The organism is Rhodovulum imhoffii, from assembly GCF_003046545.1.
Classification (GTDB): Bacteria; Pseudomonadota; Alphaproteobacteria; order Rhodobacterales; family Rhodobacteraceae; genus Rhodovulum; species Rhodovulum imhoffii.
In genome coordinates, this window is sequence record NZ_QAAA01000001.1 from 166138 (window position 1) to 221231 (window position 55094).

Sequence of the window (55094 nt, forward strand, 5' to 3'; positions counted from 1 at the left end):
CGCCCGGCGGGTTCGAACCGGCCTTCAAATTGCCAGGGGCGGGGCAATGAGCGCGCGAACGCATGACCCGGTGGGCCGGGAGGCCATCGAGGTCAAGGGATGGTTTGGTGCGCATCGTTACCTGCTGCTGCGGCGCTTCAGCCAGGTGTTTTTCCTGGTGCTGTTCCTGCTTGGCCCATGGTTGGGGCTCTGGATCGTGCAAGGAACGCTGGCGGCATCGCTGACACTGGGCATACTGCCGCTGACCGATCCGTTCATCCTGTTGCAGGGCGTTGTCGGCGGACATCGGGCTGAGTTGTCGGCCCTGATCGGCGGTCTGATCGTGTTGGTGAGCTACTCGCTGATCGGCGGTCGCGTTTATTGCGCCTGGGTCTGTCCGATCAACCCGGTGACGGATGCGGCGAACTGGCTGCACCGGCGGCTGGACCTGCCCAAGGGGTGGCAGCCCATGCGCAGCACGCGGCTATGGGTTCTGGCCACGGTTCTGATCGTCTCCGCCCTCACCGGGACCATCGCATGGGAGGTGATCAATCCGATCACCATGCTCCATCGCGGGTTGGTTTTTGGCATGGGCTTCGTCTGGATGATGGTGGCGGCGATTTTTCTCTTCGACCTCATTGTCTCGCGCCACGGCTGGTGCGGCCATGTCTGCCCGGTGGGCGCGTTTTACGGCCTCGTCGGCCATAAAAGCCTGTTGCGCGTTAGTGCCGCCAACCGCGCCGCCTGCAACAACTGCATGGATTGCTACGCGGTTTGCCCCGAAAACCAGGTCATCTCACCTGCGCTGACAGGCAAACCGGGTTCCACGCCCCTGATCCTGTCGCCGGACTGCACGAATTGTGGACGCTGCATCGATGTCTGCGCGGTCGATGTTTTCGCCTTCACCCATCGGTTCAACGACCACATCAACGAACCCGCCGACCCCATCCCGGCGCAAAACCCGCAAGCCACCTGACGAAACCGAGAGGAAGAAACGACATGAAAAGAAACGTCATATGGGGTGTATCGGCGCTGATCCCCGCACTCATGCTATGTGGTGTCGTCCTTGCCCAGTCTGCTCAGGTCGCGACCCTGCGCGGCGCCGAAGTCGATGAGCCCGTGGCGATCGACCAGATCCACCGCAATATCGAGGGCCGGATGCAGCGCAACTACCGCCAGCAACCGCCCCTGATCCCGCATACGGTCGATCAGTACCAGATCGACACGCGCACCAATCAATGCCTGTCCTGTCATGACTGGACCAAGGCGGGGGAACGCAACGCACCGACCCTGTCGATGACCCATTACCTGGATCGCGAAGGCAACGAGCTCGATCACATCGCGGGCACAAGATATTTCTGCAACCAGTGCCACGTGCCACAGGCCGATGCGCCGGCGCTGGTCGAGAATGACTTCGAGCCCTCATCCGGGCGCTGATCCGGTATTTATCGAAAGGAGCATCCGATATGGCAGACAGGCCTGATAATCGCGGCATGATCCGTCGGTTTTGGGATTGGTTCTGGGGGCCGACGGCTGTCCTCAGCGTCGGTTTCACCCTGATCGCCGGGTTCCTGGCAGGCATCTTCTTCTGGGGCGGGTTCCATTGGTCGGTGGAACTGACCAATACCGAGGAATTTTGCGTTTCCTGCCACACAATGGAAACCAATCTGGGGGAGTATCGCGAAACCATCCACTATAACAACCACTCCGGTGTCCGTGCCATTTGTTCGGATTGCCACGTGCCGCACGAGTGGAGCCACAAGATCAAAGCCAAGATCATGGCCGTGAAGGATGTCTATCACGAGATGGTGGGAACCATAAACACGCCCGAGAAATACGAGGAACACCGCCTGCAGATGGCCTCGGCCGTGTGGAGGAAGATGAAGGCCTCCGACAGCCGGGAATGCCGGAACTGTCATAATTTCGACTACATGGATTTCACCCTGCAAGAGGTGCGCGCCGCGTCCGAACACCAGCGCGCGATCGACAGCGACATGACCTGTATCGACTGCCATCAGGGCATCGCCCACCGCCTTCCGCCGAGCTACCTGGAGGAATACGAAAAGGTTCTGGAAGCCCTGAGCATGACACCCTCGTCCCGTCGGTTGGCTGCGGCCGATCATGAGGCCACTCAATTCTACCTGCGCAGCCGGTCGGAATAGGGAGGAGAAGAGAAGATGCTGGAAATTTTCGGAACAATCGGGGGCAACGCACTGGGCCTTCCCGGTCTTTTGGGGGTGGCCCTGGGCATGATGACCCGCCACATCTGGCTGGCCGCGCTGATGGGCGGCCTGGTTGGAATCGTGGAGACGTTCCTCTTCGCGGGCTGGCAATTCGCGAATCTGGAGATGCTGGAACTGGTCGTCGCGATTGTCGTCGGCGTGCTTGCGGGATGCGTTGGGTGCGTGATCCGCCTGAAAGGTGCGTCGGTTTGATGGGCGGGGCATGACATATCTCCGCGTTGGTCGCCGATGAGTCTCCGCGTTGGTCGCCGATGAGCGGGTCGGTGAAGGACAGCCTGGAAGGACCCGCGTCTCATTGATGGCAGCAGGCGGTGAAGCCGTGGCTTTGGACACCGAAGCGGTGATCCATGCCGTTACGGGGTTTTCCGGCTCTGCCCTGTCGGCGCCTGGGTGAGGCGATGATCGCGGTGGGCGTCGAACAAGGCGCATCCCGAAATGGTCGAGTTGCTGGCCATGGAGCCGGCGGCGGATACAGGCCGCTGATGGTCGATGCCGACGTGCGCCCGAAGAATTGCGCGCAGGTGACCTCGCCCGCGGGGATTACGGTGGCTGGCTGGACCTGTCCCGGAATTGTTCCGCTCGTTTGACTTGGTATTGTGCATCGGGAAGGTGTTTCCTGTCTGATCCGGGTCAGGCCGCAGTGAACGCGCGCACGAAATCGCTGACAGGTCTGGCACGGATATCGGCGGGTTTGCCGATCTGCTCGATACGTCCCATCGACATGATGACGACAAGATCGGCCAGTTCCATCGCCTCCTCCTGGTCGTGGGTCACGAAGACGGTGGTCAGGCCGGTGCGGTCATGGATATCGCGCAGGCTCTGACGCAGGTCCTTGCGAACTCTCGCATCGAGCGCGCCGAAGGGTTCATCGAGGAGCAGCATACGCGGTTCGATGGCCAGTGCCCGTGCCAGTGCTACGCGCTGCCTCTGACCTCCGGAAAGCTGGTTGGGGTAGCGGCTGCCGATTTCGGGAAGCTGGATCATCTCGAGAAGCCGGGTCACACGGCGGTCGATCTCTGCTCTGGTGGGGCGCTCCCGGCGGGGCTTTGCCCGCAGGCCGTAGGCCACGTTCTCGAATACCGTCATGTGGCGGAAAAGAGCATAGTTTTGAAACACGAAGCCCGCGCGGCGTGCCTGAATGCTGAGCCCGGTCGCGTCCGCTCCATCGAAGCGCACGCACCCCGAGGTGGGAAATTCGAGCCCTGCAAGGATGCGCAGGAGTGTCGTCTTGCCGGACCCGGACGGTCCGAGCAGAGCGATGAGTGCGCCTGAAGGGATTGAGAGCGATACCGGGTGCAGGGCCCGTTCGGGTCCGAATTCCTTGGCCAGGTCTTCAATGTCGATGTTCATCGCCAACTTTCTCAATGAAGCCGCGTGGCTGCCAGCAGATCCGCGTGGCGCCATTCGAGCAGGGTTTTCAGCAGCAGGGTCAGAAGGGCCAGCATGGCCAGCACCGCAGCGAGCGAAAAGGCCGCGACCGAGAGGTATTCATTATAGAACATCTCGACCATTGTCGGCATCGTTGCCGTTTTGCCCCGGATTTTACCCGAGACGATGGCCACGGCGCCGAATTCGCCCATGGCCCGCGCGTTGCACAACAGGACACCATAAAGCAGTGCCCAGCGGATGTTGGGCAGGGTCACCGTAAGGAAGGTACGCCACCCGGAGGCGCCAAGTGTCAGCGCCGCCTCTTCTTCGGTACGGCCTTGCTCGATCATCACCGGGATCAGTTCCCGTGCGACGAAGGGGAAGGTCACGAAAAGCGTGGCAAGCAGAATGCCCGGAAAGGCGAAGACGACACGCATGTCGTTGGCCATCAGCCAGACCCCGAGCGAGGAGTTCGCGCCAAACAGGAGCACCAGCATCAGCCCCGCGACGACCGGCGACACCGAGAACGGCAGGTCGATCAGGGTAATCAGGAACGCCTTGCCGCTGAAATCGAATTTGGCAATGGCCCAAGCCGCGGCAAGGCCGAAAATCGCGTTGAGCGGCACGGCAATCGCGGCGATTGACAGCGTCATGCGGGCTGCGGCCCGCGCATCGGGAAGCGACAGCGCCGCCAGGGCGCTGCGCCAGCCATCGGCCAGTGCCTCGGTAAAGACGGTCAGCAGTGGCGCGAAGAGAAACAACGCGACAAAGACGGTCGTGCCGCCGATCAGCAAATAGCGGACGGGGCGCGGTTCGGCGGTGGCGCGGCCTGTTTGCGCGGGGGTGAAATCAGACAAGGCCGATTCTCCGTCTGCTCCAGATCTGGATGGCATTGATGCCCAACAGCATTGCGAAAGAGAGGATCAGCATTGCGATCCCGATCGCGGCCGCGGCGTCGTAGTTGTATTCTTCGAGCCGGATCACGATCAGGAGCGGTGCGATCTCGGTCACGTTCGGGATATTGCCCGCGATGAAGATCACCGAGCCATATTCCCCGACCGATCGCGCCAGCGCGAGGGCAAAGCCGGAGAACAGCGCAGGTGTGAGCGCAGGCAGAACGACCCGGCGCAGCGTATAGGCGCGGCGGGCGCCGAGTGTGGCGCTGACCTCTTCGAGGTCCGGTTCCAGTTCCCCGATCACCGGCTGGACGGTGCGGACCACGAAGGGCAATCCGATGAAGATCAGGGCTACCCAGATGCCGACCTCGGTATAAGCGACCTGAAGGCCGAGCGGGGCCAGCGCCTGCCCGAATATGCCGTTCGGCGCATAGAGTGCGCTGAGCGCGATACCCGCGACCGCTGTCGGCAGGGCGAAGGGCAGATCCACCGCCGCGTCGATGACGCGTCTCCCCCAGAAGCGGTAGCGCACCAGAACCCAGGCAAGCATCAGTCCGAAGAAGAGGTTGATGAGCGACGCGATCAGCGCCGCGCGGAAGGACAGCATCAGTGCCGCCCAGATCCGGCGTGAGTTCACCATATCCCACAATTCCGCCGGGCCTGTCATGAAGCCGCGCCCCAGCAGCGCACCGATGGGAAGCAGAACCACGAACGACAGCGCCGTCATCATGATCGCGAAGCTCACCCCAAATCCCGGCAGCGGAGAGGGAGAGCGGAGAATCTTCGCCCTCATCTCCTATTCCTCGTAGATCTGGTCGAAGATGCCGTTTTCACCGAAATATTCGGGCTGCACGACCGGCCAGCCACCGAAGTCCGAGATGGTGACCAGATCCAGTTTCGGAAAGCGCGCGATATCTTCGGGCGCTGCCAGAGACGTGTCCCAGGCGCGGTAACGGTGACGTAGGGCCAGCGCCTGTGCTTCGGGACTGTAGAGATATTCCAGATAGGCCTTGGCTGCCTTGCGCTGTGCATCGGACGCGATGTTGCCGTCGACCAGAGTCACCGGCGGCTCGGCCAGAATCGAGACCGAGGGCACGACGATGTCAAAGGCGGTTTCGCCAAGTTCGTCTAGCACGAGGAACGCCTCGTTTTCCCAGGCCAGAAGAACATCGCCAATACCGCGTTGGGTAAAGGTCGTGGTCGATCCCCGTGCCCCGGTGTCAAGCACCGGCACATTGCGGTAGAGCGCGCCGACGAATTCAGCCGGGTCAAGCCCGTTGCGTGCGGCATAGGCCCACGCGGCAAGGAAATTCCAGCGGGCGCCTCCGCTTGTCTTGGGGTTCGGCGTGATGACGGACACGTCTGCGCGGATCAGATCGTTCCAGTCCTTGATTGCGCGCGGATTTCCCTCAGACACAAGGAACACGATGGTCGATGTGTAGGGCGAGGAGTTGTGCGGAAGTCGCGACTGCCAGTCTTCGGGAATTCGTCCGGTGCGTTCGGCGATCGTGTCGATGTCGGCCGACAGGGCCAGCGTTACCACACTTGCCTCCAGGCCGTCGATAACCGCCCGCGCCTGCGCGCCCGCGCCGCCATGGGATTGCTGGATGGTGACCGGGGCATTGCCCTGCGCGGTCCACCAGTCGTTGAAGAGTTCATTGTATTCCCGGTAGAATTCGCGCGTGGGATCGTAGGAGACATTAAGGATTTCCACGCTGTCCTGCGCACTTGCCGGCATCGCCCCGGCGAAGGCGATGCCGATCGCGGCAGCCGCTGCAATCACCCCCCTGCGGGGCGTGGCGCCCAGTGTCTTTTGCCATGGCGAAGCGATGGGTTTATCAATTTGGGCTGGCGTGACCGGCCGTCCGGTCTGACGGGTGGCATGCCCGGTTTCGATCTCGATCCGCCCGTCGCCGAGATTTCGGACGAACGTTCCTTGTGCCAGCGCGTGGGCGCCGATTTGGATAGTACGAAACATGACCTGTCCTATGCTGATCGTGTCAACTCCGGTGTCAGCCGTCGGCGCGGGGGGGCGCAAGCCTGCCTGACACCAAAATTACGACAGACTTGATCGTGATTTTCAAAGGAAGAAATACACTCTTTTTAGGCGATATGGGGGGAGATCATTCCCCGGCGTGCGGCTCCGGGAGGGCAAATCTTTCAATCGGCTGGGCATCCTCCTGCAGGTCGGCGAGTGTCAGCGATTCGATCATGAGACTGTAGGCGGCGTAAAACCCCCCGAAAACGGCACGTACGCGGCAGGCTTCCTCATCCGTGCAATCCTCGCAGCGTTGGTAGGCACGGCGGGACAGGCAGGGCAGGGGCGCAAGCGGTCCGTCAATCAGCCGCAACACCTCCGCAAGCGATACACGCTTTGGCTCCTTGATCAGTTCGTAGCCTCCTTTGCGACCGCGGCGGCTGCCGATCAGCCCGGCGCGCTTGAGGTCCAGAAGGATGTGCTCCAGGAACCGCTTTGGTGCGCCTGACCGCTCCGCGATTTCCTCGATACGCAGGGCCCCGCCCTTGCCCGACGTTTCGTCGGCGAGAACCATCAGCGCCTTGAGCGCATACTTGGTCTTGTAGGTGATCATTCGCCGAAACTGCCCCGGAAAGTGCGACTAGCAAGGTCGACATTACCAAGATCGGCGCCAAAAGCGAGTCTCACAAAAAGACGATTTATATTATCGACATTATAGTGAATTATGACATGCTTGCATCGACTCGTCTGGAGTGGCCATTCAGGCCAAAAGGAGGTGCGATGACGTTCGACCGGATCGATCTGAAAATCCTCGATATTCTGCAGCACGATGCGACCGTTCCCGTTGCACGTATCGCCGACCAGGTCGGGCTGTCGCAAACCCCTTGCTGGAAGCGCATCCAGAAACACGAAGAAACCGGGGTGATCCGCGCCCGCGTGGCGTTGCTTGATCCGCAGGCCATCGGTCTGTCGCTGACCGTCTTCGTGATGGTGGAAGCTGTTGCGCACACGACGCAATGGCGGGCGGAGTTTCTCTGTGTCGTCGACACGCTCGGACCCGTCCGCGATGTCTACCGTCTTGCCGGGGGCCATGACTTTATGCTGCGCGTGGTGGTGCCGGACATGGCGGCTTTTGACAGGTTCTACAAGGATCTGACAGCAAGGATCAGACTTCGCAGCATGAACTCGGTCTTTGCGCTGGAAACGATGCGCACCACCACAGCCCTGCCGCTGGGCGATCTCATGGCCGGGTGAAGTTTCGGATGGCGACGGCCGGGCCCCGGCGGATTTCACCGGGAGCGGATTCGTGCCTGCCAGCCGTTCGTCACAGGTTTGAGTATCGGCGAGGCCGGGCTGGTTTCGCCTTCTTCGCGATAACGATGCCACCTCACGGGGCATTCGCTCTTTCGGGCCTCGTTGACGGGATGGCGTGGTTTCGTCCGCAGGCACGCGCGGACAGAAAACCCCGCCGTGCGGCGCGGCGGCTGGTGTGAAGCAAAAGACCGCCTCCGCCTTTTAGGCGGGGCCCACGAAAGCATATGCGGTTTTGCCTGATCCGCATCTGATCGTCCCAAGGTCTGAAGGATGCTCCAGTCCCGTTCCGTGCCTGTCCGGTGCGCTTTTCCTGACGGTAAGCTGAAGAAAAAACCGCTCCGTCGTCAGGAAGATCTCAGGTTCGGTCCCCAGATTGTGCCCCACAAACGAAGGAGACCGCCATGAGAAAAACCCTGATGCTTCTATCTGCTTCGACATTTTTGACGGCCACTGGTGGCCCCCCTGCCCAGAGCGCGATTCCGGCATCTGTCGAGGGGGGCGGCGGGTCCGTTGTCGCGCTCTTCGAGGGGCGCGCGCCACACCTCCTGATTCTTGCCAGTGACGACGACGATGACCCCCGCTGGCGCAAGGGGTCGCGGCGGGGTCATGACGATGATGACGACGACGACGATGACGACGACGACTGCGATGATGATGACGATGATGACGACGATGATTGCCGGGACGATACCCGCGATTTTGCGCCTGCCGGAACCGTTGTCCCCCCCCGGAACGGGCTGTTCGGCTCCGGCGCGCTTCCGAAGGTTCAGGTGAACTGAGCCTTCCCCCAATTCTTCGAAAAGGACAGACCCGATGAAATCGCTTCTTGCAACACTTGCGCTCACCACGGCGCTGACGCTTCCCGGTATCGGTATGGCACGGCCGGTAACGCTGACCACGACCCTGAACGCCTATGGTGGCGACGGCGCCTATCTTGCACTCTATGTAACAGATGCCTCCGGCACCTATGTCGGCAGCCTTTGGATGGCTGGCGGCAAGTCCAAATATTATGAACATCTGAACGACTGGTACCGCGCCACGGGTGGCGACACCTCACACATCAACGGCATTACCGGCGCCAGCGTCGGCGCGGGCCGCACGCTGGAGATCACGCTCGACCTTGCCGATGCGCTTTTCGATGCGGGCTATACGCTCCACATCGATGCGGCTGTCGAGGACATGCGCGACAGTCCCAACGAGGTGGCCGTGCCCCTGACGTCCGAGGGCGCGGGCCAGCCCGTGAAGGGGCGCCGCTACGTCGCCAGCTTCACCTACGACATGTAAGGAGGCAAGGTCATGATCCGTGCACTCCATCGCTGGCCGGGTCTTCTGGCCTTTGCACTCGTGACGGTCCTCGCCTTGAGCGGTGCGGCGCTCTCGATCTTTCCCGCGATCGAGCGTGTGGCCGCGCCGCGGGCGGAAGCGGGGCTGACGGTTGCAACCCTTGCGGGGCGTGTCCATGCGGCCTACCCCGGTGTTGAGCAGATCCGCCGCTCGCCGTCGGGCCGGACCACCGCCTACTGGTTCGATCAGGGCATGCCCGGCGCTGCCGCGATCGACCCGGCGACCGGCAAGGGCGTGACCTCGGCCGACCCCAACAAGGTCGAACGCTGGCTGACGAACCTGCATCGTTCCTTGTTTCTTGGCGACGGTGGGCGCATCGTCATGGCCGCCGGGGCGGCGGCCATGCTTGTTTTGTCTGTTTCCGGCGCGGCGCTGATCGCGCGGCGGGCCGGGGGCTGGCAACGCTGGTTTTCGCCGCTGCGCGGCCCGCTTGCCGGGCGGCTGCATGCGGAGATCGCCAGGGTCGCCGTGATCGGACTTGTCTTGTCCTCTACGACGGCCTTGTGGTTGGCGGCCTCCACATTCGACCTGCTCCCCGATGGCGAGGCCAAACCCGCCTTTCCGGCCCAGGTGAGCGGTGCGACCGAAATCGCACCCGACAAGATAGCCGCCCTCAGGCACCTCCCCGTCGCAGAACTGCGCGCGCTGAGCTTTCCCAATCCCGGTGACGTTTCCGATGTTTTCACACTGAAAACGGATCGTGGAACGGGGTATCTGGACCAGGGCACCGGGGATCTCCTGGTCTGGGCCGATCCGACCGGATGGCAGCGCGCTTCGGAAACCGTTTACATGCTGCACACCGGACAGGGCGCTGCGGTGCTCGGCCTTGTGCTGGGGGTCATGGCGCTCGCCGTTCCGGCGATGGGGGGGACAGGTTTCGTCGTCTGGCATGCAGGGCGGCGCGGGCGGCCACGTCTTCGGGGCAATCAGCCGATGGCGCGGGCCGAAACGATCCTGCTTGTCGGAAGCGAGGGGGGCAGCACCTGGGGTTTTGCCGCGACGCTTCACGCCGCGCTGAGCGGGGCCGGACAGCGTGTGCACACGGCCCCGATGACGGCTTTCGCACCGGGACGTTATGAGTGTGCCAAGCGGATCATCGTGCTGGCCGCGACCTATGGTGACGGCGCAGCGCCTGCTTCGGCCAAGGGGTTTCTTGACCGGCTGAATACCGCTGAGAACGCGCCCGATGCCGCCATGGCGGTGCTGGGCTTCGGGGATCGCGGCTTTCCTGCCTACTGCGCCTTTGCCAAAGCTGTCGCCGCAGCCGCAGAGGAAAAGGGCTGGTCCGAACTCATGCCGCTGGGTACGGTCAACCGCCAGTCCCCGCAAGATTTCGCGCGCTGGGGCCGTGCGCTTGGCCAGGCGCTGGGGATTGACCTTGAACTTGCACACCAGCCGGTTCTGCCGGTGGCCGAAACGCTGACTCTCGTCTCCCGTCGGGATTATGGCGCCGAGGTGCAGGCGCCGACCGCGATCCTGCGCTTTGCCCTGCCGCGCCCCACATTCGGGCAGTGGCTGACCGGCGCCGGGTTCACCCGGTTCGGTGCGGGCGATCTGCTTGGCATTCTGCCCGAGGGCAGTCCGGTTCCCCGGTTCTATTCCCTCGCCTCTGCGCATCGCGACGGCTTTATCGAAATCGTGGTCAAAAAGCATCCCGGCGGGCTCTGCTCGGGGCAACTGACCGCGCTGGAACCCGGACAGACCGTGAGCGCCTTTCCCCGCCGCAATCCCGGCTTTCGACCGGGGCGCGGCCACGCCCCGCTGATCCTGATTGGCGCCGGAACCGGCATCGGGCCGCTTGCGGGGTTCGTGCGCGGGAACGCGCGGCGGCGACCTGTCCACCTTTTCTTCGGAATGCGTCACCCCGACAGCGATTTTCTTTATGGCGAAGAGATGTCCACCTGGCAGGAAGAAGGCCGGCTTGCCCGGCTGGTGACGGCTGTCTCGCGCGGGGTACGGCCCAACTACGTGCAGGACGCCCTGCGCAGCGAGAGAGAGGAAATCGTGCGGCTCGTTCGCGCCGGAGCCCGCGTGATGGTTTGCGGCGGGCGCGGTATGGCGGCGGGCGTGTCCGATGCACTGGCCGAGATCCTCGCGCCGGCCGGGCTTGACCCTGCGGCGCTGAAGGCGGAGGGGCGGTATGTCGAAGATGTCTTCTGATCTTGTGCGTGTCGCCCTGAACGGCCCGACGATGGGCACGCGCTGGTCGGCGCTGTTCTTTGCGGCGGCCGGTTACGATCCTGCCCCGCTCCGAATGGCGCTTCAGGCGGCGGTGGATGAGGTGGACGCGCAGATGTCAACCTGGAAGTCCGACAGCGCCCTGATGCGTATCAACGCGGCACCGACGGGTGAATGGATGGCGGTCCCCGATCGTCTGATCGACGTCCTGCGCCTTGGTGTGGATATCGGGCGTGCCTCGGGTGGGGCTTTCGATATCGGGATGGGCGATGCGGTGACGGCCTGGGGTTTTGGCCCGGAGGCTGCGGCCGGGGATCTTATCCGGGCCGCGCGGGAAAGGGCCCGCGTGCCTGCGCATGGGGCGCTGGAGATCGGGGCGCGCCATGTCCGGAAGATCGCCCCCATCGTACTGGACCTGAACGGAATCGCGAAGGGGTACGGGGTGGACCGGCTGGCCGAAACCTTGCGGGAACATGGGGTTGCCGCGGGGCTTGTCGGTGTCGACGGCGAGATGCGCGCGCTTGGTTTGCGGCCCGACGGGCAGGCCTGGACGATCGCGGTCGAGGCGCCCGACGCCGGGCGGCGCAGGCTGCATTCCGTCCTCGCGCTGGAGGAGGCCGCCGTGGCGACTTCGGGCGACTACCGCCATTGGATCGAGGTGCAGGGGCGGCGTCTGTCGCACACGATGGACCCGACCCGTGGCACGCCGCTGATTGCGTCTCCCGCTTCTGTCACCGTGGTGGCACGCACCTGTGCCGAGGCCGACGCCTGGGCGACCGCGCTCATGGTGCTTGGACCTGAGAGGGGCGCGGATCTCGCAAGAGCGCGCGGGCTGGACGCCTTGTTTCTCCTGCACAATGAGGGGGCATCCCCCCTGCGCGTGGCCGTCGGGCGGCTTTTCCCAAGGCCCGCAAGCGATGATGGCTACCGGAAAGACATGACCCGGTGAAACCGGACAGGCATGCCGGTATCGGTGGGGCTCCGGGGGACGGAGCCGGAATTTGACGCTCTTGCATTTTCCCGGGGTTCCGGATGCGACCCGCATGGCACTGTGTGCCAATCGTCAGGGCATTTCCCCATTTGTGCCCCGAAATGCCCTTCGGGTGCCGCTGCGCCCTGGCGCGGTTTGCCCGCAGCCAGAAGGCAAAAACCTTACCTGCGCCCGCTACGTGGGTGTGCTGCCTGATGAAATTCTGACAGCCGCCACTGGACTTCCGGGATCGAGAGGCTATGGCTGGTGGACAGCAGAATAGGTGCAGATGGCCTGACGGAAAGCAGATACGGGATCGAGACGGACATGAAGCAGGGACTTTCGGAACTTGGGGTGCTTTTTATCGCTGGCTTTGGTCCAATAACCAGAGATGCGGAGAGCAGTCGGGCGCTTTATGCAGAGACACTTGGCCTGCCGCTCAAACCATACGGCGATAACAAAGACTATCTTTCGACCGAGGACGGCGAATTGGAGGGGTGCAGGCATTTTGCGCTTTGGCCGCTCACGCAAGCTGCGCAATCCTGTTTCGGGCGGGATGATTGGCCCGCCGATCTTCCAACACCACAGGCATGGCTGGAGTTCGATGTGGAGAATATTGCCATCGCCACCGAAGGACTGTTGGCCCGGGGCTATCATCTGCTGATTTCCAACAGGCAAGAACCCTGGGGGCAGAAAGTGACGCGCTTTCTTGGGCCAGAGGGCTTGTTGCTGGCCGTCAGCGAAACGCCGTGGCTGCGTAACCCATGAAGTCCGCGACAGGCTGTCGATCGCCGGAAGATCAAGGCTTTTCGTGCCCCAAGTTTTTGCCGCGGGTGTCACGCCGTTTGCTGCACGATCTGTCACAGGCCTTGGGGCGGCCGACCGCGCAGCTTCCTGTGCGCACCCTGCATTGTGGCGCCCCGGACAAAACGCGTGATAAAACGGGGCCTCTCCGTTGCCGGCCCGGAATCGGCTCCTGTGTTGTAGGGGGTGGGCGGAGGCAAAAGGACAAATCCGGCGGCCCTTGGCAGCGCGCTTCGGACAACACCGCAAGTCGGCTTGCCCGGGGTGCCGGGCCCGGACCCGCCCTGTCAGGCGGGTTTCACTCCACGGTTACGGATTTTGCAAGGTTTCTGGGCTGGTCGACATCGGTGCCTTTCGCCACCGCAGTATGATAGGCCAGAAGCTGGGCAGGCAGGGCGTAAAGGATTGGTGCGAAAAGGTCCGCTGCGCCGGGGAGTACCATCGTGTGCCACATCCCGTCGCCGGCGGCTTTCGCCCCGGCCGTGTCGGTGATCAAGACCACCTTTCCGCCGCGGGCCATCACCTCCTGCATGTTGGATATGGTCTTGTCGAACAGCCGGTCATGGGGCGCCATCACGATCACGGGCACATGACTGTCCACCAGCGCGATGGGACCGTGCTTGAGTTCCCCCGAAGCGTAGCCCTCCGCATGGATATAGCTGATTTCCTTGAGTTTGAGCGCGCCTTCCAGCGCCAGAGGGTACAGCGCCCCGCGACCGAGGAAGAGGATATCGCTTGCTTCGGACAATTCCTGAGAGATTGCGCGCGCGTCCTCCTGCAACGACAGCGCCATGTTGATCAGGCCCGGCATCGCGCGAAGGCCGGAAAGGTGGGTCTCCATCTGTTCGGGGCTCAGCCGCCCTTTCTGACGTGCGGCATCCAGAACCAGAAGCCCCAGAACCGTCAGCTGACAGGTGAACGCTTTGGTCGAGGCGACACCGATTTCCGGCCCCGCGAGGATTGGCAACGCCAGGTCGCTCTCCCGTGCGATGGAGCTTTCCTCGACATTCACGAGCGATACGGTCTGCGCGGCCTTGCCGGTGCAATAACGCAGCGCGGCGAGCGTGTCGGCCGTTTCGCCCGACTGGCTGACGAAAAGCGCCAGCGTGCGCGGGGGAACCGGCGGTTCGCGATACCGGAACTCCGAGGCGACATCGACCTCGACAGGCAGGCGGGCGACCTGTTCGAACCAGTATTTTGCAGTCAGGCAGGCGAGGTAGGCCGTACCGCAGGCGACCATCACGATACGGTCGAAGGCGGTGAAGTCCAGATCCCCGGGCAGGACGATCCCGTCCCCTTCGGCCGGCAGGTAATGGCCCAGCGTATCCGCCAAAACCACGGGCTGTTCCGCGATTTCCTTGGCCATGAAGTGTTTGTAGCCGGCCTTTTCGACCCGCGTCGTGTCGATGTCGATGGTCTTGACGGTGCGCTCTGCCGGTGTGCCGTGGGCATCGAAAATCCGCGCGCCGGCGCGGGTCACGATGGCGCGGTCCCCTTCTTCCAGGTAGGTGATGTGGTTGGTCATTGGTGCCAGCGCGATGGCATCCGATCCCACAAACATCTCTCCCGCGCCATGGCCGATGGCCAGCGGACTGCCTTTGCGTGCGATGACCATCAGGTCATCTTCGCCCTCGAAAAGAAAGCACAGTGCGAAGGCTCCTTCCAGCCGGGACAGGGCCTTGAAGGCGGCCTCTGCGGCCGGGAGACCTTCCCCAAGGTATTTCTGGGTCAACAGCGCGACGGTCTCGGTGTCGGTCTCCGATTCGAAGCCCGCGCCGCCGATGGAAAGTTCCTCCCGCAGGGCGCGGTAGTTTTCGATGATTCCATTGTGCACGACGGCCACGCGCCCGGCCCGGTGCGGGTGGGCGTTGGTAACCGTCGGCGCGCCATGGGTGGCCCAGCGGGTGTGGCCGATACCGGATCTGCCCGGCAGGGGATCATGTACCAGGAGATCCGACAGGTTCACGAGCTTGCCGACCGCGCGGCGGCGGTCCAGCCGTCCAGCATTGACCGTTGCGATGCCCGCACTGTCGTAGCCGCGATACTCCAGGCGTCCCAGCGCCTGTACCAGCAGGGGGGCCGCTTCGTGATCTCCGAGAACGCCAACAATTCCACACATGGATCAATCTCTTTTTGGGGCCGCTTTCCGGGCTTTCAATCGGTCGAAGAGTTTCCGGGCAAGGCCCGGCTTGTTGTCCTGGCGGGCGCGTCCGATAGCCAGCGCCTCGTCCGGCACGTTCGACGTGATGACCGAGCCGGAGCCCGTCATCGCCCCTTTGCCGACGGTAACCGGCGCAACAAGCATGGTGCCCGAACCGATAAACGCACCTGCGCCGATTTCCGTGTGATGCTTGAACACACCGTCGTAATTGCAGGTCACGGTTCCCGCGCCCACATTGGCATCCGCGCCGATTGTCGCGTCGCCGATATAGGTCAGGTGGTTGACCTTCGCGTTCTCGTCGATACGGGCGTTCTTTACCTCGACAAAATTGCCGATGCGCACATCTTCGGCCAGTTCCGTGCCGGGGCGCAGCCGTGCGTAAGGGCCGACCACCCCCCCCCGGCTGACATGGCAACCTTCAAGGTGGGAAAAGGCCCGGATCCGGGCCCCGGTTTCCACGCTCACGCCGGGGCCGAAGACGACATGGGGCTCAATGATCGTATCGCGCCCGATAATGGTGTCATGGGCGAAGAAGACGGTATCCGGGGCATTCAGCGTTACGCCGTTTTCAAGTGCTTCGTTCCGGGCACGGGTTTGGAAAGCCGCTTCGGCCCGGGCGAGATCCGCGCGCGAGTTCACGCCGAGGGTCTCGGCCTCGGGGCAGGTGACGGCGGTGGCCGACAGCCCGCGTGCCCGCGCCAGACCGACGATGTCGGTCAGGTAGTATTCCCCGGCGGCGTTATCGTTGCCGACCTCGCCGATCAGGGCGAACAACGTTTGCGCGCTGGCCGCAATGACGCCCGAGTTGCACAGCCTTATTGCGCGCTCCTGCTGGGTCGCGTCCTTGTATTCCACGATTCTTTCGAGATTGCCGCCAGACATGACCAGCCTGCCATAGCGGTCAGGGGATTCGGGTTCGAACCCCAGCACCACAATCTCATGCTGGCGGCGTGTGGCGCGCATCTTTTCAAGGGTCGCGAGGCTGATGAAAGGCGTGTCGCCGTAAAGGACGAAGGCATCGCCGCCGAACCCCTCAAGCGCCGCGCGGGCCTGCGCCACGGCATGGGCGGTTCCCTTGCGCTCCGTCTGCACAACGACTTGCGCATCCGGGTCGATATCCGCGACGGCGCCCTGTACCAGGTCCGATCTGTATCCGGCCACGACAACCGTACGCTCCGGCATGAGCCCCGCGCCGGCGGCCATCGCATGGGCCAGAAGCGGCGCGCCGGCAATCGTGTGCAGAACCTTCGGCAAGTCCGAGTTCATGCGTGTTCCCTGACCGGCGGCCAGGATGATCAACGCCGTTGGCATGGTGGTCTGCTCTTTCCTTTTTGTCGCCCCCCTTTTATCGCAGGGAAAAGACTTAGCAACCAGCGGATCGTAAATTGCGATTGCAGAACGTTACAACAGCGGTGGAAAACTGCGCGGAGGGGCCATGCCAACGGTGATATTCGACCTCGATGGAACTCTGGCCGATACCAGCGGCGACCTGATCGCGGCGGCCAATGCGTGTTTCGGGGCGCTCGGCTTTGGGGCGCCGCTGAAGCCGAAGGCCGATGCGGCGACTGCGTTCCAGGGCGGGCGGGCGATGTTGCGCAAGGGGTTTGAGCGGGTCAACGGCCGTGCGGACGAGGCGCTGATCGAGGCACAGTTCCCTCTGTTCCTTCGTCAGTATGAAGCTGCGATCGATGTTCACACGCAGCTGTACCCAGGGGTGCGCGAGGCCATGGATCGTTTGCGCAGTGCAGGGGTCCGGCTGGGCGTCTGCACCAACAAGCCCGAGCGGCTGGCCGAGATATTGCTGACCCGGCTTGGGGTGCGCGGCCTTTTCGGAGCCTTGGTCGGTGCCGATACGCTGCCGGTTCGAAAACCCGACCCGGCCCCTTACCGTGCGGCCGTGAACGGAGCCGGCGGGCAGATGGGGCGCTCGGTCCTTGTTGGGGATACGGTGACCGATCGTGAAACCGCCCGCGCCGCCGGGGTGCCCTGTGTACTGGTCACGTTCGGGCCGGCGGGGCAGGGGGTGGCCGATCTGAAGCCCGAGGGGTTGCTCGATCATTATGACGACCTGGAGGCGGTTCTCGCGCCCCTCCTTGGTTAGTTGACCGGTTGGTAAAGCGGAACGGTCGATATCCCCATCTTGGCCGATCCCTGTGACAATTCACGCGCATGGGCCAGGTAGATCAGCGTCTGGTTTTCCGCGTCGAAAATGCGCTTGATGCGCAAGGTTTTCAGAATGATGGAGCGGCGTTCGCGGAAAACCTCCTCCCCTTCGGGAGAGCGGTCGATCTCACCCACCGAAATCGGCCCTGTCTGTCGGCAGGCGATCGAGGCGTTGGACGGGTCTTCGAACCAGTTTCCCTGGCTGAGGCGGTCCAACATGCTGCGTTCGAAATAGGCGATATGGCAGGTCACGCCGCTGACTTTCGGGTCTTCGATGGCCTCGATGATGATGTCGTTTCCGACCCAGTCCACGCCGACGCGACCAACTTCCTGCGCCATTGCACAAAATGGAAAGGTGGCCAGGGTGCCAAGAAAGGCAAGTGATTTTAGGAGCATGTGCCCATCCTTTGCAAAGCGGGTCTCTTCCGCAAACTAAGCATTCCGCCCCGAAGATGCCAGACGATTGACGCGACTCACCGGGGCTGCTATTTATCTGAACGGTTGTTCAATAAAGCGCAGGGAGGAGGCGCCATATGTTCACCGCCACGATGGAATTCGACCTGGATGAGGAGACCGCAGCCCTGCGGGACATGGTGCACCGCTGGGCCCAGGACAGGGTGAAGCCCATCGCGGCCAGGGTGGACAGGGACAACATCTTTCCCCATGAGCTTTGGCGCGAAATGGGGGAGCTGGGTCTGTTGGGCATCACCGTGCCAGAGGAGCATGGCGGCGCGGGGATGTCCTACCTGGCCCACACGATCGCGGTGGAGGAAATCGCGCGCGCCTCGGCCAGTGTGGCTCTGTCATACGGGGCGCATTCGAACCTGTGCGTCAACCAGATCAAGCTGAACGGCACAGAAGAGCAGAAGCGCAAATACCTGCCCGATCTGGTGTCCGGCGAACATGTCGGGGCGCTGGCCATGTCCGAAGCGGGCGCGGGCAGCGATGTCGTCAGCATGAAGCTGCGGGCCGAGAAGAAGAACGGCTATTACAAGCTGAACGGCACGAAATACTGGATCACAAATGGTCCCGATGCGGAGACGCTTGTCGTCTATGCAAAGACCGATCCGGAGGCCGGGGCGAAAGGGATAACAGCCTTTATCATCGAGAAGACGATGGCCGGATTTTCCACCAGCTCTCATTTCGACAAGCTTGGCATGCGCGGCTCCAACACTGCCGAACTGATCTTCGAGGATGTCGAAGTGCCGTTCGAGAATGTCCTGGGCGAGGAAGGCAAGGGTGTGAAGGTGCTGATGTCCGGGCTGGATTATGAGCGCGTCGTGCTGGCGGGCATTGGCACTGGCATCATGGCGGCCTGTCTGGACGAGATCATGCCCTACATGCGGGATCGTCGGCAGTTTGGTCAGCCGATCGGCAATTTCCAGCTCATGCAGGGGAAGATTGCGGACATGTACACCGCAATGAACAGTGCGCGGGCCTATGTTTACGCCGTCGCACGGTCTTGTGATCGCGGCGCGGTGACGCGGCAGGACGCGGCGGCTTGCGTGCTTTATTCCTCTGAAGAAGCGATGAAACAGGCCCATCAGGCCGTTCAAGCCATGGGTGGGGCTGGATTTTTGGCCGACAGTGCCGTCAGCCGCCTTTTTCGCGATGCCAAGCTGATGGAGATCGGTGCCGGGACTTCGGAAATCCGGCGGATGCTGGTGGGGCGTGAACTTGTGAAGGCGATGGGTTAATGTTGAGTCACAGACTCAACTTAAGAGGTGCACAATGCGACTCCCCCTTATCGCCGCCCTGTCTTTTGCCATACCTGTCGGTGTGCAGGCCGGGGACATGGTCCGGTTCAGCCCGGACGCGACGCTTGAATGTATGGAGGACCTGCGCCGCGTCGGCACGGAAAAACGCCTTGCCGGGGTGGAGGCCGCCTGCGTCGGGGTCTCTGCGCGGGAGTGCTTCAGCCAGGAGGCCAACCCGGTGGCTGTCGATATTGCTGCCTGCATGAGCAAGGAATCCGAATACTGGAAATCCCGCGCAGACGCCGCCTATGAACGGATGATGGAACTGGCCGAAACGGCAGACGAAGACTTCCTGAAAACCCATCAGGCGGCCAATGTTCCGTTTCAGTTGACGACCGATCTGGAGGATATGAAGGCCAAATGGGAAGACTGGCGTGAGATTCGCTGTGCGGTTGAGGCCATGATGCGCCGCGGCAGTTCCTATACCATGACAGCGGCGGGAAGCTGCACGATGAAACGCTGGGGCGAACAGGCGTTGTTCCTCGAACAATCCGTCCGCTACCTCGAAAGCAAGTAACTTGTCCGCCGGGGCGCCTTGGGGAGAGGGCGGCCCGGTGCAACACCGGGAGGAGAAAAGGGAGTGATCCGGGAACTCGCGTCCGCCGGAAGGGACCGGTCGGGTGAGGGCGGAGCCGGTCAGGCCGGCCCTGCCCCACGTGTCTCAGAAACGGTGGATATAGCTTACACCGAAGGTAAACGGATCGATGTCGACATCACCGATCTTGTCGCCTTCCAGTTTGACGTCGCTGTTGATGTCGATCCAGCGTACGTCGGCCCGGAAGGCCCCGGTGTCGCTGACCGCGTAATCAAAGCCGGCATGCAGTGCCAGGCCCCAGGAATCGTCGATCGACAGATCGCCCAAGGGCGAGTCTTCCTCGAAGAAAGTGGTGTAGTTGATCCCCGCGCCAAGGAACGGCGTGAAGGCGGATGCGTTGGCGAAGTGGTACTGGAGCGACACCGTCGGCGGCAGGTGCTTGGTCGAAGCCGCCTCGACTCCACCCAGCTTGATGTCATGTTCGAAGGGCAGAGCCCCCAGAACTTCGATGCCGATATTCTCACGTACGAAGTATTCAAACGTGATCGAGGGGCGCACGCTGTCCTGCACGTCCGAGCGAAAACCCGCCAGATCGCCGTTGTCGGATTTCGGCATGACGCCGATCAGACCGATCCCAAGGGTGAAATCGCCTGCGGATTGTGCCTGTGCCATCGGTGCGAGGGCGAGTGCCGAAGCAAGAGCTGCAGCGGTGAGTGTGATTGTATTTGGCATGTTCCGTCCATTCCTTTGCGAACGGAGCACACAGGCGCATGCCGAGGTGTACCGCAGTATGATCTGCGTCAAGTTTGTAAAAATTCCTGTTCTAAAAATAATCGATCGTCGCAGACAGATCACAGCAGGGCTGTGACCAAGGGGGACAACCGATGAAACTGACCAGTTCCGTGCTTGCGTCGTCCGAGGCTTTCGCCGCCAACCGGCAGGCGCACCTTGCCTCGCTGGAGACGATTCGGGCGGCCGCTCAGGCTGCGGCCGCAGGCGGTGGCCCGCGTGCGCGCCAGCGTCATATCGACCGGGGCAAGATGTTGCCGCGTGACCGTATCGCCAACCTCCTGGATTCGGGGTCACCGTTTCTGGAAATCGGTACGACGGCGGCGCATGGTCTGTACGATGGGGCAGCCCCTTGCGCGGGTGTGGTCGCCGGGGTGGGGCGGGTTCATGGCCAGGAAGTGATGGTCGTGTGCAACGACGCCACGGTAAAGGGCGGGACCTACTACCCGATGACGGTGAAAAAGCATCTGCGCGCACAGGAAATCGCCGAGGAGTGTCACCTTCCCTGCATCTACCTGGTGGATTCCGGTGGCGCGAACCTGCCCAATCAAGATGAGGTTTTCCCGGATCGTGATCATTTCGGCCGCATCTTTTACAATCAGGCAAGAATGAGCGCGAAGGGCATTCCCCAGATTGCGGTTGTGATGGGGTCCTGCACGGCCGGCGGGGCTTATGTGCCTGCGATGTCCGACGTAACCATCATCGTCAAGGAGCAGGGAACAATCTTTCTTGCCGGCCCGCCGCTGGTCAAGGCCGCCACGGGTGAGGTCGTCACGGCAGAGGATCTCGGCGGCGGCGACGTTCATACGCGGCTGTCGGGTGTGGCCGATTACCTGGCTGAAGACGATGCCCACGCTCTTGCTCTGGCACGGCGGGCGGTGGCGCATTTTAACTGCACCCGCCCCGATACCGTGCGCTGGGAAAGACCGGAAGATCCGGCCTACGACCCGGAAGAAATCCTTGGTGTTGTCCCCGCCGATCTGCGGACGCCCTACGATATTCGAGAGGTTGTCGCACGCCTGGTCGATGGGTCGCGTTTCGATGAATTCAAGGCCCGCTTCGGGGAAACGCTCGTAACAGGGTTCGCACATGTCATGGGATGCCCTGTGGGGATCATCGCAAATAACGGCGTTTTGTTTTCCGAGGCGGCCCAGAAAGGTGCCCATTTCGTCGAGTTGTGCAGTCAGCGCAACATTCCCCTGGTTTTTCTGCAAAACATCACCGGATTTATGGTCGGGCGGAAATACGAAAACGAAGGCATTGCCCGCCACGGGGCCAAGATGGTGACGGCAGTGGCGACGACTTCGGTACCCAAAATCACGATGCTGGTGGGCGGATCCTTCGGGGCGGGAAACTACGGCATGGCCGGGCGTGCCTACCAGCCGCGGTTTCTGTGGAGCTGGCCCAACTCGCGGATCAGTGTGATGGGCGGGGAACAGGCGGCAGGTGTGCTGGCCACGGTCAAACGTGATGCGATCGAACGTGCGGGGGAAAGTTGGTCCGCCGAGGATGAGGCCGAATTCAAGCGCCCGACGATCGAGATGTTTGAGCGTCAGTCCCATCCGCTCTACGCTTCGGCGCGTTTGTGGGATGACGGCATCATTGACCCGCGCAAAAGCCGTGAGGTGCTGGCGCTGAGCTTGTCTGCGTCGTTGAACGCTCCGCTTGGTCCGACCCGGTTCGGCGTATTCAGAATGTAGTCAATGCGCCTTCGGCGAGGATATTTGGACCAAAGCAAAACCAATTGCTTTGGCGAAATATCCCTGGGGGTGCGGGGGCAAGCAGCCCCCGCCTTCGCCGAAAGCAAAAGCAAAGGTGGCAAGGATGTTTCGCAAGATTCTCATCGCAAACCGGGGCGAGATCGCCTGCAGGGTAATCGAGACGGCCCGGTCCATGGGGGTGGCTACGGTTGCCGTCTATTCCGAGGCGGATTCCGCGGCACGCCATGTGGCGTTGGCGGACGAAGCGGTGTTGATCGGGCCGCCACAGCCGGCCCAGAGTTATCTGCGGGGGGAGTTGATCATCGAGGCGGCTTGTGCCACCGGGGCTGAAGCGATCCACCCGGGTTATGGGTTCCTTTCGGAGAATCCCGATTTCGTCGAAGCGATCGAGGCGGCTGGTCTGACTTTCATCGGTCCTTCGGCGGCGGCAATCCGGGCGATGGGGCTGAAGGATGCAGCCAAGGCGCTGATGGAAAAAGCCGGCGTTCCCGTGGTGCCGGGCTATCATGGCGACAATCAAAAGCCGGAGCATCTTGCCTCTGCAGCGGATGCGATTGGATACCCTGTTCTCATCAAGGCCATCGCCGGCGGCGGAGGAAAGGGGATGCGCAAGGTGGACCGTCCGGAAGAGTTTGCTGCCGCCTTGCAAAGTGCCCGCGCCGAAGCTCGTACTGCCTTTGGAAATGATGCGGTTCTGATTGAAAAATATGTCGAGAAGCCTCGACATATCGAGGTGCAGGTATTTGGTGACGGTACAAATGCTGTACACTTGTATGAGCGGGATTGTTCCCTTCAGCGACGCCATCAGAAAGTGATTGAGGAAGCCCCCGCGCCGGGCATGACCCCGGAGGTTCGCATGGCAATGGGCGAGGCTGCTGTGCGGGCAGCGAAGGCCATTGGCTACAGGGGCGCGGGCACGGTGGAGTTCATCGTAGACGGGACCCATGGATTGCGCCCTGACGGATATTGGTTCATGGAGATGAACACCCGGCTCCAGGTCGAACATCCGGTGACCGAAGCTGTGACCGGGCTTGACCTTGTGGAGTGGCAGTTGCGTATCGCGGCCGGGGAGGGATTGCCCTTGCGGCAGGATCAGATTCCCTTGAACGGCCATGCCTTTGAAGCGCGTCTTTATGCCGAGGACGTCCCGGCCGGGTTCCTGCCGGCCACCGGAACGTTGGCACGTCTTTTCTTTCCTGAGGGTGTACGAGCAGATACCGGGGTGCGCTCGGGCGACACCATCACGCCGTTCTACGATCCGATGATCGCCAAGATCGTCACCCACGGGCCAACACGTTCGGTGGCCCTTGCGCGCATGACGGGGGCATTGGCAAAGACACAGGTTGCGGGGACGGTTACAAACCTTTCCTTCCTTGGGGCTCTGACGGTGCATGAAGGGTTTGTCGCGGGCGATGTCGATACCGGGTTGATCGAGCGCGACCTTGAGGCCCTGAGCGTCGAGACCGTCCCGCCCCCTTCGATCATCAGCCTGGCCGCGCTTTCGGGCGCAGGGCTGGATGGCCCGGCGCGCCCGATGCAGGGGTTCGCGCTTTGGGCGCCGCTGGCATTCCGTATGACGCTGGAAGGGCCGGGTGGCCCCTACGATGTTCGCGTTGAGGTGCTTGGCCCGGATCGGGCCGAAGTGACGCTGGGTGAAGTCACGCATCACTGTGATCGTCGCCATGGGTTCTGGTGCGTCGATGGGGTGAAGACAGGTGCACAGCTTATGCTTGAGGGGCAGACGGTGACCGTGTTTGCAGGGCGCACCTGGTCCTTCAGTGTGGTGGATCCGCTGGCATGCGACGCGGCGGGTGCGGGCGGCGGCAACCTGATCGAGGCCCCGATGCCCGGCCTGCTGACGGCGGTCATGGTTGCAGCCGGGGCCGAAGTGGCGGCCGGCCAGCCGTTGGCGGTTCTGGAGGCGATGAAGATGGAACACACCCTGACGGCCCCCCGGGACGGGATGGTGGCCGAGATTCTGGCTGCCCCCGGCGCGCAGGTGGACCATGGTGCGGCGCTGATCCGGCTGGAGGAAGAGACATGATCCGGCTGCATCACTGTGCGCAGGCACGTTCATTCCGTACGCTGTGGCTCTTGCACGAGATGGGGGTGCCGTTCGAACTTGTGCGCCATTCATTCCTCGACAAGTCCCTGCGGGGGGCGGAGTATCTGGCGCTTTCACCGGCCGGGCGGGTGCCTGCGCTGGAAATCGACGGGCAGGTGTTGTTCGAGTCGGGTGCGATTACCGAGTATCTCGTGGAAACGCGCCCTGCCTGCGGTCTTGGTCGCGCACCGAACCACCCGGAGCGTGCGGCATGGCTGGAGTGGCTGCATTTCGCGGAAACCATCGGTCAGCACCTGGCCAACCTGACACAGCATCACATCGTCTTGCGGGAGGGCTGGATGCGCAGCCCGACGGTGATGCGGCTGGAGGCAAAGCGCCTGGAGCGGACGCTGGGGGTGATCGAGGCCGCTGTCGGAGATGGATTCCTGTTGTCTTCGGGGTTTTCGGCCGTGGATGTGAATGTTGGCTACGGCCTGCGCGTGGCACGCCGTTTCGTGCCGCCCACGCCGGCACTTTCGGCCTATTACGACCGGTTGGCCGCGCGTCCGGCTTTCAGGGCCGCCGAAACACAGGATGGTCCGCCCGAGCTTTACAAACAGGAATTTTATGAGGCTCCGGATGACTGAAAAGGTGGAAATCTTCGAGGTCGGTCCCCGTGACGGGCTTCAGAACGAAAAGCGTCCGATTCCGACGGCACACAAGGTTGCCTTGATCGACTTGCTCAGCCGCGCAGGGTTCCACCGGATCGAGGCGGGAAGTTTCGTCAGCCCGAAATGGGTGCCGCAGATGGCCGACAGCAGCGATGTCATGGGTGCGATCACCCGGGTACCTGCTGTGCGCTATGCCGCGCTGACCCCGAATCTGACGGGGTATCGCCGGGCGCGCGCCGCCGGGGTCGACGAGGTGGCGATTTTCGGCGCCGCCTCCGAAGGGTTCAGCAGGGCGAACATCAACGCGACCATTGCCGAGAGCCTTGAGCGATTTACCCCCGTTGCCGAGGCCGCGCGGGCCGATGGGCTGCCGGTGCGGGGGTATATCTCTTGTGTGACCGACTGCCCGTATGACGGCCCCACGCCCCCCGCGAAGGTGGCCGCAGTGGCCGGGCGCCTGATGGATCTGGGATGTTACGAGATCAGTCTTGGCGACACGATCGGGCAGGGACGGCCGGACACCATAGGCGCGATGTTGCGGGCGGTGTTGCGGGAGGTCCCGGCGGACAGGCTGGCCGGGCACTACCATGATACCGCCGGGCGCGCGCTGGAAAACATCGAAACCTCTCTGGAGATGGGCCTGCGCGTGTTCGACGCTGCCGTTGGGGGGCTGGGCGGTTGTCCCTACGCCAAGGGCGCAACGGGGAACGTGGCCACGGAGACGGTGGCCGACCGGCTGGCCGTGCTGGGGTACGATACCGGGCTGGACAGGGATATCCTTGAACTGGCGGCCCAAATGGCGCGTGACATGCGAGGAGGAGGACGCGAATGACCGAAGTTCTGACCATCGGGGTCGACGTCCGCGGCGTTGCGACCCTGACCCTGAAACGCCCGGAGAAGCATAATGCCCTGTCGGCGGATCTGATTGCCGCGCTTCATGAGGCCGCACTTTCCCTTGGTGCCGACCCCGCCGTGCGGGTCGTCGTGCTGACCGGCGCGGGGGAGAGTTTTTGCGCCGGGGGCGATCTTGGGTGGATGCGCGCCCAGATCGCGGCGGACGGTCCGATCCGCGCCACCGAGGCGCGCAAGCTGGCGATGATGCTCAATGCACTCAACACGATGCCCAGACCGCTGATTGGGCGGGTGCAGGGGCAGGCGTTTGGCGGCGGCATTGGTCTGATGGCAGTGTGCGATGTGGCAATTGGCGTGCAGGGGGCCAGGTTCGGCCTGACCGAAACCCGGCTGGGGCTGATCCCGGCAACGATCGGCCCTTACGTTGCCGCCCGCATGGGCGAGGCTCGTGCGCGGCGGATTTTCATGTCGGCGCGTCGGTTCGGGGCAGAAGAAGCGGTAAGGCTGGATCTTTTGGCCCGCGCGGTGCCCCCCGAAGACATCGACGCCGCTGTGGAGGCGGAAGTCACGCCGTATCTTGCCTGTGCGCCCGGCGCGGTGGGGCGGGCCAAGTCGCTTTTGCGCCGTCTTGGGCCACCGATCGCGCAGGCCGAGATCGAGGACAGTATCTCCGCCCTGGTCGCCGCGTGGGAAGACCCGGAAGCGGCAGAGGGAATCGGATCTTTCTTCGACCGGAGAAAACCCGCCTGGGCTGTGTAGGGCGTGTGCTCCCCGCCTTTTTTCAAGAGACGTTTGCGTCACGAAACCGCGATGAAAAGCAGGGTCTTTGCCCTGCTTTTTCCATATATTCAAGGGTTGCGGCAATCGGGCTCATTTTCAATGCGCACCACTGTATACATTTGCGAAAAGGCAGGGTAACAACGGGTCGCGCCGGGGTGGTTTGTTGACCGGTCTCCGGTGCGGGTTTAGATTTCGCTGACCCTAAGCAAATGCCCTGCGCACGCCACGGAGGAACAGGCCCTTGGAAGACTTGGTGCGAGATTATCTCCCCGTACTCATCTTTTTCGCCATGGTGATCGGTCTGGGGCTGATCCTGATCCTCTCGGCGGTGATCCTGGCCGTGCGCAACCCCGATCCCGAAAAGGTTTCCGCCTACGAATGCGGCTTCAATGCTTTCGACGATGCGCGCATGACCTTCGATGTACGGTTCTATCTCGTTGCGATCCTGTTCATCATTTTCGATCTCGAAATCGCGTTCCTGTTCCCCTGGGCGGTGTCATTCGGTCAGATCGGGATGGTCGGTTTCTGGTCGATGATGGTCTTTCTCGGGGTTTTGACCGTCGGCTTTGCCTATGAATGGAAGAAAGGAGCCCTGGAATGGGATTGAGCACTTCCGTCAACACTGCCGGGGCCGACAAGGAGCATGCGGCCAAGGCGCTCAATGCCGAATTACAGGACAGGGGATTTCTCGTCACCTCGACGGCGGACATCATCAACTGGGCGCGCACCGGTTCCTTGCACTGGATGACTTTTGGGCTGGCATGTTGCGCGGTGGAGATGATGCACAGCTCCATGCCCCGTTATGATCTTGAACGTTTCGGCACCGCCCCGCGCGCCACTCCGCGCCAATCCGACCTGATGATCGTGGCGGGCACGCTAACCAACAAGATGGCGCCCGCGCTGCGCAAGGTCTACGACCAGATGCCGGAGCCGCGCTATGTGATTTCCATGGGGTCCTGTGCCAATGGCGGCGGCTATTACCATTACAGCTATTCTGTCGTGCGCGGCTGCGACCGGATCGTGCCCGTGGATGTGTATGTTCCCGGCTGCCCGCCGACCGCAGAGGCATTGCTTTATGGCATCCTCCAGTTGCAGCGCAAGATTCGCCGTACCGGCACCATCGTGAGGTAAGACATGAGCGACGCCCTGAAAGAACTCGGCGCCCATATCGAGGCCCGCCGCCCGGATTGTGTTCTCTCCTACGAGGTGGCGCATGGGGAGTTGAACATCACCGTCGCGCCCAGCTCTGTCGTCGGCTTCACCGATTTTCTGCGCGCGGATGCGACCTGCCGGTTCTCATCGCTGGTGGACATCACCGCGGTGGACTACCCTGACCGGGAAGAGCGTTTCGACGTGGTGTACCATTTCCTGTCGATGTATCAGAATCAGCGCATAAGGGTAAAAACGCCGGTGCGCGAAGGGGATATGGTCCCCTCGATCATTTCGGTGCACCCCTCTGCCAACTGGTTCGAACGCGAAGTCTTCGACATGTATGGTATTCTCTTTTCCGGCCACCCGGACCTGCGCCGCATTCTGACCGATTACGGCTTTCGCGGGCATCCGATGCGCAAGGACTTCCCGACAACGGGCTATACCGAGGTTCGTTATGACGAGGCCGAGAAGCGTGTCGTCTATGAGCCGGTGACCTTGGTCCAGGAATACCGGCAGTTCGATTTCATGTCGCCCTGGGAAGGGGCGGAATATATCCTGCCGGGGGATGAGCGGGCGAAAGACGACGCGTGATGGTGAAGGTGTAAGATGATGGACGGCAGAGTCGAAGACGCCCTGACCGGCGAACAGCGGATCCGCAATTTCAACCTCAATTTCGGGCCTCAGCACCCGGCGGCGCACGGCGTTTTGCGTCTGGTTCTGGAACTGGATGGCGAAATCGTCGAACGTTGCGACCCGCATATCGGGTTGTTGCATCGTGGCACCGAAAAGCTGATGGAAAGCCGCACCTACCTGCAGAACCTGCCCTATCTGGACCGGCTCGACTATGTCGCACCGATGAACCAGGAACATGCCTGGTGCATGGCCATCGAAAAGCTGACCGGGACCAGGGTGCCCCGCCGCGCCAGCCTGATCCGGGTTCTTTATTCGGAAATTGGCCGGGTTCTGAACCATTTGCTGAACGTGACCACGCAGGCCATGGATGTCGGGGCCCTGACGCCACCGCTTTGGGGCTTCGAGGAGCGCGAGAAGCTGATGATCTTTTATGAGCGTGCCTGCGGTGCGCGGATGCACGCGGCCTATTTCCGGCCCGGCGGTGTACATCAGGATCTGACGCCGGAGCTTGTCGAGGATATCGATGCCTGGGCCGAGGAATTTCCGAAGGTTCTGGACGATATCGACGGTCTGCTGACGGAGAACCGTATTTTCAAGCAGCGCAATGCGGATATCGGTATCGTTTCCGAGCAAGATGTGCTCGACTGGGGCTTTTCCGGTGTGATGGTGCGCGGCTCCGGTCTTGCGTGGGATTTGCGCCGTGCCCAGCCCTATGAATGTTACGATGAGTTCGACTTCCAGATTCCGGTCGGCAAGAACGGCGACTGCTATGACCGTTACCTTGTGCGGATGGAAGAAATGCGCCAGTCCACCCGGATCATCCGGCAGGCCTGTGAAAAGCTGCGTCATGAAAAGGGGGATGTGCTTGCCCGCGGCAAGCTGACCCCTCCCAGGCGTGAGGAGATGAAGACCTCTATGGAGGCCTTGATTCATCACTTCAAGCTTTACACAGAGGGGTTCCATGTCCCCGAGGGGGAGGTTTACGCCGCGGTTGAAGCCCCGAAGGGCGAGTTCGGCGTTTACCTCGTGGCCGACGGTACCAACAAACCTTACCGGGCCAAGTTGCGCGCGCCGGGCTTTCTGCACCTTCAGGCGATGGATTACGTGGCCCGCGGCCACCAACTGGCCGATGTGGCGGCCATCATCGGCACCATGGATATCGTATTCGGAGAGGTCGACCGGTGATGATTTCTTTGCACGTTTCGGAAGGACAGGCTGCACATGCTGCGTAGACTTCACCCCGACCAGCCCGATGGCTTTGCCTTCACACCCGCCAACCAGGCCTGGGCGGAGGCGCAGATTCGCAAGTATCCTGCCGGGCGCGAGGCCAGCGCGGTCATTCCGTTGCTGTGGCGCGCGCAGGAGCAGGAGGGGTGGCTGACCCGTCCCGCGATCGAACATGTCGCGGATATGCTCGGCATGGCCTATATCCGGGCGCTGGAGGTTGCGACCTTCTACTTCATGTTTCAGCTTTCGCCGGTCGGGTCGGTTGCGCATGTGCAGATTTGTGGCACGACGTCGTGCCTGATTTGCGGCGCGGAAGACCTGATCGGCGTCTGCCGGGAGAAGATCGCTCCGACACCGCACGCCCTGTCCCCGGACGGAAAGTTCAGCTGGGAGGAGGTCGAGTGCCTTGGCGCCTGTGCCAATGCGCCGATGGCCCAGATCGGCAAGGACTATTACGAGGACCTGACCGCAGAGCGCCTTTCGAAGATTCTCGACGATCTCGCCTTGGGCAAGGTGCCGACGCCGGGGCCGCAGAACGGACGCTATGCATCGGAACCCGCAGGCGGGTTGACGAGTCTGGCCGGCGGGGCCGAAAGTCCGCACAAGGGCTATAATGCTTCGGTAGAACTGGCGCGCGGTATCGGCGACACGGTCAGGCGCATCGACGGCACCGAAGTTCCCCTGCTGGTGCCGTGGCGCGCCGCACCGGGGCATGAGGACGGTCGCCGGCCGACGGTGCTGCGTGCGCCTCTGGCTTCGGGGGCGGACGACCTGACGCGCCTTGAGGGCGTTGATAAACCGCTTGCTGCCATGCTCAATACGCTTGGCATCTTTCATTTTGCGCAAATCGCTGAATGGGGGGCCGATAACGTCGCCTGGATGGAGGCGAACCTTGAAGGTTTCAAGGGGCGTGTCCACGGCGGCATTTGGGTAGAACAGGCCCGGGCATTTGCCTCTGAGGGCGAGACAACGGGCGCTCACCGCGTTAGAAATGAAAACGCGGAGCACTAACCGTTGCAGCGGAGTGAGACAATGAATGTAAACAGACCCGAAAATAAAGTGAGATGCGCCATTGCGATCTGGCTGCTTTCGGCGGTCGTTGGCGTCACGGTGGCCGTGATCGGATACCGTCTTGGCCTTTGGGCGCTTGGGGCGTTGATTGGCGGGGCCGTAACCCTTGGGGTTATGGGGGCCTTGATGACGATGACCTTTTGTCGGACGGATGAGGAAATCGAGGCGGCCCGTCGCGAAAACGCCGAGATCGAGGCGCGCCGGGCGAAGTACCGTGCCGCCGACGATGACGTGAAGGCACATGACGGGGGGCGCCCTGCGCCCGTGGCGGCCAGGCCTGTGGTGCCGACGGTTGCGGCATCCGCCCCCCGGCCTGCGCCCGCGCCTGCGGCGCGCCCCGAACCCGCGCCTGTCGAACAGGCCCCGGCGGCCGAGGTCGGGACGCGTCCCGTTGCGCTGGATGGGCCGCGTGCCGGTCAGGCCGACGACCTGAAGCGGATCAAGGGTGTCGGACCGAAGCTGGAACGGCTTTGCAACCGTCTCGGGTTCTATCACTTTGACCAGATTGCGGCCTGGACCCCGGATGAGATTGCCTGGGTGGACGAGAACCTTGAGGGGTTCAAGGGCCGGGTCAGCCGGGACGAGTGGGTCGCACAGGCAAGGGTGCTCGCCGAAGGCGGTGAGACGGAGTTTTCTCAGAAGGTCGACAAGGGCGACGTTTACTGAGGCCAGGACAGGGGCGGCGGCGCACACTGTTTAGCCGCGTTTAGCCGCCCATATGCGGGATGATCCCGCACGCGAAACTGCCTTGGCGGCGGGTAAGGAATCTGCTGCCAATGGCATCGAAATACGGGCCTTCGCGGCCGACGAACAGGGTGACCCAATGCTGACCGATCAGGATCGCATCTTCACAAATCTTTACGGAATGCATGAACGCACGCTGAAGGGCGCGCGGGCGCGCGGGCATTGGGACGGCACCGCCGGGATCATCGCCAAGGGCCGGGACTGGATCATCGACGAGATGAAGAAATCCGGGCTGCGCGGCCGGGGCGGGGCGGGATTTCCCACGGGCCTTAAATGGTCTTTCATGCCGAAGGAAAGTGACGGAAGGCCGCACTATCTTGTCATCAATGCGGATGAATCCGAACCCGGGACCTGCAAGGATCGGGAGATCATGCGCCATGATCCGCACACCCTGATCGAAGGGGCGCTGATCGCCGGTTTCGCGATGGGGGCGCATGCCTCTTACATCTACATCCGCGGCGAATATATTCGTGAGCGTGAGGCGTTGCAGGCCGCGATTGACGAGGCTTACGACGCCGGTCTTCTGGGGGCGGATGCCGCCGGGTCGGGCTGGGATTTCGACCTTTACCTGCATCATGGCGCGGGGGCGTATATCTGCGGGGAGGAGACGGCGCTTCTCGAAAGCCTGGAAGGCAAGAAGGGTATGCCTCGCATGAAACCTCCGTTCCCGGCGGGGGCGGGGCTTTACGGGTGCCCGACCACGGTCAACAATGTGGAGTCCATCGCCGTGGTGCCGACCATCCTGCGCCGCGGGGGGGACTGGTTTGCCGGTTTCGGCCGCCCCAACAATGCCGGGACCAAGATTTTCGCCGTTTCCGGCCATGTGAACAGCCCATGCGTTGTTGAGGAAAGCATGTCCATTTCCCTGCGCGAATTGCTGGATCGCCACTGCGGTGGCGTGCGTGGCGGGTGGGGAAACCTCAAGGCGGTGATACCGGGGGGGTCTTCGGTGCCGCTCTTGCCGGCGAGCCTGTGCGATGACGCGATCATGGATTTCGACTGGCTGAGGGAGCAGAAATCCGGCCTTGGGACTGCGGCGGTGATCGTGATGGATCAGTCCACCGACCTTATCAAGGCGATCTGGAGACTTGCCAGTTTCTACAAGCACGAAAGCTGCGGACAATGCACGCCCTGCCGTGAAGGGACCGGCTGGATGATGCGGGTGATGGACCGGCTTGTGCGAGGTGAGGCCGAGATCGAGGAAATCGACATGTTGTTCGACATTTCCCGTCAGGTCGAGGGCCATACCATCTGTGCGCTTGGCGACGCGGCGGCCTGGCCGATTCAGGGGCTTATCCGGCATTTTCGCGACGAGATCGAGGATCGGATCAAGGCTCGCAAGAGCGGTCGCGCATCGGCGGTGGCGGCAGAGTGATGGTGCGTGGGCGGCATATCTTCGCGGCGCTGATCCTTGCCCTCGCGGGCGGGGGGGTGGCGCATGCCGAGGATCTGCCGCCCTTGCGCGAGAACCGGCATATCAACGGATCTCTGCTGTCCGCTGCGATCGGGGATGAAATCCGCAAGCACTGTCCGACGATTTCGCCGCGCCTCTTTCTGGCGATGAAAAAGGCGTGGGAACTGGAGCAATACGCCAGGAAACTGGGCTACAGCGATGCACAGATCGAGGCGTTTCTCGAGTCCGAGCGGGAGCGAGATCGCATGCGGGCCCTGCGCGACAAGTATTTACGCGCCAACGGCGTGATCAAGGGCGATGCCGAAAGCTATTGCAGGCTGGGGCGGGCGGAAATCGCAAAGGGAACCCTGACCGGGATTCTGCTGCGGGAGAACTAGGAAAGGCGGCGTCGAGGCGCCGGAAGGCAAGGGTAGTCAATGTCTGAGCGACGCAAGATCATCATTGATGGCCGCGAGGTCGAGGTCGATCCGGCCATGACCCTGTTGCAGGCCTGCGAGGAAGCCGGGGTCGAGGTTCCGCGCTTCTGTTATCATGAGCGGCTGTCGATCGCGGGCAACTGCCGGATGTGCCTTGTCGAGGTCGTGGGCGGCCCGCCCAAGCCTGCGGCATCCTGTGCGATGCAGGTGCGCGATCTGCGTCCGGGCCCGGAAGGCCAGCCGCCGCAGGTGCGCACCAACAGCCCCATGGTCAAGAAAGCCCGTGAAGGGGTGATGGAATTCCTGCTGATCAATCATCCGCTGGACTGCCCGATTTGCGATCAGGGCGGTGAGTGTGATTTGCAAGATCAGGCAATGGCTTACGGGGTTGACTTCAGCCGCTACCGGGAGCCCAAGCGCGCCGTGGACGACCCCGATCTCGGGCCTTTGGTGGCGACCTGCATGACGCGCTGTATTTCCTGCACCCGTTGCGTGCGCTTTACTACCGAGGTCGCGGGCATTGCCCAGATGGGGCAAACCGGACGAGGGGAAGATGCGGAAATCACCTCCTATCTCGGCCAGACGCTGGAGTCGAACCTTCAGGGCAACATCATCGACCTGTGCCCGGTTGGGGCGCTTACTTCGAAGCCCTACGCCTTCACTGCTCGTCCGTGGGAACTGACAAAGACCGAAACCATCGACGTGATGGATGCGCTCGGGTCCAGCATCCGGGTGGATACGAAGGGGCGCGAGGTCATGCGCATTCTGCCGCGCAACAACGACGGTGTGAATGAGGAATGGATCAGCGACAAGACCCGCTTTGTCTGGGATGGGCTGCGCCGCCAGCGGCTGGACCGGCCTTACCTGCGTGAAAACGGCAGGCTGCGCCCCGCGACCTGGGCGGAGGCCCTTGGAAAGGCGGCGCAGGTGCTGAAGGGCGCGTCGAAACCCGCCGCCCTGGTGGGCGATCTGGTTTCTGTCGAGGCGGCTTATGCTCTCAAGACCCTGATTGAGGGGTTGGGTGGCGTGGTCGAGTGTCGTACGGACGGGGCGAAGCTGCCGGTGGGGAACCGCTCGGGGTATGCGGGGACGGCGGCCGTCGAGGATATCGATACGGCGGAGCGGATCCTTCTGATCGGCACCAACCCGAGAGATGAGGCGCCGGTACTGAACGCACGCATCCGCAAGGCGTGGCTGGCCGGGGCCGAGGTGGCGCTGGTCGGGCCGTTTGCGGACCTGACCTATGATGTTCATCATGCCGGCAGTGACCGGGCGGCTCTTCAGAAAATCGTCGATATGGGGGGCGATGAGACCATTCGCGGCAAACGGTCGCTGGTGATCGTCGGGCAGGGGGCATTGCGGGAGGCCGACGGAGCCGCCGTTCTGGCCGCCGCCCAGGCAATTGCCTCGAACACCGAAAGCGGTCTTCTGATCCTGCACAGCGCAGCGTCCCGGGTTGGGGCGATGGATGTCGGGGCGACCTGTGAGCGTGGCATGGACGCGATAAACGACGCCGATGTGATCTACAACCTCGGTGCCGACGAGGTAGAGATCGGCGAAGGTGTTTTCGTGATTTATCAGGGCAGCCATGGCGACCGCGGTGCGCATCGTGCCGACGTGATCCTGCCCGGCGCGGCCTATACCGAGGAACAAGGTCTTTTCGTCAACACCGAGGGGCGTCCCCAATTGGCGCTGCGGGCCGGGTTTCCGCCCGGGGATGCCAGAGAAAACTGGGCCATCCTGCGGGCGCTTTCGGCAGAGATGGGAAAACCGCTGCCTTTTGACAGCCTCGCGGACCTGCGCCAGCGCCTGATCAAGGCCATACCGCATCTGGGCCGGCTGGACGTGGTGCCGGAGAATGCCTGGCAGCCGCTGCCGGCGCTGCCGATGGCGCAGGCATCTTTCCGCTACGCAATATCGGATTTCTACCTGACGAACCCGATTGCGCGGGCGTCGTCCCTGATGGCGGAATTGTCGGCAAACACAAAGGCACGCCGAAATACGTCCGTGGCGGCGGAGTGAATGATGAAGGGTTTCCCGGCGAACATGGCCGCACCGCGCGGCAGCCGGGGTGCCGACCGGGGCCACCCCGTCACGGCGACCAGAGGGATATGGGGCAAGAATGGCTGATTTTCTGAATACCGCTATGGGAACCGCGCTGATCGTGGCGGCGCAGGGCTTGCTGGTCATCGCATTCGTGATGATCTCATTGTTGTTCCTTGTCTATGGCGACCGCAAGATCTGGGCCGCGGTGCAGATGCGCCGGGGGCCGAACGTGGTTGGGGCTTTCGGGTTGCTGCAAACGGTGGCCGACGCGCTGAAATACGTCGTCAAGGAGGTCGTTGTTCCCGCGGGCAGCGACAAGTCGGTATTCTTCCTGGCTCCGATGATTTCCTTCGTTATGGCGCTGCTGGCCTGGGCTGTCGTCCCGTTTTCCGACCGGCTGGTGCTGGCGGATCTGAATGTCGCCATCCTTTACGTTCTGGCGGTCTCCTCGCTGGAGGTATACGGGGTGATCATGGGCGGTTGGGCGTCGAATTCGAAATACGCCTTTCTGGGCAGCCTGCGCTCGGCAGCGCAGATGATTTCCTACGAGGTGTCGATCGGGCTGATCATCATCGGGGTGATCCTGTCTACCGGCAGCCTGAACTTCGGGGACATCGTTGCCGCGCAGGATGGCAGCTTTGGCCTGTTCAACTGGTACTGGCTGCCCCATCTTCCAATGGTGTTCCTGTTCTTCATTTCCGCCCTGGCGGAAACGAACCGTCCGCCCTTCGATCTGCCCGAGGCGGAGTCCGAACTCGTGGCGGGCTATCAGGTGGAATATTCCTCCACCCCGTTCCTTCTGTTCATGGCGGGTGAGTATATTGCCATCTTCCTGATGTGCGCGCTGATGAGCCTGCTGTTTTTCGGGGGATGGCTGTCGCCCATTCCGGGGCTGCCCGACGGGGCGCTGTGGATGGTGGCCAAGATGGCCGGCTTCTTCTTCCTCTTCGCGATGGTGAAGGCCATCGTGCCCCGTTACCGCTACGATCAGTTGATGCGGCTGGGCTGGAAGGTGTTCCTGCCGATGTCGCTGGCCTGGGTGGTTCTGGTGGCGTTCTTCGCAAAATTCGAGATGTTCGGCGGCGCCTATGCCCGCTGGGCGATTGGGGGCTGATCCATGACCGCGATCGACTGGACACGCGCAGGCAAGTATTTTCTGCTGTGGGATTTTTTCAAGGGATTCCGGCTGGGGATGAAATACTTCCTGCGGCCCAAGGCCACGTTGAATTACCCGCATGAGAAGGGCCATCTCTCGCCGCGGTTTCGCGGAGAGCATGCCCTGCGCCGTTATCCCAATGGTGAGGAACGCTGCATCGCCTGCAAACTGTGCGAGGCCATCTGCCCCGCGCAGGCGATCACCATTGACGCCGAGCCGCGCGAGGATGGCTCCCGCAGGACGACGCGCTACGATATCGACATGACGAAATGTATCTATTGCGGGTTCTGCCAGGAGGCCTGCCCGGTGGATGCCATCGTCGAGGGCCCCAATTTCGAGTTCGCGACCGAAACCCGCGAAGAACTGTTTTACGACAAACAGAAGCTTCTGGACAACGGCGAACGCTGGGAGGCCGAGATTGCCCGCAACCTTGAACTGGACGCGCCCTACCGATGAGTGATTTCGCCAGACTCTTCGAGCAGATGCTGGAGCAGAGCCACAAGATGGCCCGTGCCTTCAACCCGGCGCTGGAAAGTTTTCAGGTGCAGGGTTTTGACAAGCTGATGCCGACCATGCCCCGCGACTTCATGGAGATGATGTGGGGCAATGCCTTCAACCCCGATGGGCTGGACGCCAAGACCCGCCTTCTGGCGGTTCTGGCCGGGCTGACGGTTCTGGGGGCACAGGCGGATGCGCAATTCAAGCTGACCGTACGGCACGCGCTGGAAGCGGGCGCTACGGAGCGCGAGATTGCAGAAGTGATTTACCAGATGGCCATGCTGGGCGGAATCCCGGCCATGAGCCACGCTCTGGGGCTGGCCCGGAGCGTCTTTGACGCGAATGAGGAGGACCGCACATGAGTGTCGTCGATATCGCATTCTACTGCTTCGCGGGGGTTACGCTGATCTCGGGGCTGTTCGTGGTGCTGTCGCGCAACCCGGTCCATTCGGTCTTGTGGCTGATCACCGCGTTTCTATCGTCGGCTTGCCTGTTCATTCTGCTTGGGGCGGAACTGTTGGCGATGCTGCTGGTGATCGTTTATGTCGGGGCCGTGGCCGTGTTGTTCCTGTTCGTGGTCATGATGCTGGATGTGGACTTCACCGAGCTGAAATCCGAGTTCGTGCGTTATCTGCCGGTGGCGGCGCTGATCGGGGTGGTTTTCCTGATCCAGCTTGGGATGGTTTACGCCGTCTGGGAGCCTGCGCAAAACGCTGCGAACCTGCGGGCCGCGGTCATCTCGGACGCGGAGGCGCACAATACCGCCCACCTGGGTACGCTGATCTATGACGACTACCTGCATTTGTTCCAGGCGGCGGGACTGATCCTGCTGGTGGCGATGATCGGGGCGATCGTGCTGACGCTGCGTCATCGCACGGATGTCAAGCGCCAGGACATCCTGAAGCAGATCTACAGGGATCCGGCCAAGGCGATGGAACTGAAGGACGTGAAACCGGGGCAGGGGCTGTGACCTCGGAGAAGATAACGGGTCTTGGGCCCGGGGGGACTAAATGATCGGACTGGAACATTACCTGACGGTGGCTGCGGCGCTGTTCGTCATCGGGATATTCGGGATCTTCCTGAACAGGAGGAACGTGATCGTGATTTTGATGTCGGTCGAGCTGATGCTGCTGGCTGTCAACATTAACCTTGTGGCGTTCTCGGCCTACCTGAACGACCTTGTCGGGCAGATCTTTACCCTGTTCGTGCTGACCGTCGCTGCCGCCGAAGCCGCGATCGGGTTGGCGATCCTTGTTTGCTTCCACCGCAACAGGGGCACGATCGCGGTGAAGGCCATCAACCTGCTGAAAGGGTAAAGCGCCATGGAAAAGATCATTCTTCTCGCCCCGCTGGTTGGGGCGCTGATCTGCGGGTTCGGCTGGCGCTGGCTGGGTGAAAAGGCCGCGATGTGGACAACCACGACCCTGGTTTTCCTGTCGATGCTGTTTTCGTGGTTCGCGTTCTGGGGCACCGGAGCGGAGGCCGAGCATATCCAGATCCTGCGCTGGATCGACAGCGGGTCCCTGGTTGCGGACTGGTCGATCCGGGTGGACCGCCTGACCACGATCATGCTGATCGTGGTGACGACCGTCTCCGCATTCGTGCATCTTTACAGCTTTGGCTACATGGATCACGATCCGCAGTGGGAAAAGGACGAGCCTTACAAGGCGCGTTTCTTCGCCTACCTGTCTTTCTTCACCTTCACCATGCTGGCGCTGGTCACGGCGGACAACCTCGTACAGCTTTTCTTCGGCTGGGAAGGGGTGGGGCTCGCGTCTTACCTCCTGATCGGGTTCTACTACAAGAAACCCTCCGCCAACGCGGCGGCGATGAAGGCGTTCATCGTCAACCGGGTCGGGGATTTCGGCTTTCTGCTGGGGATCGGTGCGTTGTTCTTCCTTGTGGACAGCGTGCAACTGGATGACATCTTCGCCGCTGCGCCCGCTCTTGCCGAGACGGGGTTCACTTTTCTCAACTGGCAAGTGAACGCGGCCAATGTCGTGGCGGTTCTGCTGTTCATCGGGGCGATGGGGAAATCGGCCCAACTGTTCCTGCACACCTGGTTGCCGGATGCGATGGAGGGGCCCACGCCCGTTTCCGCACTGATCCACGCAGCGACCATGGTCACCGCGGGGGTGTTCCTTGTCAGCCGCATGTCCCCGGTGATCGAATACGCGCCCGAAGCCAAGATGCTGATCGTTCTCGTCGGGGCTTCAACGGCTTTCTTCGCCGCGACTGTGGGCCTGGTGCAAAACGACATCAAGCGCGTGATCGCCTATTCGACCTGTAGCCAGCTTGGCTACATGTTCGTGGCGGCGGGGGTCGGCGTTTATTCGGCGGCCATGTTCCACCTGCTGACGCACGCTTTCTTCAAGGCGCTGCTATTTCTTGGTGCGGGGTCGGTTATCCACGCGATGCATCATGAACAGGACATGCGCAACTATGGCGGCCTCAGGAACAAGATCCCACTGACCTTCTGGGCGATGATGATCGGCACGCTGGCAATCACCGGAGTTGGGATTCCGCTGACCCATATCGGCTTTGCGGGGTTCCTGTCCAAGGATGCGATCATTGAAAGCGCATGGGGCGGCGGATCGATGTTTGCCTTCTGGGCGCTGGTCATCGCGGCCTGTTTCACCAGTTTTTACAGCTGGCGGCTGATGTTCATGACTTTCTGGGGCAAGCCGCGCGGTGACAAGCACGCCCATGAACACGCCCATGAAAGCCCGCGGGTGATGACCATTCCGCTTGGTGTTCTGGCGTTTGGCGCGGTTGTGTCGGGGATGGTGTTCTACAGCGATTTCTTCGGCAGCCACGACGATGTGAACCGCTTCTTTGGCATCCCGTCCCACGAGGTGTCGGCCGATGCGGGCCACGGTACGGCGCCGGCGCATGGTGACGATACCCATGGAGAGCCGCAGGTGAACCCCGGCGCCGGGGCAATCTTCATGGCGCCCGACAACCATGTCATGGATGCGGCGCACCACGCGCCGGCCTGGGTAAAATCCGCGCCTTTCCTTGCGATGCTGCTGGGGCTGGGGACGGCTTACATGTTCTACATCGTCAGCCCGGATCTCCCGCGCCGCACCGCAGAGCAATTCCGGCTGCTCTATCTGTTCCTGCTGAACAAATGGTACTTCGATGAGCTGTACGAAATTCTGTTCGTACGTCCGGCCAAGGCTATCGGCGGCGCACTTTGGAAACGCGGTGACGGCAACATCATCGACGGTTTCATCAACGGGCTGACGATGGGCTTCGTGCCCTTTCTTACCCGTGTCACGGCCCGGATGCAGTCCGGCTATCTTTTCCACTATGCCTTCGCCATGGTTATTGGCGTTGCGCTTCTGATCACCTGGATGTCGCTGACCGGGGGGGCTAAGTAATGGATAACCTTCTTTCCATCGTGACCTTCATCCCGCTGATCGCGGCGCTGATCCTTCTGGTGTTTTTGCGGGGCGAGGATGAGGCGGCCCAGCGCAATGCCAAGTGGCTGGCCCTGGTGGCGACTTCGGCGACTTTCCTCGTGTCGCTTTTCGTGCTGGCGCAGTTCGACCCGAACGACACCGGTTTCCAACTGGTGGAGGAACGGGACTGGCTGCTGGGCCTGAAATACAAGATGGGGGTCGATGGCATCTCGGTTCTGTTCGTGATGCTGACGACATTCCTGATGCCCCTGACGATCGCGGCCTGCTGGAACGTGGAACACCGCGTCAAGGAATACATGGCTGCGTTCCTGATCCTTGAGACGCTGATGCTGGGCGTGTTCACCGCGCTGGATCTGATCCTTTTCTACCTGTTCTTCGAGGGCAGCCTGATCCCGATGTTCCTGATTATCGGCATCTGGGGCGGGAAACAGCGTATCTACGCCGCATTCAAGTTCTTCCTCTACACCTTCCTCGGATCGGTTCTGATGCTGGTAGCGATGTTGGCGATGTATATCGATGCAGGGACGACCGATATCCCGACACTGCTGAACCATCAGTTCAGCGCGGACAGCTACACGGTCGCCGGGCGCGAAATTCTGGGCGGGATGCAGACGCTGATGTGGTTCGCCTTTTTCGCCAGTTTCGCGGTCAAGATGCCGATGTGGCCGGTGCATACCTGGCTGCCGGATGCCCACGTTCAGGCCCCGACGGCGGGGTCGGTCATCCTGGCGGCGATCTTGCTGAAGATGGGGGGGTATGGGTTCTTGCGGTTCTCGCTGCCGATGTTCCCGGTCGCATCTGACCTGTGGGGGCCGCTTGTCTTGTGGTTGTCGGTCATCGCCATCGTTTACACATCGCTTGTTGCCTTGGCGCAGACGGACATGAAGAAACTGATCGCGTACTCCTCTGTCGCGCATATGGGCTATGTGACCATGGGGATCTTCGCGGCCAACCAGCAAGGTGTGGAGGGGGCGATCTTCCAGATGCTCAGCCACGGGTTCGTTTCGGGCGCCCTGTTTCTGTGCGTCGGCGTCATCTATGACCGGATGCACACGCGCGAGATCGACGCCTATGGCGGCCTGGTCAACCGCATGCCGGTTTATGCGCTGGTCTTCATGCTGTTCACCATGGCGAATGTCGGTCTGCCGGGCACTTCGGGCTTCGTGGGGGAATTCCTGACAATCGTGGGCGTGTTCCAGGTCAATACCTGGGTAGCGTTTTGTGCGGCGACCGGGGTGATCCTGTCGGCCTCCTACGCGCTGTGGCTGTATCGCAGGGTAACGCTTGGGGCGTTGCTCAAGGAAAGCCTGCGCTCTATTTCCGACATGACCCTGCGCGAGCGTGCGATCTTCGCACCGCTTGTGGTGATGACGCTTCTGCTGGGCGTTTATCCCGCGCTTGTCACCGATATCACCGGGCCCTCGGTCGAGGCGCTTGTTTCCAGTTACCAGACGGCTCTGGCCGAGGCCGACGCCGCCCTGCGGCTGGCCCAGAATTGAGAGGGACCGTGATGAACCCTTCCGAACTGACAGTTCTTCTCCCCGAGATCGTTCTGGCCACCTATGCGATGCTGGCGCTTCTGGTCGCGGTTTACACCGGCAAGGATCGCCTGGCACCGCTGCTGGTCTGGGGCACGGCCGGGGTATTCTTTGCACTTGCACTCTGGATCGGCGCGTCGGCGGGCGGGGTGAAGACGGCCTTCTCCTCTGCCTTCATCGATGACGGCTTCGCGCGCTTTGGCAAGGTCGTGATCCTGCTGTCGGCAGGGGCGGTATTGTTGATGAGCACCGACTACATGCGCCGCGCAGGGGCCTTGCGGTTCGAATATCCGGTGCTTGTTGCGCTTTCGGTGGTCGGCATGATGGTCATGGTGTCTTCGGGCGATCTGATGACCCTCTATATGGGGCTGGAGTTGCAATCCCTGGCGCTTTACGTGGTTGCCGCGATGCGCCGCGACAGCGCCAGGTCGACCGAGGCGGGCCTGAAATATTTCGTTCTCGGGGCGCTCAGTTCCGGACTTTTGCTTTACGGAGCGTCACTCGTCTACGGCTACGCGGGAACGACGGTCTTTTCGGGAATACTCTCCACGCTGGGCGAGGGGCAGATGCCTTTGGGCCTGCTTGTCGGGTTGGTTTTCCTTGTGACGGGGATGGCCTTCAAGGTGTCCGCCGTGCCGTTCCACATGTGGACCCCCGATGTTTATGAAGGCGCGCCAACGCCCGTGACTGCGTTCTTCGCAACAGCGCCCAAGATGGCGGCGATGGCGCTGTTCGCCCGTGTCATGCACGATGCCTTTGGGGCCGTTCCGGGCGACTGGGGGCAGATCGTGGCCGTCCTGGCGCTGCTGTCGATGGCGTTGGGGGCCGTGGCCGGGGTTGGCCAGCGTAACATCAAGCGGCTGATGGCCTATTCCTCAATCGCGCATATGGGCTTTGCGCTGATGGGCCTTGCCGCGGGGACCGCGATGGGGGTCCAGGCGGTTCTGGTTTACATGGTCATCTACGTGATCATGAGCGTCGGCACCTTCGCCTTTATCCTGAGCATGGAAAAAGACGGCCAGCCGGTTACCGATATCCGCAGCCTGAACATGTTTTCACGGGTACAGCCGGGCAAGGCGCTGGCCGTCGCGGTGTTGATGTTCTCGATGGCAGGGGTGCCGCCGCTGGTGGGATTTTTCGGAAAGTTCTACGTGGTCAAGGCCGCGGTGGATGCCGGCTTGGTCTGGCTGGCGGTCGCGGGGGTCGTAGCTTCGGTGATCAGCGCCTTCTATTACCTGCGTATCGTCTATTACATGTATTTCGGTCAGGAGACGGATGAGGCCATAGACGGCGGTATGTCGCGCGTGCTGTGGAGCATGTTGATGCTCTCGGCCTTTGCGATGGTTGCGGGGGTGGTCAACCTCTTCGGCATCGAAGGGCTGGCGCTGGCGGCGGCACAGACCCTTGTCAACTGAACCCGGAGGCTGGCACTGGCCGGCAGGGTACGACCTGATCTTGCTGGATGAGGTCGGAAGTACCATGGCAGAGGCCCGTCGCAGGGGTCCTGTTCTGGACCGACCCACATGGATTGCCGCGCGCCGCCAGACGGCGGCGGTAGGGCGGCGGGGCCGGAAGTGGATTGCCCCCGAGGGCAATCTTTACGCGACGCTTGTTTTCGCCCCGGACTGTTCCGCGGCGCAGGCGGCGTTGTATTCCTTCGTAGCGTCTTATTCGCTCTATGCGACGCTTCTGGCTTATGTCGATAGCCCGGCCACTATCGCATTGAAATGGCCCAACGATGTTCTGGTGGGGGGGGGGAAGGTTGCCGGCATCCTGCTGGAAAGCGATGGTACGGCGGGGCAGGTCACCCGGCTTGCGGTTGGAATCGGGGTGAACCTGAACCATGCGCCGGACCCGGCGGGGCTGGAACCCGGGGCCTTGCCACCCGCACGGGTGGCCGGATCCGGAGATCCGATCGATCCACTGGAATTCCTGGCTTTCCTTGCGGAACATTTCGCGGTGCAGGCCCGCTTTTTCCGGACCCATGGGTTTGGCCCCCTGCGCGGGGCGTGGCTTGACCGCGCGGCGCGGCTGGGCGACACGATCACCGCCCGTCTGCCGGGGGAAGACGTCACCGGACGGTTCGAGACGGTAGACATGAATGGATGTCTCGTTTTGCAAACGGCCAGGGGGTCACGCAGCATTGCTGCGGCGGATGTGTTTTTCCAGGAAAGGCGCTGCCCATGATTTTGTGCATCGATTGCGGAAACACCAATACCGTCTTTTCCATCTGGGACGGGGTGCGGTTCCTGTGCACTCTGCGGACCTCGACCGAGCATCAGCGTACCGCAGATCAGTATTACGTCTGGTTTTCGACCCTGATCCAGCATCATGGCATCAGGACGGACATCACCGATGTCATCATTTCGTCCACCGTGCCGCGTGTGGTGTTCAATCTGAGGGTTTTCGCGGACAGGTATTTCAGGGCCCGTCCGCTGGTCGTGGGAAAACCGGATTGCCTGTTGCCGAGCCCTCCGAGGGTGGATGCGGGGACAAATGTCGGGCCGGACCGCCTGGTAAATGCCGCAGGTGCCTTTGACCGCCACGGGGGCAATCTGATCGTGGTGGATTTCGGGACCGCCACCACTTTCGATGTGGTCGCCCATGACGGGGCTTATGTGGGCGGGGTGATTGCGCCGGGGGTAAACCTGTCGCTGGAGGCACTGCACGCTTCGGCTGCGGCGCTGCCCCATGTCGATGTGACCCGCCCGCCCACGGTCATTGGCACCAACACGGTCGATTGTATGCAATCGGGCGTATTCTGGGGGTATGTCGGTCTGGTTCGGGGTGTCCGGGATCGTATTCGTGCAGAATATGGCCAACCTATGCGTGTTATCGGCACAGGCGGGCTGGCGTCATTGTTCGCGCAGGGAGATGTGCTATTTGACCTCATCGAAGACGATCTGACCATGCATGGCCTGACCGTCATCCATGCCTACAACAAAGAACACGGGGCGATATGAGCAAGGAAAGACTGATCTACCTTCCCCTGGGCGGCGCCGGGGAAATCGGCATGAATGCCTATGTTTACGGCTATGGGCGCGAAGGGCAGGAACGCCTGATCCTCGTGGATCTGGGGGTGACCTTCCCGGACATGGATACAACGCCGGGGGTGGACCTGATCTTCGCCGATATCGGCTGGCTGGCCGCGCGCGCCGACCGGTTGGAGGCCATCTTTATCACCCATGCGCATGAGGACCACGTCGGCGCGGTGGGGCATCTGTGGCAACGCCTGCGGGTGCCGGTCTATGCCCGTCCGTTCACCGCCAACCATGCGGCCCGCAAGATGCAGGAACAGGGCAATGACCCCGCACAGGTCAAACCTGTGCAGGCCTGGCCTGAGCGTATCAAGGCCGGACCGTTCGAGGTGTCGTTCCTGCCGGTGTCGCATTCCATCCCTGAAAGTGCGGGGCTGGTGATCGATACGCCGGTCGGGCGCATCGTGCATACCGGCGATTTCAAGCTCGACCCGACGCCGGTTCTGGGCGATCCGTTCGATCCGGCCCTGTGGGGGGAGGTCGTCAGGGCCGGCGTCAAGGTGCTGACCTGCGACTCCACCAATGTCTTCTCTCCCAATCCGGGCCGATCGGAAGCAAGTCTTGCCCCCGCCATACGCCAGTTGGTGGCGCGCTCCTCGGGAATGTTCGTGGCCACGACGTTTGCTTCCAATATCGCGCGGCTTAAAACACTGGCGGAGGCGGGGCAGGCTGCGGGCCGCTCTGTCTGCCTGTTGGGGCGTGCCATGCGCCGGATGATCGAAGCCGGGGTCGAAAGTGGCGTCCTGACCGATTTCCCGAAAACCGTTTCCCCCGAAGAGGCCGGGAATATCCCGCGCGAAAGTCTGATGCTGATCGTCACGGGCAGCCAGGGCGAACGGCGCGCAGCGTCGGCACAGCTTTCCCGCGGCAAATACATGGGCCTTACCCTGAAAGAGGGGGACAGCTTCCTGTTTTCCTCTAAAACCATTCCGGGCAACGAACGCGGCGTGCTGCGTATCGTCAACGCGTATTCCGAGATGGGTGTGGATGTCATCGATGACGGGGCGGACCTGTACCACGTGTCTGGCCATGCAAACCGGCCCGATCTGGCACGTATTCACAAGCTGATAGCGCCTCGGGTGGTGGTGCCCATGCATGGCGAACATCGCCACCTGCGCGAACATGTCAAGCTGGCCGAAGAAAACGGGCTGAACGCTATCGTCGCCCCAAATGGGACGATGCTGGATCTCACCGGCGATACCCCGAAGGTGGCTGAGTTCGTTGAGACCGGACGGACCTATCTGGACGGATCTGTTCAGATCGGTGCGCTGGACGGGGTGGCCCGTGATCGTATCCGCATGGCGCTGAACGGCCATGCCGTGGTCACCGTCGTGATCGACGAGAACGATGAACCGCTGGGTGAGCCATGGGTCGATCTCAAGGGGCTGGCGGAAACAGGCAAGAGCAACGTGCCGCTGGCCGATATTCTCGAGGCGGATCTGGAGCAGTTTCTCGGTCGTGCGTCGGAGGATACGCTGGGGGACGACGACAAGATCGAAGACGCTATGCGCCGCATCCTGCGCCAGAGCGCGGAGCGGGAAATCGGCAAGAAGCCCGAAGTTACCGTTATCGTCAGCCGCCTGACCACCTGACGGCGGCTTTTCCCTGTTCGCCTATTCGGCGGTTTCCCCGGCGGCGGTTCTGAAGGAACGTAACAGAAAGGCCGGAACGTGGTCTCCCATTCCGACAACGGGGGCCTCCCTGCGCGGGGCCCTTGAACGTTTCTCCTGTGGCGGGTCTGTACGCGGCGCGGAATCCCGCTTTTCCTCCCGTTTTCGGGGAGGCATCCGCGCCTCATCCGTCCTTACGGATTTCGGGCCCTTTTCGGATTGGGGCGCCCCTGTCAGGGGACTTTCAAGGCGCGGGATTTCATTGCCGATCAGTTTTTCGATGTCCGCCAACCATTTCTGATCATGCGGGACGCAGATCATCAGTGCCTTGCCCTTGCGTCCGGCCCGGCCCGTACGACCAATCCGGTGGACGTAATCTTCTGCATGGCTTGGGACGTCGTAGTTGAACACGTGGCTGACACTGGGCACATCCAGTCCTCGCGCCGCAACGTCCGAAGCGCATAGAAATTGCAGTTTTCCTTCGCGGAAGGAGTCCAGCGTGCGCATCCGCTGGGACTGGTCGAGGTCGCCATGAATCGGCGCGGCATTGTAGCCGTGTTTGCAAAGCGACTTGGCAACGATATCGACTTCGGTCTTGCGGTTGCAGAAGATGATGGCGTTGGTGCAGGACGCGCCTTCCCGGTCGATCAGACTGCGCAGAAGGGCACGCTTTTCCTTGGCCTGACGGTCCTTGCGGCTGGCGGTGTAAAGCACCACTCCTTGCGTGATGTTCTCGCCGGTGGTGGCAGCCCGGGCAACCTCGATTTTCTCGGGCGCGGAAAGGAAGGTGTTGGTGATGCGCTCGATCTCCGGTGCCATGGTGGCACTGAAAAACAGCGTTTGCCGGGTGAAGGGCGTCAGTTGAAAAATACGCTCGATATCGGGTATGAAGCCCATGTCAAGCATCCGGTCGGCTTCGTCCACAACCATGATCTGGACCCCGGTCAGCAACAACTTGCCACGTTCGAAATGATCCAGCAGCCGGCCCGGCGTTGCGATCAGGACATCCACCCCCTTGTCGATAAGTGCATCCTGTTCCTTGAAGCTGACCCCACCGATCAGCAATGCCTTGGTCAGGCGGGTGTTTCTGGCATAAATATCAAAGTTTTCAGCCACCTGTGCCGCCAGTTCGCGTGTCGGCGCCAGAACGAGGCTGCGGGGCATCCGTGCGCGGGCACGCCCACGCCCCAGAAGCGTGATCATCGGCAAAACGAAACCGGCTGTCTTTCCAGTGCCCGTTTGGGCAATTCCCAAAACATCGCGGCCAGCCAGCGCAGGCGGAATGGCCCCGGCCTGAATGGGTGTCGGCTTCTCATAGCCGGCAGCAGCAATTGCGGAAAGCACCTTGGGGTCCAACCCCAAATCGGCAAAACTTGACATGAATATCCTTCGCGTATCTGCGGCAAGGTCTTGGCCGCCAGTTCACGCGGCCTGATCGGCCGGATTGCCGATCTTTCATAATGGCCTTGGCATAGGTCAACATGAGCCTTTCGTCAAGCAACCCAAAATGGCGGTGCGGCATTCGCCGGCGGATGGGGGCGCTGCCCCCAGCGCGCAAGCGCGCCCCCCCCGGGATATTTGGCCAAAGCAATTCTTTCGTGTGTTGCGGTGTCTTGCTTTGGTCAAAATATCCGCGCCGCAGGCAGCCCGCATCGCGGGCTATAGTAGCAACCTCCAGATCAGGATCATCTCTGGCAGCACGACAAGGTAACCCAGAAGGCCGATCAATCCGTCCCGGCTGGACAGGCCAATACCGATCAGAAGAACATGCATAGACATGAGAAACGGCAGGCCGGGGATAAATCCGATGAGAATATTGATTGCGCCGGTTACAATCAGGATCACGGCAATGATCTTCAGCATTACGGGGCTGTCGATGAGAATGGTAGCGCGGGGCGCGATCATCGGGCGCAGCCGAAGCACCCACGGTTGGGCGCGCGATATCGAAGCGATCAGAAGGTGGGAGGGCAATTCTACTTTTCGCAGACGCGACGGAAACCACAGATGTGTGCTTCCGACAGCCATTCGCGACCCGATCAGAATAAGAAACACGCCGACGATTCCGGGCATGCCGGGGACCATGCCCACCGGCAGGATCAGAAAGGCGGACAGAATAACCAGAAGTGGCCCGAAGCCGCGCGACCCGAGCGTGTCTATCAATCTTCCCAGAGACACCTGTTCAGTTGCCAAGGCGATGTCGGAGAGTTCTTCCAACAAGGTGGCGATGATCCAGTCACTGCGGAGGTTGCTCATCCCTTTTGGGCTCTTGCGGCTGGCGGGAAAGGGAAGGCGCGGCAGCGCGCCCCGGCGGCTCATCCGTTTTCAGATCGGCGCTGCCGGGCGTAAAATCAAGGTTTTTCAGTGTCGCGGGCAGTGTGGATCAGACCTGCATCTCTTTCGTGGTGCTGAGTGTCAGGTCGGGGTGGTCGCGCGCGATACGATCGATGTCCCATTGCAGGCGGGTCATGTAAACGATGTCTCCATCGTTGTCGGTAGCGATATGGCCCTTGTTCTTTGACACGAAACCTTCCACGGCGGCCTTTTCTCCGTGCACCCACCGGGCGGAGGTAAACTGCGTCGGCCCGAACCTCACAGGCAGGCCGTATTCGATCTCGATCCGGCTGGCCAGAACCTCGAATTGCAGGGCGCCGACAACGCCGACGATGAAACCCGAGCCGATCATCGGTTTGAATACTTTGGCTGCGCCTTCTTCGGCGAACTGCATCAGCGCCTTGTCGAGATGTTTGGCCTTCATCGGATCTCCGGCGCGGCAGCTTTGCAGCAACTCGGGTGCGAAGCTGGGGATCCCGGTCACCCGCAGGGCTTCGCCTTCGGTCAGGGTGTCGCCGATGCGCAACTGACCGTGGTTGGGAATGCCGATGATGTCGCCCGCCCAGGCCTCCTCGGCGAGTTCGCGGTCGGAGGCGAGAAACAGGACGGGATTTGAAACCGCCATCGGTTTTTTCGTTCTGACGTGGTTCAGTTTCATCCCGCGCCTGAAATGGCCCGATGCCATGCGCACAAAGGCTACCCTGTCGCGGTGCTTGGGGTCCATATTCGCCTGAACCTTGAAAACAAAGCCGGTGACTTTGGGCTCTTCGGGGGCGATCTGGCGCGGTTCGGCCGCCTGTATTTGCGGTTCGGGGCCGTAGGTGCCGATGCCGTTCATCAGTTCCTTGACGCCAAAGGAATTGATCGCCGATCCGAACCAGATCGGCGTCATGTGACCTTCCAGCACCGCTTTCGGGTCCAGCGCAGGCAAAAGCTCGCGCGCCATCTCCACTTCTTCTATCAGCTTTTCGCGCAAGGGGCCGGGGATGTGTTCCGCCAGCCTTGGGTCGTCGAGGCCCTCGATACGGATCGATCCGGCAACGCGATTCCGGTCGGCCCGGTCCATCAGTTCCAGCCGGTTGCAAAGCAGGTCATAACAGCCGAGGAAATCGCGCCCCATGCCGATGGGCCAACTGGCCGGGGTTACGTCGATGGCCAGGTTCTCCTGGATTTCGTCGATGATCTCGAAAGTGTCGCGGCTTTCCCGGTCCATCTTGTTGCAGAACGTCAGGATCGGCAGGTCGCGCAGACGGCAGACTTCGAAAAGCTTGCGGGTCTGGCTTTCGACGCCCTTCGCCCCGTCGATTACCATGACCGCGGCGTCCACTGCGGTGAGCGTGCGATAGGTATCTTCGGAAAAGTCGCTGTGGCCGGGGGTATCGACAAGGTTGAATCGGTAGCCGTCATAGTCAAAAGACATCGCCGAGGCCGATACCGAAATCCCGCGATCCTGCTCCATCTTCATGAAGTCAGACCGGGTGCGCCGGGCTTCGCCCTTGGCACGGACCTGGCCCGCCATCTGGATCGCCCCGCCGAACAGAAGGAATTTTTCTGTCAGGGTGGTTTTTCCCGCATCCGGGTGCGAAATAATGGCAAAGGTCCGCCGCCGGGCGATTTCGGCGGGCAGGGTGGGGCGGTTATGGGCGGTGTCCAGCATGGGCGGGATATAACCGGGCGCTGCGGGCGGTGCAATCTTCCGTTCGCATGCGCGCCGGGGGGTGTATCTTCTTGCCGCATCGGGGCGGATCGGCTTGGGCGGTGCAGACGGCAAAAGGCGAGATGCCCTGTTTGTCCAAGTCGTGCCACTTTCAGGGACGAGTCGCCGGGGGCAAAAATCGTCTCGTCCGGCGGTGAAGGTTCAAAAAAGGAGGCAGCCACGTGAAAACCATACTTGTGACGAACCGAAAGGGCGGTTGTGGCAAGACCATGGCGGCGATTACGCTGGCTGCGGCCCTTTCCGAAGGGGGATGGCGTGTGGCGCTGGCGGATGCGGACCCGCAGGGATCGGCGCTGAAATGGGCTGCCCGCCGCCCCAAGGGGGTGGCGAAGGTCAAGGCGCTTGACTGGTCGGGGGCGTCGCTCAAGATCCCAAAGTCCACGGACTGGCTGATCGTGGACAGCCCCGGCGGTCTCGGCCGGGCAGAGACCGGGGATCTGGTGGCGGAGACCAAGGTGATCCTGATGGCGGTGATGCCTTCCGTTTTCGATGCCGGGGCCGCCGCGACGTTTCATGAAGACCTGGGCCGGTTCAAGCGGGTACGCAAGGGCAAGGCCGGGGTGGCGGTTTTGGCCAACCGGGTGCGGCCGCGCACCCGTGCATTGGCGCGGTTGAGGGCTTTGCTGGATGAAATTGGCGCCCCGCCGCTCGCGGAAATTTCCGAGCGATCCGTCTATGACGATCTGGCGGTGGAGGGCTTGGCGCTGTTTGATTCGCGGCTGAAGACGCATGCGGGCGCGCGCGCGCAGTGGAGGCCGGTTCTGGAGATGTTGTTGGCCTGAGCCGTCTTAATGTGCGGTCTTGTCAGCCCGGTGTTGCCAGTGGGTGAGGACATCGGTGGGCCATGTCGCTGCCTGCGGATCGGTGCGGGTCACGACGGGCACATGCTCGGCATAGATGACCGTCGGGGTTTCGAAGATCAGCTCGAAATACTCGACAGCCCCGCCTTCGCGCAGAAAAATGAACCGGTCGTCGCGCATCGTGCCCGCCCTCAGAAACGAGTCTGTCAGCGCGATCTGCGGATCGTCGAACGCCTCCTCCAGCAAGACGGGCTGGTTTTGGCTGACAACGAGATCTCCGCAGTTGCCAAGGGTGCCGGCGGAAATCACCACGGGCGCGGTCCTGCCCGTGGCCGGGTGTTTGGTGCTTTTTATCTGGTTCAGCGCACGGGCGCCCGTATCCCGGGTCTTGAGACGATCGCCGGGTGCGAGCGCCTCAACCGGGCGGAACGACCCGTCTTCAAGTGCGATCCGGCAGCCGCGGGCAAGCCCCATGATTTCAGCGTTTTCCAGTGAAATCGGCGCCGGATCATGGCAGATGTGGATCAGGGTGTAGGGGCGCGCCGCCTGCATCGGACGCAGCGGCAACAGGCAGGCACGGCCTTTGGTGGCATCGCCCACCCGAAGCACTGCGAGTTCCGCCATGTCGGCCTGTGGGCTCATCAGGGTCAGGCAGGCTTCCAGCCGAATTTTCGTGCCGGTCGGGCCGAGTTCGCTTTTGTCTTCAGTCAGGGCGGGGGTGGTCGTGTTCAGGGCGGCGGTGAACGCATTCAGGGGCAGGTCAATCCCCCGCGTGCCGGGGCACATGCGGTAGACGTCCCCCACGAAGGGGTGCGATGCGGCCAGAGTCTCGCCGAGATGTACCCCTTCCACCACACGAAACGCATCGGCGGGCCAGACCTGCCAGTGGCTCAGGGAGGGGAAGGCGAAATGATCCAGGAGCGTCATATGAATTCGGTCGATGCCTGAAAAGGAGACGAGTGTATATCTGTGAACCTTTATTGTAAAAACAGGCTTTTAGGTCAAGTTTTCTTTCCGTAAAATGATTTTACCTGTCCTAAAAGACAGGAATTTTCATTTCCACTACCCGCCCCGCGTGCGCCGGCTTCGGGTGCCCGCCTCAGGGGTGTAAAAGGGGGCGGGTGGCAGTGCGGAAGGAGAGGACATGGATCTTGGGATTCGCGGAAGGCGGGCGCTGGTTTGCGCGTCGTCGAAAGGGCTGGGGCTGGGCTGTGCACGGGCGCTGGCCGACGCCGGGGCCGACCTCGTGATGAATGCCCGCAGTGCCGGGCCGCTGGAGGCTGCGGCCGAAAGCCTGCGCACCACGTATGGCACCACGGTCGTCACGGTGGCCGCCGACATCACAGACGAAAGCGACCGGGCGCAGGTGCTGGAGATTGCCGGATCGGTGGATATCCTGGTGACCAATGCGGGCGGGCCGCCGCCGGGGCTTTGGCAGGACTGGGAGCGGGAGGATTTCATTCGTGCGCTCGATGCCAACATGCTGACCCCCATCGCCCTGATGAAGGCGCTGGTTCCGGGTATGATGGAGCGCGGCTGGGGCCGGGTGGTCAACATCACCAGCCAGTCGGTCAAGGCGCCGGTCCCGGTGCTGGGGTTGTCGAACTCTGCCCGCGCAGGGTTGACCGGATATGTCGCGGGCACTGCGCGCCAGGTTGCCCCTTACGGGGTGACGATCAACAACCTGTTGCCGGGTCTGCACGCCACGGACCGGGCCGACGCCCTGGATCGGGCCGTCGCCGAGACCGGGGGGATTTCCCTCGACGAGGCCCGCGCGCAACGATTTGCCACCATACCCGCCCGCCGGTACGGGACGCCCAAAGAATTCGGCGCTGCCTGCGCTTTCCTGTGTTCGCAACATGCGGGGTTCATCGTGGGGCAGAATATCCTGCTGGATGGCGGGGCTGTGAACGCGACGCTTTAGGAAAGGTGGTTGCAGTCCCCCTTTAAATTCCGATAGTTTTAATCGGAGATAAGCACGAGGCAGGCCGTGACCCCCCAACCAAGGCTGGAAATCCGCAACATCACCCGATGCTTCAATGGCCGCGCGGTGGTCGATGACGTGTCGCTGAAGGTGATGCCGGGGCAGGTGACCTGTCTTCTGGGGCCGTCGGGATGCGGCAAGTCAACCACGCTGCGGATCATTGCCGGAGTGGACATGCAGGACAGCGGCGAAATTTACATCGACGGCAATCTGATCTGCGACACCGTTTACCGTGTTCCACCGGAGCGGCGCTCGGTCGGGCTGATGTTTCAGGATTTTGCGTTGTTCCCGCATCTGAGCGTGGCGGAAAACGTCGCTTTCGGCCTGGTCGGGGCCAGGGCGCAAAAGCGTGCCCGGGTGGAAGAATTGCTCACGCGTGTGGATCTGATCGGCTACATCGACGCCTTTCCCCACCAGCTTTCGGGGGGGGAGCAGCAGCGTGTCGCCCTGGCCCGTGCGCTGGCCCCGCGTCCCAGAATAATGCTGATGGATGAGCCGTTCTCCGGTCTCGACAACCGCTTGCGCGATGAAATCCGTGATGACACGCTTAGTGTTTTGAAGGAAGAAGGGGCGGCGGTTCTTCTGGTGACCCATGAACCGGACGAGGCCATGCGCATGGCCGATGAGATCGCCCTGATGCGCGGCGGACGGATTGTACAGCAGGGGGCGCCCTACAACCTTTACAATGCGCCGGTGGATCGTGCCGCCGCCGCATTTTTTAGTGATATCAATGTGATAAACGGAAAGGTTCACGGCCTTTTGACGGAAACGCCCTTCGGGCGCTTTCTGACCCCTGCGATCCCCGATGGTTCAGACGTGGATATTATCATCCGTCCCCAGCACATCCGCATCGACCTTGACCGTAACGGTCGTGGCCCCAGCCCGACGGAGGAAAACGGCGTTGCGGCCCGCGCCCATGTGCACCGGGCACGTTTCATGGGAAATGAAAGCCTTGTCGAATTCCGCATGGAGGCCGATGGCACGGTTCTCAAAGCGACGGTGCCGGCGGTTTTCCTGCCGAAACCGGGCACGCCGATGTGGCTGATGATCCGGCGTGACCGGTGTTTCGTGTTTCCGTCGGTTCAGCCCACCTGAACCGGCGCGCCGGAGGCCATGTCGGTTCCGACATAGGGTTTATGTGCGGCCTTCCACGCGGCGAAGCCCCCTTCCAGGTGAGCGGCGCGTTCATGTCCGGCGGCCAGGCAGGCCTCGGCCACCTTGCGAGAGCGCACGCCCGATCCGCAATGGAACACCAGCTGTTTGCTGCCGCCTTCGGGCAGGAAGGACGTGTCGAACGCCGCCATCGGCAGCAAAAGCGCGCCGCGGATATATTCGAACATGTATTCGGGCGGGGTGCGCACATCGATCAGTACGATGACGTTCTTTTCCAGCGCCTGTTGCAGGTCGTTGCAATCCCAGTGTTCCAGGGTTTTTCCGTTGATATCTTCACTGTGCATGGGGATCTCCTTGGATAGGCGAGTTGGGCGAATGCGCCGCCTCGGGCAATAAATCGCGGGGCGCGGGTGCAAAAGGGGCTTTGATCCGGGCGCGTAAGCCAATACATGTGACAGACGGAATCCGTATCTGGGCCGGGCCCGCCGCCCGCCCGCAGGGAGAAGACCATGCTGAACAATATCGGCCTTCCGGGGCTGCTTCTCATTGCCGTTGTCGTTCTGGTGCTTTTTGGCCGGGGCAAGATCTCATCCCTCATGGGAGAGGTGGGCAAGGGCATCACCGCCTTCAAGAA

The 55094-nt window shown here is 62.1% G+C and carries 57 protein-coding genes (2 of these 57 only partly in view); 43 read left to right on the forward strand and 14 right to left on the reverse strand.

Annotation, left to right across the window (positions count from 1 at the left end):
* The 5 genes in view from napG to C8N32_RS00820 are tightly spaced (at most 56 nt apart) and all read left to right on the forward strand, a layout consistent with a single transcriptional unit that may run on beyond the window.
* Positions 1-50, forward strand: partial view of a ferredoxin-type protein NapG gene (gene napG / locus C8N32_RS00800; RefSeq protein WP_107890567.1) — the end only. The gene continues 769 nt to the left of window position 1, outside the view; only the last 50 of its 819 coding nucleotides appear in the window; its start codon lies beyond the left edge, outside the window; it ends in the stop codon at positions 48-50.
* Entirely contained in the window at positions 47-955 is a 909-nt protein-coding gene (gene napH / locus C8N32_RS00805; RefSeq protein ID WP_107890568.1) for a quinol dehydrogenase ferredoxin subunit NapH, read from the forward strand. The genes napG and napH overlap by 4 nt, the downstream gene beginning before the upstream one ends.
* A 23-nt stretch (positions 956-978) precedes the next feature.
* Complete coding sequence (locus tag C8N32_RS00810; protein WP_107890569.1) at positions 979-1416, forward strand: nitrate reductase cytochrome c-type subunit; 438 nt, start codon at positions 979-981, stop codon at positions 1414-1416.
* Positions 1417-1472: 56 nt separating this feature from the next.
* Entirely contained in the window at positions 1473-2141 is a 669-nt protein-coding gene (locus tag C8N32_RS00815) for a NapC/NirT family cytochrome c (RefSeq protein ID WP_170106699.1), read from the forward strand.
* Positions 2142-2156: 15 nt separating this feature from the next.
* The gene (locus tag C8N32_RS00820; RefSeq protein ID WP_107890571.1) at positions 2157-2414 is read left to right on the forward strand and encodes a hypothetical protein; all 258 of its coding nucleotides are present in this window, start codon (positions 2157-2159) and stop codon (positions 2412-2414) included.
* Between the two features lie 438 nt (positions 2415-2852).
* On the opposite strand, the gene C8N32_RS00825 is transcribed toward C8N32_RS00820, so the two are convergent.
* From C8N32_RS00825 to C8N32_RS00845, 5 genes are all read right to left on the reverse strand, one after another.
* Positions 2853-3572 carry a sulfate/molybdate ABC transporter ATP-binding protein gene (locus C8N32_RS00825; protein WP_107890572.1) on the reverse strand — a complete coding sequence of 240 codons (720 nt, stop codon included), beginning with the start codon at positions 3570-3572 and terminating at the stop codon, positions 2853-2855.
* An 11-nt stretch (positions 3573-3583) separates the two neighbouring features.
* Positions 3584-4447 (reverse strand): sulfate ABC transporter permease subunit CysW, encoded by an 864-nt coding sequence (cysW, locus tag C8N32_RS00830; protein ID WP_170106700.1) that lies wholly within the window; start codon positions 4445-4447, stop codon positions 3584-3586.
* Entirely contained in the window at positions 4440-5279 is an 840-nt protein-coding gene (gene cysT / locus C8N32_RS00835) for a sulfate ABC transporter permease subunit CysT (protein WP_107890574.1), read from the reverse strand. The genes cysW and cysT overlap by 8 nt, the downstream gene beginning before the upstream one ends.
* Positions 5280-5282: 3 nt before the next feature.
* Positions 5283-6224, reverse strand: a complete 942-nt coding sequence (locus tag C8N32_RS00840) for a sulfate ABC transporter substrate-binding protein (RefSeq protein WP_242509660.1) — start codon at positions 6222-6224, stop codon at positions 5283-5285.
* Positions 6225-6609: 385 nt separating this feature from the next.
* A complete protein-coding gene (locus tag C8N32_RS00845) occupies positions 6610-7077 on the reverse strand; it encodes an RrF2 family transcriptional regulator (protein ID WP_107890576.1) in 468 nt (155 codons plus the stop codon).
* Between the two features lie 167 nt (positions 7078-7244).
* Between C8N32_RS00845 and C8N32_RS00850 the strand changes: the two genes are divergently transcribed.
* From C8N32_RS00850 to C8N32_RS00875, 6 genes are all read left to right on the forward strand, one after another.
* Positions 7245-7718: an Lrp/AsnC family transcriptional regulator gene (locus C8N32_RS00850; protein ID WP_107890577.1), complete on the forward strand. Its 474-nt coding sequence runs from the start codon at positions 7245-7247 to the stop codon at positions 7716-7718.
* Positions 7719-8179: 461 nt separating this feature from the next.
* The gene (locus C8N32_RS00855; protein ID WP_107890578.1) at positions 8180-8557 is read left to right on the forward strand and encodes a hypothetical protein; all 378 of its coding nucleotides are present in this window, start codon (positions 8180-8182) and stop codon (positions 8555-8557) included.
* Between the two features lie 34 nt (positions 8558-8591).
* On the forward strand, positions 8592-9062 hold the full coding sequence (locus C8N32_RS00860) for a DUF2271 domain-containing protein (protein ID WP_107890579.1): 471 nt from the start codon (positions 8592-8594) through the stop codon (positions 9060-9062).
* 12 nt (positions 9063-9074) lie between these two features.
* Positions 9075-11282 carry a PepSY domain-containing protein gene (locus tag C8N32_RS00865; RefSeq protein WP_107890580.1) on the forward strand — a complete coding sequence of 736 codons (2208 nt, stop codon included), beginning with the start codon at positions 9075-9077 and terminating at the stop codon, positions 11280-11282.
* The gene (locus C8N32_RS00870; protein ID WP_107890581.1) at positions 11263-12249 is read left to right on the forward strand and encodes an FAD:protein FMN transferase; all 987 of its coding nucleotides are present in this window, start codon (positions 11263-11265) and stop codon (positions 12247-12249) included. The genes C8N32_RS00865 and C8N32_RS00870 overlap by 20 nt, the downstream gene beginning before the upstream one ends.
* 348 nt (positions 12250-12597) lie before the next feature.
* Positions 12598-13038, forward strand: a complete 441-nt coding sequence (locus C8N32_RS00875) for a VOC family protein (protein WP_107890582.1) — start codon at positions 12598-12600, stop codon at positions 13036-13038.
* Positions 13039-13372: 334 nt separating this feature from the next.
* Here C8N32_RS00875 and glmS read toward each other — a convergent pair whose 3' ends face one another.
* Both glmS and glmU read right to left on the reverse strand, forming a co-directional pair.
* Positions 13373-15193, reverse strand: coding sequence for a glutamine--fructose-6-phosphate transaminase (isomerizing) (gene glmS, locus C8N32_RS00880; protein ID WP_107890583.1), 1821 nt, complete (start codon positions 15191-15193; stop codon positions 13373-13375).
* Between the two features lie 3 nt (positions 15194-15196).
* The gene (glmU, locus tag C8N32_RS00885) at positions 15197-16546 is read right to left on the reverse strand and encodes a bifunctional UDP-N-acetylglucosamine diphosphorylase/glucosamine-1-phosphate N-acetyltransferase GlmU (RefSeq protein ID WP_107890584.1); all 1350 of its coding nucleotides are present in this window, start codon (positions 16544-16546) and stop codon (positions 15197-15199) included.
* Positions 16547-16670: 124 nt separating this feature from the next.
* On the opposite strand from glmU, the gene C8N32_RS00890 reads away from it, so the two are divergent.
* Positions 16671-17336, forward strand: a complete 666-nt coding sequence (locus C8N32_RS00890; protein ID WP_107890585.1) for an HAD-IA family hydrolase — start codon at positions 16671-16673, stop codon at positions 17334-17336.
* Here the strand turns inward: C8N32_RS00890 and C8N32_RS00895 are convergent.
* On the reverse strand, positions 17333-17794 hold the full coding sequence (locus C8N32_RS00895; protein WP_107890586.1) for a CreA family protein: 462 nt from the start codon (positions 17792-17794) through the stop codon (positions 17333-17335). The two genes, C8N32_RS00890 and C8N32_RS00895, sit on opposite strands and share 4 nt — an antisense overlap.
* 137 nt (positions 17795-17931) lie before the next feature.
* Between C8N32_RS00895 and C8N32_RS00900 the strand changes: the two genes are divergently transcribed.
* Together C8N32_RS00900 and C8N32_RS00905 are read left to right on the forward strand one after the other, a co-directional pair.
* Positions 17932-19095 (forward strand): isovaleryl-CoA dehydrogenase, encoded by a 1164-nt coding sequence (locus C8N32_RS00900; RefSeq protein WP_107890587.1) that lies wholly within the window; start codon positions 17932-17934, stop codon positions 19093-19095.
* A gap of 34 nt (positions 19096-19129) precedes the next feature.
* The gene (locus tag C8N32_RS00905; RefSeq protein WP_107890588.1) at positions 19130-19672 is read left to right on the forward strand and encodes a lysozyme inhibitor LprI family protein; all 543 of its coding nucleotides are present in this window, start codon (positions 19130-19132) and stop codon (positions 19670-19672) included.
* 144 nt (positions 19673-19816) lie between these two features.
* Here C8N32_RS00905 and C8N32_RS00910 read toward each other — a convergent pair whose 3' ends face one another.
* Positions 19817-20422, reverse strand: coding sequence for an OmpW/AlkL family protein (locus tag C8N32_RS00910; protein ID WP_107890589.1), 606 nt, complete (start codon positions 20420-20422; stop codon positions 19817-19819).
* A 152-nt stretch (positions 20423-20574) separates the two neighbouring features.
* Between C8N32_RS00910 and C8N32_RS00915 the strand changes: the two genes are divergently transcribed.
* The 25 genes from C8N32_RS00915 to C8N32_RS01035 all read left to right on the forward strand — a co-directional run bounded on the left by C8N32_RS00915 (position 20575) and on the right by C8N32_RS01035 (position 46497).
* Positions 20575-22179: a carboxyl transferase domain-containing protein gene (locus C8N32_RS00915; RefSeq protein WP_107890590.1), complete on the forward strand. Its 1605-nt coding sequence runs from the start codon at positions 20575-20577 to the stop codon at positions 22177-22179.
* Between the two features lie 124 nt (positions 22180-22303).
* Positions 22304-24244, forward strand: a complete 1941-nt coding sequence (locus tag C8N32_RS00920; RefSeq protein ID WP_107890591.1) for an acetyl-CoA carboxylase biotin carboxylase subunit — start codon at positions 22304-22306, stop codon at positions 24242-24244.
* Positions 24241-24891: a glutathione S-transferase family protein gene (locus C8N32_RS00925; protein ID WP_107890592.1), complete on the forward strand. Its 651-nt coding sequence runs from the start codon at positions 24241-24243 to the stop codon at positions 24889-24891. Before C8N32_RS00920 ends, C8N32_RS00925 begins: the two co-directional genes overlap by 4 nt.
* Positions 24884-25747, forward strand: coding sequence for a hydroxymethylglutaryl-CoA lyase (locus C8N32_RS00930; protein ID WP_107890593.1), 864 nt, complete (start codon positions 24884-24886; stop codon positions 25745-25747). The genes C8N32_RS00925 and C8N32_RS00930 overlap by 8 nt, the downstream gene beginning before the upstream one ends.
* Complete coding sequence (locus tag C8N32_RS00935) at positions 25744-26526, forward strand: crotonase/enoyl-CoA hydratase family protein (RefSeq protein WP_107890594.1); 783 nt, start codon at positions 25744-25746, stop codon at positions 26524-26526. The genes C8N32_RS00930 and C8N32_RS00935 overlap by 4 nt, the downstream gene beginning before the upstream one ends.
* A gap of 262 nt (positions 26527-26788) precedes the next feature.
* Positions 26789-27154: an NADH-quinone oxidoreductase subunit A gene (locus C8N32_RS00940; protein ID WP_107890595.1), complete on the forward strand. Its 366-nt coding sequence runs from the start codon at positions 26789-26791 to the stop codon at positions 27152-27154.
* On the forward strand, positions 27145-27678 hold the full coding sequence (locus tag C8N32_RS00945; protein WP_107890596.1) for a NuoB/complex I 20 kDa subunit family protein: 534 nt from the start codon (positions 27145-27147) through the stop codon (positions 27676-27678). The genes C8N32_RS00940 and C8N32_RS00945 overlap by 10 nt, the downstream gene beginning before the upstream one ends.
* Before the next feature lie 3 nt (positions 27679-27681).
* Positions 27682-28290 (forward strand): NADH-quinone oxidoreductase subunit C, encoded by a 609-nt coding sequence (locus C8N32_RS00950; RefSeq protein ID WP_107890597.1) that lies wholly within the window; start codon positions 27682-27684, stop codon positions 28288-28290.
* A 15-nt stretch (positions 28291-28305) separates the two neighbouring features.
* Entirely contained in the window at positions 28306-29517 is a 1212-nt protein-coding gene (locus C8N32_RS00955; protein WP_107890598.1) for an NADH-quinone oxidoreductase subunit D, read from the forward strand.
* A 36-nt stretch (positions 29518-29553) separates the two neighbouring features.
* Positions 29554-30570 (forward strand): NADH-quinone oxidoreductase subunit NuoE, encoded by a 1017-nt coding sequence (gene nuoE / locus C8N32_RS00960; protein ID WP_107890599.1) that lies wholly within the window; start codon positions 29554-29556, stop codon positions 30568-30570.
* 48 nt (positions 30571-30618) lie between these two features.
* Positions 30619-31296 (forward strand): hypothetical protein, encoded by a 678-nt coding sequence (locus tag C8N32_RS15195; protein ID WP_244905881.1) that lies wholly within the window; start codon positions 30619-30621, stop codon positions 31294-31296.
* A gap of 157 nt (positions 31297-31453) precedes the next feature.
* On the forward strand, positions 31454-32749 hold the full coding sequence (gene nuoF, locus C8N32_RS00970; RefSeq protein ID WP_107890762.1) for an NADH-quinone oxidoreductase subunit NuoF: 1296 nt from the start codon (positions 31454-31456) through the stop codon (positions 32747-32749).
* Positions 32749-33165 (forward strand): DUF5333 domain-containing protein, encoded by a 417-nt coding sequence (locus C8N32_RS00975; RefSeq protein WP_107890600.1) that lies wholly within the window; start codon positions 32749-32751, stop codon positions 33163-33165. Before nuoF ends, C8N32_RS00975 begins: the two co-directional genes overlap by 1 nt.
* A gap of 39 nt (positions 33166-33204) precedes the next feature.
* A complete protein-coding gene (gene nuoG, locus C8N32_RS00980; protein ID WP_107890601.1) occupies positions 33205-35226 on the forward strand; it encodes an NADH-quinone oxidoreductase subunit NuoG in 2022 nt (673 codons plus the stop codon).
* Between the two features lie 100 nt (positions 35227-35326).
* Positions 35327-36364, forward strand: a complete 1038-nt coding sequence (gene nuoH / locus C8N32_RS00985; RefSeq protein ID WP_107890602.1) for an NADH-quinone oxidoreductase subunit NuoH — start codon at positions 35327-35329, stop codon at positions 36362-36364.
* Positions 36365-36367: 3 nt separating this feature from the next.
* A complete protein-coding gene (nuoI, locus tag C8N32_RS00990) occupies positions 36368-36862 on the forward strand; it encodes an NADH-quinone oxidoreductase subunit NuoI (RefSeq protein WP_107890603.1) in 495 nt (164 codons plus the stop codon).
* On the forward strand, positions 36859-37266 hold the full coding sequence (locus C8N32_RS00995; RefSeq protein ID WP_107890604.1) for a carboxymuconolactone decarboxylase family protein: 408 nt from the start codon (positions 36859-36861) through the stop codon (positions 37264-37266). The genes nuoI and C8N32_RS00995 overlap by 4 nt, the downstream gene beginning before the upstream one ends.
* Positions 37263-37874 carry an NADH-quinone oxidoreductase subunit J gene (locus C8N32_RS01000; RefSeq protein ID WP_107890605.1) on the forward strand — a complete coding sequence of 204 codons (612 nt, stop codon included), beginning with the start codon at positions 37263-37265 and terminating at the stop codon, positions 37872-37874. The genes C8N32_RS00995 and C8N32_RS01000 overlap by 4 nt, the downstream gene beginning before the upstream one ends.
* 40 nt (positions 37875-37914) lie before the next feature.
* Positions 37915-38220 (forward strand): NADH-quinone oxidoreductase subunit NuoK, encoded by a 306-nt coding sequence (gene nuoK, locus C8N32_RS01005; RefSeq protein ID WP_107890606.1) that lies wholly within the window; start codon positions 37915-37917, stop codon positions 38218-38220.
* Between the two features lie 6 nt (positions 38221-38226).
* Positions 38227-40287 carry an NADH-quinone oxidoreductase subunit L gene (gene nuoL, locus C8N32_RS01010; RefSeq protein ID WP_107890607.1) on the forward strand — a complete coding sequence of 687 codons (2061 nt, stop codon included), beginning with the start codon at positions 38227-38229 and terminating at the stop codon, positions 40285-40287.
* The gene (locus C8N32_RS01015; RefSeq protein WP_107890608.1) at positions 40287-41828 is read left to right on the forward strand and encodes an NADH-quinone oxidoreductase subunit M; all 1542 of its coding nucleotides are present in this window, start codon (positions 40287-40289) and stop codon (positions 41826-41828) included. The genes nuoL and C8N32_RS01015 overlap by 1 nt, the downstream gene beginning before the upstream one ends.
* Before the next feature lie 11 nt (positions 41829-41839).
* Positions 41840-43282, forward strand: a complete 1443-nt coding sequence (nuoN, locus tag C8N32_RS01020) for an NADH-quinone oxidoreductase subunit NuoN (RefSeq protein ID WP_107890609.1) — start codon at positions 41840-41842, stop codon at positions 43280-43282.
* Positions 43272-44054 carry a biotin--[acetyl-CoA-carboxylase] ligase gene (locus C8N32_RS01025; protein ID WP_242509651.1) on the forward strand — a complete coding sequence of 261 codons (783 nt, stop codon included), beginning with the start codon at positions 43272-43274 and terminating at the stop codon, positions 44052-44054. The genes nuoN and C8N32_RS01025 overlap by 11 nt, the downstream gene beginning before the upstream one ends.
* Positions 44051-44830, forward strand: a complete 780-nt coding sequence (locus tag C8N32_RS01030; RefSeq protein ID WP_107890611.1) for a type III pantothenate kinase — start codon at positions 44051-44053, stop codon at positions 44828-44830. Before C8N32_RS01025 ends, C8N32_RS01030 begins: the two co-directional genes overlap by 4 nt.
* Complete coding sequence (locus tag C8N32_RS01035) at positions 44827-46497, forward strand: ribonuclease J (protein ID WP_107890612.1); 1671 nt, start codon at positions 44827-44829, stop codon at positions 46495-46497. The genes C8N32_RS01030 and C8N32_RS01035 overlap by 4 nt, the downstream gene beginning before the upstream one ends.
* Before the next feature lie 21 nt (positions 46498-46518).
* On the opposite strand, the gene C8N32_RS01040 is transcribed toward C8N32_RS01035, so the two are convergent.
* The 3 genes from C8N32_RS01040 to C8N32_RS01050 all read right to left on the reverse strand — a co-directional run bounded on the left by C8N32_RS01040 (position 46519) and on the right by C8N32_RS01050 (position 50503).
* Positions 46519-47895 carry a DEAD/DEAH box helicase gene (locus tag C8N32_RS01040; protein ID WP_107890613.1) on the reverse strand — a complete coding sequence of 459 codons (1377 nt, stop codon included), beginning with the start codon at positions 47893-47895 and terminating at the stop codon, positions 46519-46521.
* Positions 47896-48174: 279 nt separating this feature from the next.
* Complete coding sequence (locus C8N32_RS01045) at positions 48175-48768, reverse strand: exopolysaccharide biosynthesis protein (RefSeq protein WP_170106701.1); 594 nt, start codon at positions 48766-48768, stop codon at positions 48175-48177.
* A gap of 127 nt (positions 48769-48895) precedes the next feature.
* Positions 48896-50503: a peptide chain release factor 3 gene (locus C8N32_RS01050; RefSeq protein ID WP_107890763.1), complete on the reverse strand. Its 1608-nt coding sequence runs from the start codon at positions 50501-50503 to the stop codon at positions 48896-48898.
* A 221-nt stretch (positions 50504-50724) separates the two neighbouring features.
* Between C8N32_RS01050 and C8N32_RS01055 the strand changes: the two genes are divergently transcribed.
* Complete coding sequence (locus C8N32_RS01055; RefSeq protein ID WP_107890615.1) at positions 50725-51345, forward strand: ParA family protein; 621 nt, start codon at positions 50725-50727, stop codon at positions 51343-51345.
* A 6-nt stretch (positions 51346-51351) separates the two neighbouring features.
* On the opposite strand, the gene C8N32_RS01060 is transcribed toward C8N32_RS01055, so the two are convergent.
* On the reverse strand, positions 51352-52290 hold the full coding sequence (locus C8N32_RS01060; RefSeq protein ID WP_107890616.1) for a Hint domain-containing protein: 939 nt from the start codon (positions 52288-52290) through the stop codon (positions 51352-51354).
* A gap of 217 nt (positions 52291-52507) precedes the next feature.
* Between C8N32_RS01060 and C8N32_RS01065 the strand changes: the two genes are divergently transcribed.
* Together C8N32_RS01065 and C8N32_RS01070 are read left to right on the forward strand one after the other, a co-directional pair.
* A complete protein-coding gene (locus C8N32_RS01065) occupies positions 52508-53287 on the forward strand; it encodes an SDR family oxidoreductase (protein ID WP_107890617.1) in 780 nt (259 codons plus the stop codon).
* A gap of 66 nt (positions 53288-53353) precedes the next feature.
* Positions 53354-54442 (forward strand): ABC transporter ATP-binding protein, encoded by a 1089-nt coding sequence (locus tag C8N32_RS01070; RefSeq protein WP_107890618.1) that lies wholly within the window; start codon positions 53354-53356, stop codon positions 54440-54442.
* Here the strand turns inward: C8N32_RS01070 and C8N32_RS01075 are convergent.
* Positions 54430-54804: a rhodanese-like domain-containing protein gene (locus tag C8N32_RS01075; protein ID WP_107890619.1), complete on the reverse strand. Its 375-nt coding sequence runs from the start codon at positions 54802-54804 to the stop codon at positions 54430-54432. The genes C8N32_RS01070 and C8N32_RS01075 overlap by 13 nt on opposite strands.
* A gap of 165 nt (positions 54805-54969) precedes the next feature.
* Between C8N32_RS01075 and tatA the strand changes: the two genes are divergently transcribed.
* Positions 54970-55094, forward strand: the 5' portion of a protein-coding gene (gene tatA / locus C8N32_RS01080; protein WP_107890620.1) for a twin-arginine translocase TatA/TatE family subunit. It continues 97 nt past the right edge of the window; only the first 125 of its 222 coding nucleotides appear in the window; its start codon is at positions 54970-54972; its stop codon lies beyond the right edge, outside the window.

Excerpts from the sequence above, each read along its gene's own strand:
- napH (WP_107890568.1), top strand. The coding sequence starts at position 47 with ATGAGCGCGCGAACGCATGACCCGGTGGGCCGGGAGGCCATCGAGGTC.
- C8N32_RS00810 (WP_107890569.1), top strand. The coding sequence starts at position 979 with ATGAAAAGAAACGTCATATGGGGTGTATCGGCGCTGATCCCCGCACTC.
- C8N32_RS00815 (WP_170106699.1), top strand. The coding sequence starts at position 1,473 with ATGATCCGTCGGTTTTGGGATTGGTTCTGGGGGCCGACGGCTGTCCTC.
- C8N32_RS00820 (WP_107890571.1), top strand. The coding sequence starts at position 2,157 with ATGCTGGAAATTTTCGGAACAATCGGGGGCAACGCACTGGGCCTTCCC.
- C8N32_RS00825 (WP_107890572.1), bottom strand. The coding sequence starts at position 3,572 with ATGAACATCGACATTGAAGACCTGGCCAAGGAATTCGGACCCGAACGG.
- cysT (WP_107890574.1), bottom strand. The coding sequence starts at position 5,279 with ATGAGGGCGAAGATTCTCCGCTCTCCCTCTCCGCTGCCGGGATTTGGG.
- C8N32_RS00840 (WP_242509660.1), bottom strand. The coding sequence starts at position 6,224 with ATGCCGGCAAGTGCGCAGGACAGCGTGGAAATCCTTAATGTCTCCTAC.
- C8N32_RS00845 (WP_107890576.1), bottom strand. The coding sequence starts at position 7,077 with ATGATCACCTACAAGACCAAGTATGCGCTCAAGGCGCTGATGGTTCTC.
- C8N32_RS00850 (WP_107890577.1), top strand. The coding sequence starts at position 7,245 with ATGACGTTCGACCGGATCGATCTGAAAATCCTCGATATTCTGCAGCAC.
- C8N32_RS00855 (WP_107890578.1), top strand. The coding sequence starts at position 8,180 with ATGAGAAAAACCCTGATGCTTCTATCTGCTTCGACATTTTTGACGGCC.
- C8N32_RS00860 (WP_107890579.1), top strand. The coding sequence starts at position 8,592 with ATGAAATCGCTTCTTGCAACACTTGCGCTCACCACGGCGCTGACGCTT.
- C8N32_RS00865 (WP_107890580.1), top strand. The coding sequence starts at position 9,075 with ATGATCCGTGCACTCCATCGCTGGCCGGGTCTTCTGGCCTTTGCACTC.
- C8N32_RS00870 (WP_107890581.1), top strand. The coding sequence starts at position 11,263 with ATGTCGAAGATGTCTTCTGATCTTGTGCGTGTCGCCCTGAACGGCCCG.
- C8N32_RS00875 (WP_107890582.1), top strand. The coding sequence starts at position 12,598 with ATGAAGCAGGGACTTTCGGAACTTGGGGTGCTTTTTATCGCTGGCTTT.
- glmS (WP_107890583.1), bottom strand. The coding sequence starts at position 15,193 with ATGTGTGGAATTGTTGGCGTTCTCGGAGATCACGAAGCGGCCCCCCTG.
- glmU (WP_107890584.1), bottom strand. The coding sequence starts at position 16,546 with ATGCCAACGGCGTTGATCATCCTGGCCGCCGGTCAGGGAACACGCATG.
- C8N32_RS00890 (WP_107890585.1), top strand. The coding sequence starts at position 16,671 with ATGCCAACGGTGATATTCGACCTCGATGGAACTCTGGCCGATACCAGC.
- C8N32_RS00895 (WP_107890586.1), bottom strand. The coding sequence starts at position 17,794 with ATGCTCCTAAAATCACTTGCCTTTCTTGGCACCCTGGCCACCTTTCCA.
- C8N32_RS00900 (WP_107890587.1), top strand. The coding sequence starts at position 17,932 with ATGTTCACCGCCACGATGGAATTCGACCTGGATGAGGAGACCGCAGCC.
- C8N32_RS00905 (WP_107890588.1), top strand. The coding sequence starts at position 19,130 with ATGCGACTCCCCCTTATCGCCGCCCTGTCTTTTGCCATACCTGTCGGT.
- C8N32_RS00910 (WP_107890589.1), bottom strand. The coding sequence starts at position 20,422 with ATGCCAAATACAATCACACTCACCGCTGCAGCTCTTGCTTCGGCACTC.
- C8N32_RS00915 (WP_107890590.1), top strand. The coding sequence starts at position 20,575 with ATGAAACTGACCAGTTCCGTGCTTGCGTCGTCCGAGGCTTTCGCCGCC.
- C8N32_RS00920 (WP_107890591.1), top strand. The coding sequence starts at position 22,304 with ATGTTTCGCAAGATTCTCATCGCAAACCGGGGCGAGATCGCCTGCAGG.
- C8N32_RS00925 (WP_107890592.1), top strand. The coding sequence starts at position 24,241 with ATGATCCGGCTGCATCACTGTGCGCAGGCACGTTCATTCCGTACGCTG.
- C8N32_RS00930 (WP_107890593.1), top strand. The coding sequence starts at position 24,884 with ATGACTGAAAAGGTGGAAATCTTCGAGGTCGGTCCCCGTGACGGGCTT.
- C8N32_RS00935 (WP_107890594.1), top strand. The coding sequence starts at position 25,744 with ATGACCGAAGTTCTGACCATCGGGGTCGACGTCCGCGGCGTTGCGACC.
- C8N32_RS00945 (WP_107890596.1), top strand. The coding sequence starts at position 27,145 with ATGGGATTGAGCACTTCCGTCAACACTGCCGGGGCCGACAAGGAGCAT.
- C8N32_RS00950 (WP_107890597.1), top strand. The coding sequence starts at position 27,682 with ATGAGCGACGCCCTGAAAGAACTCGGCGCCCATATCGAGGCCCGCCGC.
- C8N32_RS00955 (WP_107890598.1), top strand. The coding sequence starts at position 28,306 with ATGATGGACGGCAGAGTCGAAGACGCCCTGACCGGCGAACAGCGGATC.
- nuoE (WP_107890599.1), top strand. The coding sequence starts at position 29,554 with ATGCTGCGTAGACTTCACCCCGACCAGCCCGATGGCTTTGCCTTCACA.
- nuoF (WP_107890762.1), top strand. The coding sequence starts at position 31,454 with ATGCTGACCGATCAGGATCGCATCTTCACAAATCTTTACGGAATGCAT.
- C8N32_RS00975 (WP_107890600.1), top strand. The coding sequence starts at position 32,749 with ATGGTGCGTGGGCGGCATATCTTCGCGGCGCTGATCCTTGCCCTCGCG.
- nuoG (WP_107890601.1), top strand. The coding sequence starts at position 33,205 with ATGTCTGAGCGACGCAAGATCATCATTGATGGCCGCGAGGTCGAGGTC.
- nuoH (WP_107890602.1), top strand. The coding sequence starts at position 35,327 with ATGGCTGATTTTCTGAATACCGCTATGGGAACCGCGCTGATCGTGGCG.
- nuoI (WP_107890603.1), top strand. The coding sequence starts at position 36,368 with ATGACCGCGATCGACTGGACACGCGCAGGCAAGTATTTTCTGCTGTGG.
- C8N32_RS00995 (WP_107890604.1), top strand. The coding sequence starts at position 36,859 with ATGAGTGATTTCGCCAGACTCTTCGAGCAGATGCTGGAGCAGAGCCAC.
- C8N32_RS01000 (WP_107890605.1), top strand. The coding sequence starts at position 37,263 with ATGAGTGTCGTCGATATCGCATTCTACTGCTTCGCGGGGGTTACGCTG.
- nuoK (WP_107890606.1), top strand. The coding sequence starts at position 37,915 with ATGATCGGACTGGAACATTACCTGACGGTGGCTGCGGCGCTGTTCGTC.
- nuoL (WP_107890607.1), top strand. The coding sequence starts at position 38,227 with ATGGAAAAGATCATTCTTCTCGCCCCGCTGGTTGGGGCGCTGATCTGC.
- C8N32_RS01015 (WP_107890608.1), top strand. The coding sequence starts at position 40,287 with ATGGATAACCTTCTTTCCATCGTGACCTTCATCCCGCTGATCGCGGCG.
- nuoN (WP_107890609.1), top strand. The coding sequence starts at position 41,840 with ATGAACCCTTCCGAACTGACAGTTCTTCTCCCCGAGATCGTTCTGGCC.
- C8N32_RS01030 (WP_107890611.1), top strand. The coding sequence starts at position 44,051 with ATGATTTTGTGCATCGATTGCGGAAACACCAATACCGTCTTTTCCATC.
- C8N32_RS01035 (WP_107890612.1), top strand. The coding sequence starts at position 44,827 with ATGAGCAAGGAAAGACTGATCTACCTTCCCCTGGGCGGCGCCGGGGAA.
- C8N32_RS01040 (WP_107890613.1), bottom strand. The coding sequence starts at position 47,895 with ATGTCAAGTTTTGCCGATTTGGGGTTGGACCCCAAGGTGCTTTCCGCA.
- C8N32_RS01045 (WP_170106701.1), bottom strand. The coding sequence starts at position 48,768 with ATGAGCAACCTCCGCAGTGACTGGATCATCGCCACCTTGTTGGAAGAA.
- C8N32_RS01050 (WP_107890763.1), bottom strand. The coding sequence starts at position 50,503 with ATGCTGGACACCGCCCATAACCGCCCCACCCTGCCCGCCGAAATCGCC.
- C8N32_RS01060 (WP_107890616.1), bottom strand. The coding sequence starts at position 52,290 with ATGACGCTCCTGGATCATTTCGCCTTCCCCTCCCTGAGCCACTGGCAG.
- C8N32_RS01065 (WP_107890617.1), top strand. The coding sequence starts at position 52,508 with ATGGATCTTGGGATTCGCGGAAGGCGGGCGCTGGTTTGCGCGTCGTCG.
- C8N32_RS01075 (WP_107890619.1), bottom strand. The coding sequence starts at position 54,804 with ATGCACAGTGAAGATATCAACGGAAAAACCCTGGAACACTGGGATTGC.